The organism is Phycicoccus sp. DTK01 (assembly GCF_017312765.1).
Lineage (GTDB): Bacteria > Actinomycetota > Actinomycetes > Actinomycetales > Dermatophilaceae > Phycicoccus > Phycicoccus jejuensis.
The window spans coordinates 584,595-642,040 of the sequence record NZ_BOPU01000002.1 but is presented as its reverse complement, the minus strand read 5'-3'; the positions used below and the strand labels follow the sequence as shown (position 1 = coordinate 642,040).

General features: G+C 74.6%; 52 protein-coding genes (2 of these 52 cut by a window edge). 18 read left to right on the top strand and 34 right to left on the bottom strand.

The window, feature by feature from the left end; translation table 11 throughout:
• The 12 genes from tmk to J3473_RS06745 form a co-directional block, all read right to left on the bottom strand.
• Window positions 1–303, bottom strand: the start of a protein-coding gene (tmk, locus tag J3473_RS06800) for a dTMP kinase (protein ID WP_207022434.1). The gene continues 351 nt to the left of window position 1, outside the view; 303 of the gene's 654 nt are visible here — the first part of the coding sequence; it begins with the start codon at window positions 301–303; the stop codon falls past the left edge of the window.
• A gap of 44 nt (window positions 304–347) precedes the next feature.
• Window positions 348–980, bottom strand: a complete 633-nt coding sequence (locus tag J3473_RS06795; protein ID WP_030526585.1) for a response regulator transcription factor — start codon at window positions 978–980, stop codon at window positions 348–350.
• On the bottom strand, window positions 977–2,341 hold the full coding sequence (locus tag J3473_RS06790) for a sensor histidine kinase (RefSeq protein WP_207022433.1): 1,365 nt from the start codon (window positions 2,339–2,341) through the stop codon (window positions 977–979). The genes J3473_RS06795 and J3473_RS06790 overlap by 4 nt, the downstream gene beginning before the upstream one ends.
• Before the next feature lie 64 nt (window positions 2,342–2,405).
• A complete protein-coding gene (locus J3473_RS06785) occupies window positions 2,406–3,014 on the bottom strand; it encodes a hypothetical protein (protein ID WP_207022432.1) in 609 nt (202 codons plus the stop codon).
• A gap of 35 nt (window positions 3,015–3,049) precedes the next feature.
• Window positions 3,050–3,448, bottom strand: a complete 399-nt coding sequence (locus tag J3473_RS06780) for a hypothetical protein (RefSeq protein WP_207022431.1) — start codon at window positions 3,446–3,448, stop codon at window positions 3,050–3,052.
• A gap of 197 nt (window positions 3,449–3,645) precedes the next feature.
• Entirely contained in the window at window positions 3,646–4,443 is a 798-nt protein-coding gene (locus tag J3473_RS06775) for a MerR family transcriptional regulator (protein WP_242525724.1), read from the bottom strand.
• Window positions 4,444–4,498: 55 nt separating this feature from the next.
• On the bottom strand, window positions 4,499–4,930 hold the full coding sequence (locus tag J3473_RS06770) for a VOC family protein (RefSeq protein ID WP_030526580.1): 432 nt from the start codon (window positions 4,928–4,930) through the stop codon (window positions 4,499–4,501).
• Between the two features lie 175 nt (window positions 4,931–5,105).
• Window positions 5,106–5,555 (bottom strand): SCP2 sterol-binding domain-containing protein, encoded by a 450-nt coding sequence (locus tag J3473_RS06765; RefSeq protein ID WP_051750066.1) that lies wholly within the window; start codon window positions 5,553–5,555, stop codon window positions 5,106–5,108.
• A 182-nt stretch (window positions 5,556–5,737) separates the two neighbouring features.
• Entirely contained in the window at window positions 5,738–8,512 is a 2,775-nt protein-coding gene (topA, locus tag J3473_RS06760) for a type I DNA topoisomerase (protein ID WP_207022430.1), read from the bottom strand.
• A 135-nt stretch (window positions 8,513–8,647) separates the two neighbouring features.
• Window positions 8,648–9,013 (bottom strand): hypothetical protein, encoded by a 366-nt coding sequence (locus J3473_RS06755; protein ID WP_207022429.1) that lies wholly within the window; start codon window positions 9,011–9,013, stop codon window positions 8,648–8,650.
• Between the two features lie 124 nt (window positions 9,014–9,137).
• A complete protein-coding gene (locus tag J3473_RS06750; protein WP_207022428.1) occupies window positions 9,138–9,947 on the bottom strand; it encodes an ABC transporter permease in 810 nt (269 codons plus the stop codon).
• On the bottom strand, window positions 9,944–10,837 hold the full coding sequence (locus J3473_RS06745; RefSeq protein ID WP_207022427.1) for an ATP-binding cassette domain-containing protein: 894 nt from the start codon (window positions 10,835–10,837) through the stop codon (window positions 9,944–9,946). Before J3473_RS06745 ends, J3473_RS06750 begins: the two co-directional genes overlap by 4 nt.
• 141 nt (window positions 10,838–10,978) lie before the next feature.
• Between J3473_RS06745 and J3473_RS06740 the strand changes: the two genes are divergently transcribed.
• The 4 genes from J3473_RS06740 to J3473_RS06725 are packed head-to-tail and all read left to right on the top strand — an operon-like array spanning window position 10,979 to window position 14,513.
• Entirely contained in the window at window positions 10,979–12,160 is a 1,182-nt protein-coding gene (locus J3473_RS06740; RefSeq protein WP_207022426.1) for a sensor histidine kinase, read from the top strand.
• Window positions 12,157–12,825 (top strand): response regulator transcription factor, encoded by a 669-nt coding sequence (locus J3473_RS06735; RefSeq protein WP_030526573.1) that lies wholly within the window; start codon window positions 12,157–12,159, stop codon window positions 12,823–12,825. Before J3473_RS06740 ends, J3473_RS06735 begins: the two co-directional genes overlap by 4 nt.
• 58 nt (window positions 12,826–12,883) lie before the next feature.
• Window positions 12,884–13,687, top strand: a complete 804-nt coding sequence (locus tag J3473_RS06730; RefSeq protein WP_030526572.1) for a dioxygenase — start codon at window positions 12,884–12,886, stop codon at window positions 13,685–13,687.
• A gap of 49 nt (window positions 13,688–13,736) precedes the next feature.
• Window positions 13,737–14,513 carry a maleylpyruvate isomerase N-terminal domain-containing protein gene (locus J3473_RS06725; RefSeq protein ID WP_207022425.1) on the top strand — a complete coding sequence of 259 codons (777 nt, stop codon included), beginning with the start codon at window positions 13,737–13,739 and terminating at the stop codon, window positions 14,511–14,513.
• Here J3473_RS06725 and J3473_RS06720 read toward each other — a convergent pair.
• The 4 genes from J3473_RS06720 to J3473_RS06705 form a co-directional block, all read right to left on the bottom strand.
• Window positions 14,510–15,193: a dienelactone hydrolase family protein gene (locus tag J3473_RS06720; protein WP_242525723.1), complete on the bottom strand. Its 684-nt coding sequence runs from the start codon at window positions 15,191–15,193 to the stop codon at window positions 14,510–14,512. The genes J3473_RS06725 and J3473_RS06720 overlap by 4 nt on opposite strands.
• A 30-nt stretch (window positions 15,194–15,223) precedes the next feature.
• On the bottom strand, window positions 15,224–15,514 hold the full coding sequence (locus tag J3473_RS06715; RefSeq protein WP_207022423.1) for a hypothetical protein: 291 nt from the start codon (window positions 15,512–15,514) through the stop codon (window positions 15,224–15,226).
• 12 nt (window positions 15,515–15,526) lie between these two features.
• Window positions 15,527–17,278, bottom strand: coding sequence for a sodium:solute symporter family protein (locus tag J3473_RS06710; protein WP_207022573.1), 1,752 nt, complete (start codon window positions 17,276–17,278; stop codon window positions 15,527–15,529).
• A 164-nt stretch (window positions 17,279–17,442) separates the two neighbouring features.
• The gene (locus tag J3473_RS06705) at window positions 17,443–19,767 is read right to left on the bottom strand and encodes a glycosyltransferase family 2 protein (RefSeq protein ID WP_207022422.1); all 2,325 of its coding nucleotides are present in this window, start codon (window positions 19,765–19,767) and stop codon (window positions 17,443–17,445) included.
• A 429-nt stretch (window positions 19,768–20,196) separates the two neighbouring features.
• Between J3473_RS06705 and J3473_RS06700 the strand changes: the two genes are divergently transcribed.
• Genes J3473_RS06700 through J3473_RS19645 form a run of 4 tightly spaced genes read left to right on the top strand, consistent with a single transcriptional unit; the run spans window position 20,197 to window position 26,066 of the window.
• On the top strand, window positions 20,197–20,334 hold the full coding sequence (locus tag J3473_RS06700; RefSeq protein ID WP_207022421.1) for a hypothetical protein: 138 nt from the start codon (window positions 20,197–20,199) through the stop codon (window positions 20,332–20,334).
• A 49-nt stretch (window positions 20,335–20,383) separates the two neighbouring features.
• Entirely contained in the window at window positions 20,384–21,760 is a 1,377-nt protein-coding gene (locus J3473_RS06695; RefSeq protein WP_207022420.1) for a glycosyltransferase, read from the top strand.
• A complete protein-coding gene (locus J3473_RS06690) occupies window positions 21,757–23,910 on the top strand; it encodes an acyltransferase family protein (protein WP_207022419.1) in 2,154 nt (717 codons plus the stop codon). Before J3473_RS06695 ends, J3473_RS06690 begins: the two co-directional genes overlap by 4 nt.
• The gene (locus J3473_RS19645; RefSeq protein WP_207022418.1) at window positions 23,907–26,066 is read left to right on the top strand and encodes an acyltransferase family protein; all 2,160 of its coding nucleotides are present in this window, start codon (window positions 23,907–23,909) and stop codon (window positions 26,064–26,066) included. The genes J3473_RS06690 and J3473_RS19645 overlap by 4 nt, the downstream gene beginning before the upstream one ends.
• On the opposite strand, the gene J3473_RS06680 is transcribed toward J3473_RS19645, so the two are convergent.
• From J3473_RS06680 to J3473_RS06655, 6 genes are all read right to left on the bottom strand, one after another.
• Window positions 26,056–28,062, bottom strand: coding sequence for an ABC transporter ATP-binding protein (locus tag J3473_RS06680; RefSeq protein ID WP_207022417.1), 2,007 nt, complete (start codon window positions 28,060–28,062; stop codon window positions 26,056–26,058). The two genes, J3473_RS19645 and J3473_RS06680, sit on opposite strands and share 11 nt — an antisense overlap.
• Window positions 28,059–29,792 carry an ABC transporter ATP-binding protein gene (locus J3473_RS06675; RefSeq protein WP_207022416.1) on the bottom strand — a complete coding sequence of 578 codons (1,734 nt, stop codon included), beginning with the start codon at window positions 29,790–29,792 and terminating at the stop codon, window positions 28,059–28,061. Before J3473_RS06675 ends, J3473_RS06680 begins: the two co-directional genes overlap by 4 nt.
• Window positions 29,792–30,394 carry a TetR/AcrR family transcriptional regulator gene (locus J3473_RS06670; protein WP_207022415.1) on the bottom strand — a complete coding sequence of 201 codons (603 nt, stop codon included), beginning with the start codon at window positions 30,392–30,394 and terminating at the stop codon, window positions 29,792–29,794. The genes J3473_RS06675 and J3473_RS06670 overlap by 1 nt, the downstream gene beginning before the upstream one ends.
• A 240-nt stretch (window positions 30,395–30,634) precedes the next feature.
• The gene (locus J3473_RS06665; RefSeq protein ID WP_030526562.1) at window positions 30,635–32,143 is read right to left on the bottom strand and encodes a methyltransferase; all 1,509 of its coding nucleotides are present in this window, start codon (window positions 32,141–32,143) and stop codon (window positions 30,635–30,637) included.
• An 84-nt stretch (window positions 32,144–32,227) separates the two neighbouring features.
• On the bottom strand, window positions 32,228–34,597 hold the full coding sequence (locus J3473_RS06660; protein ID WP_036828677.1) for a sodium-translocating pyrophosphatase: 2,370 nt from the start codon (window positions 34,595–34,597) through the stop codon (window positions 32,228–32,230).
• Between the two features lie 200 nt (window positions 34,598–34,797).
• Window positions 34,798–35,133 (bottom strand): STAS domain-containing protein, encoded by a 336-nt coding sequence (locus J3473_RS06655; protein ID WP_207022414.1) that lies wholly within the window; start codon window positions 35,131–35,133, stop codon window positions 34,798–34,800.
• An 88-nt stretch (window positions 35,134–35,221) separates the two neighbouring features.
• On the opposite strand from J3473_RS06655, the gene J3473_RS06650 reads away from it, so the two are divergent.
• On the top strand, window positions 35,222–37,504 hold the full coding sequence (locus tag J3473_RS06650; protein ID WP_207022413.1) for a DEAD/DEAH box helicase: 2,283 nt from the start codon (window positions 35,222–35,224) through the stop codon (window positions 37,502–37,504).
• A 132-nt stretch (window positions 37,505–37,636) separates the two neighbouring features.
• Complete coding sequence (locus J3473_RS06645) at window positions 37,637–38,119, top strand: hypothetical protein (protein ID WP_051750060.1); 483 nt, start codon at window positions 37,637–37,639, stop codon at window positions 38,117–38,119.
• 23 nt (window positions 38,120–38,142) lie between these two features.
• On the opposite strand, the gene J3473_RS06640 is transcribed toward J3473_RS06645, so the two are convergent.
• The 9 genes from J3473_RS06640 to J3473_RS06605 all read right to left on the bottom strand — a co-directional run bounded on the left by J3473_RS06640 (window position 38,143) and on the right by J3473_RS06605 (window position 44,987).
• Window positions 38,143–38,499: an Rv3654c family TadE-like protein gene (locus tag J3473_RS06640; protein ID WP_207022412.1), complete on the bottom strand. Its 357-nt coding sequence runs from the start codon at window positions 38,497–38,499 to the stop codon at window positions 38,143–38,145.
• Window positions 38,496–38,864 (bottom strand): TadE family type IV pilus minor pilin, encoded by a 369-nt coding sequence (locus tag J3473_RS06635; protein WP_207022411.1) that lies wholly within the window; start codon window positions 38,862–38,864, stop codon window positions 38,496–38,498. The genes J3473_RS06640 and J3473_RS06635 overlap by 4 nt, the downstream gene beginning before the upstream one ends.
• Window positions 38,861–39,046, bottom strand: coding sequence for a DUF4244 domain-containing protein (locus tag J3473_RS06630; RefSeq protein ID WP_306790179.1), 186 nt, complete (start codon window positions 39,044–39,046; stop codon window positions 38,861–38,863). Before J3473_RS06630 ends, J3473_RS06635 begins: the two co-directional genes overlap by 4 nt.
• A gap of 217 nt (window positions 39,047–39,263) precedes the next feature.
• Window positions 39,264–39,803 carry a type II secretion system F family protein gene (locus tag J3473_RS06625; protein ID WP_207022410.1) on the bottom strand — a complete coding sequence of 180 codons (540 nt, stop codon included), beginning with the start codon at window positions 39,801–39,803 and terminating at the stop codon, window positions 39,264–39,266.
• Window positions 39,803–40,528, bottom strand: coding sequence for a hypothetical protein (locus J3473_RS06620; protein WP_207022409.1), 726 nt, complete (start codon window positions 40,526–40,528; stop codon window positions 39,803–39,805). The genes J3473_RS06625 and J3473_RS06620 overlap by 1 nt, the downstream gene beginning before the upstream one ends.
• Window positions 40,525–41,718, bottom strand: coding sequence for a TadA family conjugal transfer-associated ATPase (locus J3473_RS19465; protein ID WP_242525722.1), 1,194 nt, complete (start codon window positions 41,716–41,718; stop codon window positions 40,525–40,527). The genes J3473_RS06620 and J3473_RS19465 overlap by 4 nt, the downstream gene beginning before the upstream one ends.
• Window positions 41,715–42,443, bottom strand: coding sequence for a hypothetical protein (locus J3473_RS19460; RefSeq protein WP_242525721.1), 729 nt, complete (start codon window positions 42,441–42,443; stop codon window positions 41,715–41,717). The genes J3473_RS19465 and J3473_RS19460 overlap by 4 nt, the downstream gene beginning before the upstream one ends.
• A gap of 795 nt (window positions 42,444–43,238) precedes the next feature.
• Window positions 43,239–44,105 carry a hypothetical protein gene (locus J3473_RS06610; protein ID WP_030526551.1) on the bottom strand — a complete coding sequence of 289 codons (867 nt, stop codon included), beginning with the start codon at window positions 44,103–44,105 and terminating at the stop codon, window positions 43,239–43,241.
• A gap of 9 nt (window positions 44,106–44,114) precedes the next feature.
• On the bottom strand, window positions 44,115–44,987 hold the full coding sequence (locus tag J3473_RS06605; protein ID WP_242525720.1) for a thioesterase family protein: 873 nt from the start codon (window positions 44,985–44,987) through the stop codon (window positions 44,115–44,117).
• A gap of 57 nt (window positions 44,988–45,044) precedes the next feature.
• Here J3473_RS06605 and J3473_RS06600 point away from each other — a divergent pair, with 57 nt between their 5' ends.
• The 4 genes from J3473_RS06600 to J3473_RS06585 are packed head-to-tail and all read left to right on the top strand — an operon-like array spanning window position 45,045 to window position 48,959.
• Window positions 45,045–46,241: a sensor histidine kinase gene (locus J3473_RS06600; RefSeq protein ID WP_030526549.1), complete on the top strand. Its 1,197-nt coding sequence runs from the start codon at window positions 45,045–45,047 to the stop codon at window positions 46,239–46,241.
• 22 nt (window positions 46,242–46,263) lie between these two features.
• A complete protein-coding gene (locus tag J3473_RS06595; protein WP_207022408.1) occupies window positions 46,264–47,046 on the top strand; it encodes a LytTR family DNA-binding domain-containing protein in 783 nt (260 codons plus the stop codon).
• A gap of 3 nt (window positions 47,047–47,049) precedes the next feature.
• Complete coding sequence (locus tag J3473_RS06590; protein WP_207022407.1) at window positions 47,050–47,430, top strand: hypothetical protein; 381 nt, start codon at window positions 47,050–47,052, stop codon at window positions 47,428–47,430.
• A complete protein-coding gene (locus J3473_RS06585) occupies window positions 47,427–48,959 on the top strand; it encodes a cation acetate symporter (RefSeq protein ID WP_207022406.1) in 1,533 nt (510 codons plus the stop codon). The genes J3473_RS06590 and J3473_RS06585 overlap by 4 nt, the downstream gene beginning before the upstream one ends.
• Before the next feature lie 93 nt (window positions 48,960–49,052).
• Here the strand turns inward: J3473_RS06585 and J3473_RS06580 are convergent, their stop codons facing one another.
• Both J3473_RS06580 and tdh read right to left on the bottom strand, forming a co-directional pair.
• Window positions 49,053–50,246 (bottom strand): glycine C-acetyltransferase, encoded by a 1,194-nt coding sequence (locus J3473_RS06580; RefSeq protein WP_207022405.1) that lies wholly within the window; start codon window positions 50,244–50,246, stop codon window positions 49,053–49,055.
• Window positions 50,247–50,324: 78 nt separating this feature from the next.
• Window positions 50,325–51,365, bottom strand: coding sequence for an L-threonine 3-dehydrogenase (tdh, locus tag J3473_RS06575; RefSeq protein WP_207022404.1), 1,041 nt, complete (start codon window positions 51,363–51,365; stop codon window positions 50,325–50,327).
• Window positions 51,366–51,577: 212 nt separating this feature from the next.
• On the opposite strand from tdh, the gene J3473_RS06570 reads away from it, so the two are divergent.
• The 3 genes from J3473_RS06570 (at window position 51,578) to J3473_RS06560 (ending at window position 54,320) form a co-directional block, all read left to right on the top strand.
• Window positions 51,578–51,916, top strand: coding sequence for a DUF485 domain-containing protein (locus tag J3473_RS06570; RefSeq protein WP_030526543.1), 339 nt, complete (start codon window positions 51,578–51,580; stop codon window positions 51,914–51,916).
• 2 nt (window positions 51,917–51,918) lie between these two features.
• A complete protein-coding gene (locus J3473_RS06565) occupies window positions 51,919–53,568 on the top strand; it encodes a cation acetate symporter (protein ID WP_051750052.1) in 1,650 nt (549 codons plus the stop codon).
• A gap of 179 nt (window positions 53,569–53,747) precedes the next feature.
• Complete coding sequence (locus tag J3473_RS06560) at window positions 53,748–54,320, top strand: hypothetical protein (protein ID WP_207022403.1); 573 nt, start codon at window positions 53,748–53,750, stop codon at window positions 54,318–54,320.
• Window positions 54,321–54,411: 91 nt separating this feature from the next.
• On the opposite strand, the gene J3473_RS06555 is transcribed toward J3473_RS06560, so the two are convergent.
• Window positions 54,412–55,308, bottom strand: a complete 897-nt coding sequence (locus J3473_RS06555) for a phenylalanine 4-monooxygenase (protein ID WP_207022402.1) — start codon at window positions 55,306–55,308, stop codon at window positions 54,412–54,414.
• Window positions 55,309–55,700: 392 nt separating this feature from the next.
• On the opposite strand from J3473_RS06555, the gene acs reads away from it, so the two are divergent.
• Window positions 55,701–57,446: the 5' portion of an acetate--CoA ligase gene (gene acs, locus J3473_RS06550; RefSeq protein WP_207022401.1), read on the top strand. The gene runs 222 nt beyond the window's last position; 1,746 of the gene's 1,968 nt are visible here — the first part of the coding sequence; the start codon lies at window positions 55,701–55,703; its stop codon lies off the right edge, out of view.

The window sequence follows — 57,446 nt, the reverse complement described above, 5'->3', positions numbered from 1 at the left end:
GGAGTCGGTGTAGCGGTCGGTGAGGACGACCTGCCCGGCGGCGAGGGCCGGCCGGATGACGAGGTCGACGTGGTGGGCCTTGTCGGCCGCGAAGAGCAGCGCCTCGGCGCGCGGCGAGACGTGGTCGCCGTGCAGGACGAGGTCGCGGATGGCCGCCCCGAGGTCGGTGCCCCCGGGCTGGCGGGTGACGAGGACCTCGCGGCCGTGGGCGCGCAGGGCCTCGGCGAGCAGCCGGACCTGTGTCGACTTGCCCGCCCCGTCGCCGCCCTCGAAGGCGATGAAGACCCCGTCCCGTGCGCTCACGCCGCGAGCCTAGGCCAGCGCCCCGACGGCCGTCCCCGCGCGGGTCAGGGGGTGGGCAGGTGGTCGCGCGCCCAGAGGGCCGCGCTGGTGCGGTCGACGACCCCGATCTCGCGGAACACGCGGCCGAGGTGCGCCTTGACGGTGCGCTCGGTGATGCCGAGGGCCCGTGCGATCTGCTTGTTGGCCAGGCCCTGCGAGACCAGCCGGAGCACCTCGGTCTCGCGCGGGGAGAGCCCGACGGCCTCGCCGTCGCGCACCGGGTCGCCGGTGGCGGGCAGGAGGGCGGCCGCGACCCGCGGGTCGATGGGGACGTGCCCCTGCGCGGCCGCGCGGACTGCCGCGACGAGGTCGGCCGGCTCGGAGTCCTTGAGGACGTACCCGATGGCCCCGGCGGCGAGGACCTCGCGGACGCGGTCGCGGTCGGAGAAGCTCGTGAGGACGAGGACGCGGGTGCCCGGGAGGGCGGCCAGCACCCCGCGGGTGCCCTCGACCCCGTCGAGCACGGGCATCGAGAGGTCCATGAGGACGACGTCGGGCTCGGTGCCGACCGCCGACTCGACCGCCTCGGCGCCGTCGCGGGCCTCGGCGACGACCGTGATGTCGGGCTCGGCGTCGAGGAGCGTGCGCACCCCGGCCCGGACCAGCTGGTGGTCGTCGGCCACGAGCACCCGGATCATGCGCGCACCCCCATCGGGCCGTCGAGGTCGAGGCGCCAGTGCGTCCCGGCGCCCAGCGAGCTGGCCACCCGCAGTGTCGCACCCGGGACCGACGCGGCGTCGGCGATCAGCGCGGTCCCGAGGTGCCCGGGCTCGGGGTCGGCGAGGACGGCCTCGACGTCGAAGCCGAGCCCGTCGTCGAGGACCTCGAGCTCGACCGTCCCGGGGCCGGTGCGGTGCAGCGACACGACGACCTCGGCCGGGCCCGCGTGGCGCGCGGCGTTGCGGACGCACTCCTGCGCGACGCGGTGGACGAGGCGCTGGGCGTCGGCGGTCAGGGCGAGCTCGGCCTCGGGGTCGGTGTCGAGCCGGACGACGACGCCGTCGGCCCGGACGGACGTCGCGAGGTCGGTCAGCGCGGCGACCACCCCGGCCCGCGACAGGCTCGGCGGGTGGAGGTCGACGAGCAGCGTGCGCAGCGAGCGGATGCTCGCGCGCACGGCGGTCGCGGCGGCGTCGAGGTCGCGGGCCAGCGCGCTCTCGCCGCGGGCCGCGGCCGTCGCGGAGGCACCCGAGACGGTGAACGAGGTGGCGGCGAGCTCCTGGACGGGGCCGTCGTGGAGCGTCGCGGCGATGCGCCGGCGCTCGACCTCCGAGGCGTCGACCGCCCGCTGGAGGAAGGCGACCTGGCGCGCCTCGGCGCTGCGGACCCGCTTGAGCAGGGCGAGCACGAGCGGGGTGACGATGAGGACGAAGAGTACGAGGCTGCTGGCCGTCACCCCGGCGAAGCCGCGCCACAGCTCGCCGGTGCGGCTGGCCACGGGGTCGTAGGAGACGTAGATCTCGAACAGCGCGGTCTGCCCGTCCGGCATCCACACCGGGCGGTACACCTCGACGAGCCGGTCGCCCCTCTCGAACTGGTTCTCGGACGCCCCCAGCTCGGACACGTCGGCCACCGTGGTGGGACCGTCGAGGGCCTCGCGCTGGTCGGCGTCCAGCGGGAAGGTCCGCCCCACGAGCTGGGGCTCGTCGGCCCACAGGACGTAGCCGTCGGGACGCCAGAGCTTGACCCGGACGACCGTCTCGCGGTCGAGGCTGCGCTCCAGGGTCGCCCCGAACGCGTCGGCGGCCGCAGGGTCGCCGGCCATCAGCTCCTCGGTCATCGCCGGCTGGACGACCGCCTCGGCGATGACCCCGGCCATCGAGGCGGCGTCGTTGACGGCCTCCCGCTCGGCGAGCTGCCGCGCCGCGAGGGAGCCGAGGACGCCGACGAGCAGGAGGGCGGCGAGGACACCGAGCGCGAGCTGGGCGAGGACCCGGCGCGGGTGCACGGGGCCGTCGTCGGCGTCGATCGCCGCGGGCCGGGAGACCGTGACCCACACCGGTTCCGGGCACGGAGCGCCCCCGGCCGGGGCAGGGACCTCGACCGGGGACGGGACCGTGGGATCAGTCGTCGGATCCGTGCCCACCCGAGTCCCCACCGTGGTCGTCGCCGGCGTCGTGGCCGGAACCGTCGTCGCCGCCGTGCCGCGAGCGGCCGGAGTCGTCCGAGCCGGAGTCGTCGGAGCCGTGGCCCGACGAGCCGCTGGAGGAGGAGTCGTCCGACCCGCTGTCGTCGGAGCCGCCCCGCGAGCTGCCGCTGGTCGAGCTGCTGCCGCTGGAGCTGCTGCCCCCCGAGCGCTGGTGGCCCGAGCGGTGGCCGGAGCTGCTCGAGTCGTCGCCCGACCGGGCGCGGTCGCCGCCGTGGTCGTCGTTCGCGTCGTGGCCGGCCGGGTCGTCGGAGGTGCCGCGCGGGCGGTCGCCGCCGTGGTCGTCGTTCGCGTCGTGGTCGGCCGGGTCGTCGGAGGTGCCGCGTGGGCGGTCACCGCCGTGGTCGTCGTTCGCGTCGTGGTCGGCCGGGTCGTCGGAGGTGGCCGACGGCGAGGGGCTCGAGGTGGCGCTCGAGGGCGCCCGGACGGGCAGCCGCTCGGCGAAGGAGGCGTTGCCGAGCACGCCCAGCAGGGCGGGGGTGACGGCCACGGCGGCTCCGAGGGTGATGAGGGCGATGCGTCGCACGGTCCTGGTCCTTTCGTGGAGTGTGACAGGTGGGGTCAGCCGGGGAAGACGACTCGGGCGGAGCAGGTCTGCCCGGCGTGCGTCGCGACGGCGGTGATGGTGTCGGTGCCGGCGCGGTTCGCGATCCGGCGGGCGACGGTGAAGGAGCCGCTCGGTGCGGCGGTGACCGCGGTGCCGGAGCCGACCTGGGTGCCGTTGTCGCGCAGGGTCCACGCCCAGCTCTGGCCGTTGCGGTTGGAGTCGACCTCGAGCTCGACCTGGACCCGGCCGTTGTCGGCCTTGGCCTTGAGCTTCCACGTGGCGCCCTGGCTGCAGGTGCCGGAGGCCTTGGAGGTGGGGGCCTTCGCGAAGGAGGCGGGGGCGGCGCCGGCGACGAGGGCTGCGGCGACCGCGGCGGTGGCGGCGACCCGGGACAGGGACTGCGTGCGGATCATGGGGTGCTCCTGGGGCTGAGGTGGGCCGCTCGTCGGCCCGATGACGAGAACGGTGCCCGTGACCGATGGACACCCACCATCGGGCTTTGGTCCTAGTACCTCCCCCGATGGCCTTCCCCGCTCGACGCAGCAGGACACGCCGCCGGCACCGGGGGTGCGGGCGGCGTGTCCTGTGCGCTCGAGGGGTGGGGCGGGCCTCAGCCGGCGGGGCGCTCGTGCCGGTCGGCGTTGGCGTGGATGGCGTCGCGCACGTACTGCGCGAGCCCCGGCGCCTGCTCCTCGTACGTGGCGGTGAACCGCGGGTCGGAGACGTACATGTCCCCGAGGCCGCGGTGGAAAGCGTGGTCGAGGTCGTAGAACCAGCGCTCGATCTGCACCCGGTGCGCCTCGGCGGCGTCCATCGCCCGCTGCGAGGTCGGCGGCTCGCCGGCCCGCATCGCGGCGACGAGCTCGGCGTTGACGGCGTCCTGCTCGGCCTTGACCGCCTCCCAGTCGGCCTTCGTGTAGCCGTCGGTGCGGCGCTTGGACTGCGCCCACTGGTCGGTCTCGCCCCAGCGCTCCTGCGCCTCCCGGGGGTAGTCGTCGCCGAAGGCGTCCCCGAAGAGCTCCTTGAGGTCCTCGGTCGTGGCGGGCTGCTCGGTCATCTCTCGCTCCAGTGCTCGGTCGATGGCGTGGACGAGCTCCTCGAGCTCGCCCAGCCGGGACACGACCACGGCGCGCTGGCGGCGCAGGTGCTCCGCCGCCGTCCCCTCGCCGTCGAGCAGGGCACGCACCTCGTCGAGGGGCAGGTCCAGCCGGCGGTAGGTGACGACGGTCGCGAGCCGGGCCAGGTCCGCGTCCGTGTAGAGGCGGTAGCCCGCGGGGGTGCGGCCGGAGGGGATGACGAGACCGATGGCGTCGTAGTGGTGCAGCGTGCGCACCGTGACGCCGAAGGTCTCGGCGACCTGCCCGACCGTCAGCTCCATCCCTGCAGTGTGCTGGCTCGTCGTGGTCATGGCACCACCGTGGGGCCTCACGTCGCGTGAGGGTCAAGCCGGTTCGGGCACGGGCTCAGGACAGCGGCGCGGTGAGCTCGAGGTTGACGTCGTCCGGGTCCTGGAAGGAGAGGATCGCGATGCCGGCGTCGGCCAGCTCGACGACCTCGCCGTGCGTGATGCCCGCGCCGTCGAGCTCCCGGGCGGCGCCGTCCAGGTCGGCGCGCGAGTCGACGGCGAAGCTCACGTGGTCGAGGCCGGTGACGTCGGAGCGGAAGGCCTGCGACCCGACCGGCCGCAGGCCGAAGAGCGTGCCCTGGGGGGTCTGGTAGACGACGCCGCCGTAGAACTTCTCGGGGGCGTCCTCGAGACCGGGCTCACCCTGGTGCTCGCGTGCGTCGACCGCCTTCGGCCAGCCGAAGACCCGGTCGTAGAAGTCGACCGAGCGCTCGATGTCGGTGACGGTGAGGCGGACGTGGGCGTAGCCGGAGCTCGTGACGAGGGACATACCCGCCACGCTACGTCGCGACGCCGCCGGGATCGCCCGCAGCGACGACGACGTCCTCGTCACTCGCGTATCGGGTCACCCAATACGGGCGCGCTTCACCCCGGAACGGTTCCCGGGTGAGGCGCAGGCGTATCGGGTCACCCGATACGTGTGGTGCGTCGGGGGCGGGCCGGCGTCAGGCCTTGGGGGTCTCGAACCAGTTCGCCAGGGCGGTCGCGAGGCCGAGGTCGCCGCGGGCCTTGATCTTCCCCATCATGAACATCATCGCCGGGTTGCCGGTCCCCGAGATGAGCTTGAGGAACTCGACCGGCCCGGCCATCAGCGAGAGGTCCGGCTCGGCGGTCGGCGCCTTCTCGACGGTGCACGTGCCGTGGTCGACGACGACGGCGTAGGTGTCGCTGGAGTCCCCCGGCCCGCCGGTGACCCGGAAGTCGATGCGCGCGGCGCGGTCACCGGCCTTGTCGGCCCGGAACTGCTCGGGGAAGCGGCCGAAGACGGCGTCGAGCATCGCGGTGCGGTGCTCGCCGGCGAAGGCGTCGCGGATCTCGCCGTCCGAGGCCCGCTTCACCGCCGCGACGAACTCGGCGGGCGAGGCGGTGGTCAGGGTCTGCGGGTCGAAGGCCATGCGTCGAACCTACTGGCCGGTAACTGCCGCCGCAATCGGGGTCGAGGGCGGACGCGGTCGCCGGGGCAGCCACCTGCGCACTCGACCTCGACGAGGGTGGAGCTGCAATCGGAGTCGAGGGCGGACGCGGTCGCCGGGGCAGCCGCTTCCGCACTCGACTCCGGAGACGAGGCGGGGCCGGGTCAGGCCTTCTTCGTCGCCGCCTTCTTCGTGGCGGTCTTCCTGGTCGCGGTCTTCTTCGTCGCGGCCTTCTTCGTCGTCGTCTTCTTGGCCGTCTTGCGCGCGGCCTTCTTGGCCGGACCCTTGGCCCGCTTGTCGGCGAGCAGCTCGTACCCGCGCTCGGGCGTGATCTTCTCGGGGTCGTCGTCCTTGCGCAGGGTCGCGTTGGTCTCGCCGTCGGTGACGTAGGGCCCGAACCGCCCGTCCTTGACGACGACCGGCTTGCCGGACACGGGGTCGGTGCCGAGCTCGGCGAGCGGCGGCTTGGCCGCGGCCCGCCCGCGCTGCTTGGGCTGGGCGTAGATCGCCAGCGCCTCCTCGAGCGTGATGTCGAACAGCTGCTGCTCGCTCGTCAGCGACCGCGAGTCGGTGCCCTTCTTGAGGTAGGGCCCGTAGCGCCCGTTCTGCGCCGTGATCTCGACGGTGCTGCCGTCCTCCTCGGTGCTCGTGCCGACGACGCGCGGCAGCGACAGCAGCCGCAGCGCCGTGTCGAGCTCGATCGTGCCGAGGTCCATGTCCTTGAAGAGCGAGGCGGTGCGCGGCTTGACCTTCGACTTCCCCTTGCCCTGCTCCTCCTCGGGCAGCACCTCGGTGACGTAGGGGCCGTAGCGGCCGGCCTTGGCGACGATGTCGCGCCCGGTGCCGGGGTCCTGGCCGAGGACGCGGCCGTCGTCCGCGGCGCGCTCGAGCAGCTCGCGGGCGATGGCCGGCGTCATCTCGTCGGGGGCTATGTCGTCGTTGATGGTCGCGCGACGCGGCTGTGCCGCAGCGGAGTCCGCGGCCGCGGCATCGGTGACCTCACCGGTCGACGGGTCCACGCCGGCGGGCACGACCTCCTCGACGTACGGCCCGTAGCGGCCGACGCGCACGACGACGCCGTCGCCGATGTCGATCGTCGAGATCGCCCGGGCGTCGATGTCGCCGAGGTCCTCGACGAGGGAACGCAGCCCCTCGGCCGAGCTCGCCTCGTCGCCGAAGTAGAAGCGGCGCAGCCAGGCCGCGCGCTGCTCGTCGCCGCGGGCGATGGCGTCGAGGTCCTCCTCCATCGAGGCGGTGAAGTCGTAGTCGACGAGCCGCCCGAAGTGCTCCTCCATGAGGCGGGTCACCGCGAACGCGAGCCACGACGGGACGAGCGCCGAGCCGCGGTTGGAGACGTAGCCACGGTCCTGGATGGTGCCGATCGTCGAGGCGTAGGTCGAGGGCCGGCCGATGCCACGCTCCTCCATCGCCTTGACGAGCGTCGCCTCGGTGTACCGGGCGGGCGGCGAGGTCTCGTGGCCGTTCGCCTCGGCGCGCTTGACGTCGAGGCGACGCCCGGCGCCGAGCTTGGGCAGGCGACGCTCGTCGTCGTCGCGGGTGCGGGCGTCGTCGCGCCCCTCCTCGTAGGCGGCGAGGAAGCCGCGGAAGGTGATGACGGTGCCGCTGGCGGACAGCTCGACCTCGCGGGCCGGGGCGCCGTCGCGCAGCGTCGCGGCGAGCCGCACCGACGCGGTCGAGCCGCGGGCGTCGGCCATCTGCGAGGCGACGGTGCGCATCCAGATCAGCTCGTAGAGGCGGAACTCCTCGCCGCGCAGCTCGCCGGCGACCTGGGCCGGGGTGCGGAAGCGGTCACCGGCCGGGCGGATGGCCTCGTGCGCCTCCTGCGCGTTCTTGACCTTCTTCTCGTAGCGGCGCGGGGCGTCGGGCACGGAGTCGCCCCCGTACATCTCGCGCGCCTGCTGCCGGGCGGCGGTCAGGGCGGTGTCGGACAGCGCGGTGCTGTCGGTCCGCATGTAGGTGATGTAGCCGTTCTCGTAGAGCCGCTGCGCCACCCGCATCGCGTTGCGGGAGTTGAGCCGCAGCTTGCGCGAGGCCTCCTGCTGGAGGGTGCTCGTCGTGAACGGGGCGCTCGGGCGGCGCGTGTACGGCTTCTCGGAGACCTCGGCGACGGTGACCTCGGCGGTGCGCAGTGCCTCGGCGATGCCGGTGGCGCGCTCCTCGTCGAGCTGCACGGAGCGCTCGCCCTTGAGGGTGCCGTCGTCGGCGAAGTCACGGCCGGTCGCGACGCGCTTGCCGTCGACCCCGGTGAGGCGCGCGGTGAAGAGGTCCTCGTCGGCGCCGGGCGTGACGTCGGCGTCGACGTCCCAGTACGAGGCGCGGACGAACGCCATCCGCTCGCGCTCGCGCTCGACGACGAGGCGGGTGGCGACGGACTGCACGCGGCCGGCGGACAGGCCGGCCTTGACCTTGCGCCAGAGCACGGGCGAGACCTCGTAGCCGTAGAGGCGGTCGAGGATGCGGCGGGTCTCCTGGGCGTCGACGAGCGCGACGTTGATGTCGCGGGTCTGGTTGGCGGCCCGCTGGATCGCCTCGCGGGTGATCTCGTGGAAGACCATCCGCTTGACCGGGACCTTGGGCTGGAGGGTCTCGAAGAGGTGCCACGCGATGGCCTCGCCCTCGCGGTCCTCATCAGTGGCCAGGTAGAGCTCGTCGGCGTTCTTCAGGAGGGCCTTGAGCTCGCGGACCTTCTTCTTCTTGTCCGCGTCGACGACGTAGTACGGGTCGAAGTCGTCGTCGACGTTGACCCCGAACTTGCCGAACGGGCCCTTCTTGATCTCCGCCGGCATCTCGCTCGGGGTCGGGATGTCACGGATGTGGCCGACCGAGGCCTCCACGTCCCAGTCGCTGCCGAGGTAGCCCGCGATGGTCTTCGCCTTCGCCGGGGACTCGACGATGACGAGCTTGCGTCCGGATGCCATGCCTCACACCTGCCTGTTCCGTCGGCCACGTGCAGCGGATTCGTCGCTGCTCGGACGTGGTGACGGCCCGACGGTAGCGCCCGCAGGCGTCCCGTCGCACACCCGGGTCACCGGCGGCGCGGCGCCGGTGAGGCGTCAGCAGTGGCTGCGGTGGCTGCGGTGCAGCTGCGCGAGGACGGCCGCGGCGGCGACGAGGCCGATGACGAGCGTCTGGACGGGGCTGGTGCCGGCGGTCGCCCAGCCCAGGGCCCAGAGCCCGGCGGCGACGACCACGAGCAGCGCGGGGATCCCGCGGCGGGGGGCGGTGCCGGCGCCGAGCGTGTAGGCCACGCAGGCCGCGACGGCGACGAGGACCGCGACGAGCGGCACGACGGAGGGCAGCCCCCGCAGCGTCACCGCGGCGGCGGACGAGGACGTGACCGCGACGAGGGCCAGCGCGAGGCCCCTCGTGACGTGCTCGGTGGTCGTGGACGGCGCGGGACGCTGCAGCTGGTCGGTCACGAGGTGCTCTTTCGGCGAGGCCGGGCCCCCTACAAGCCCGACCGGTACCCCTCACGCTAGGGCACGCGACGGGGGCGGCGCGGGTCGTTTCGCGGAAACCCGCGACGCGACCCGCGCCGACCTCTCAGGCGATCTCCTTGTGGGTCACCCGCCAGGTGCCGACGGCGAACGGCAGGACCACCCAGACGAGGACCGAGGTGCCCAGGTGCGCCCAGTCCTCGCCCTGCATCGTCCCGGCCATGAGCGGCTCGGTGACGAGCGAGAGGTCGACCCACGCGGTCACCCGCTGCGCCCCCTCGGTGAGCCCGCCGACGATGCTCAGGGCAACCGGCAGGACGAACGACGCGGCGATGGCCAGCGGCGTGTTGAGGAAGAGCAGCCCGAACCCGACGCCCTGCACGAGGAAGACCAGGAGCGCGAGCGCAAGCCCGAGGGCGAGCGCACCGGGCACGCGCCACTCGGTGGCCCCGTCCCGGACGAACGAGCCGACGAGCCGGGCCAGCGCCACCGCGGCGGCCGTCGTCGCGAGGACGACGAGGCCGAGGACGACGGACGCGAGCGCCTTGGCCGCCACGACCCGGCCGCGGTGGGGCTCGAGGGCGAAGGTCACGAGCCCGGTGCGCTGCGACCACTCGGCCGTGGCCGCCATGATGCCGAGGACCGGCAGGAGGACCGAGAGGGGCAGCGCGGCGAGCCCGAGCAGGCCCGCGTAGCCCGAGTCCTTCGCCGAGCCCCAGACGAGGAACGCGACGACGAGGGCGACGGCGATCCCGGCGGTCACACCGAGCAGCCAGCGGCCGGCCCGGGTGTCGACGAGCTTGCGGACCTCGACGCGGACGAGCCGCGCGAGCGGGACCCCGGGCCGCCCGGTGCGGCCCGGCGCCGGGGACGCGGCACGCGACGGCGCCTCGGGGGTGCGGGTCACGGTGCTCACGCCGCCACCTCCCGCGCGTCGTCGGCGGTCAGCCGCAGGAAGAGCTCCTCGAGGCCCTGCGCGCCGTGCGGGCGCAGGTCGGTGACGACCACCCCCGCGGCGAGCGCCGTGCGGCCCACCACGGCGGGCTCGACGTCGACGACCACCCCCTCGGGCGTCCGGGTCGCGTCGTGCCCGGCGGCCTCGAGGGCCGCGGCGAGCGCGGCGTCGTCCTCGGAGGAGACGCGGGTGCCCTCGCCGGCGACGAGCTCGGCGACCGCACCGCTGGCGACGACCCGGCCCCGGCCGATGACGACGACGTCGTCGGCGACGGCCTGCACCTCGTGGAGCAGGTGCGAGGAGAGCAGCACCGCGCCCCCGCGGTCGGCGAAGCCGCGCAGCAGGGTGCGCATCCAGTGGATGCCCTGGGGGTCGAGGCCGTTGGCGGGCTCGTCGAGGACGAGCACCTCCGGCTCGCCGAGGAAGGCCCCGGCGAGGCCGAGGCGCTGGCGCATCCCGAGGGAGTAGGTGCGCACGCGCCGGCCGGCCTCGTCGTCGCTCAGCCCGACGAGCCGCAGGACGTCGTCGACGCGGCTGCGCGGGACGCCGATCGTCAGCGCGGCGAGGACGAGCGCCTCGCGCCCGGTGCGGCCGGGGTGCTGGGCCGACGCGTCGAGCATGACGCCGACGCGGGAGCCCGGGTCGACGAGGTCGCGGTAGTCGCGACCGAGGACGGTGGCGCGCCCGCTCGTCGGCGGGGTGAGGCCGGTGAGCATCCGCATGACGGTGGACTTGCCGGCGCCGTTGGGGCCGAGGAAGCCGGTGACCGACCCCGCCCGGACCTCGAAGGTGACGCCGTCGACGGCCGTGACGCGGCCGTAGCGCTTGGTGAGGTTGTCGACGCTGATCATGGCTCCAGCCTCGGCGCGGGCCGGGGTGCGCCGCATCGCCCGGCGGTCTGCTCCGGGGTAGACCTCGGTCTACATCCGTGGCGGGCCGGGGTGGACCTCCGGCCGACGCGGCGACCGTCCGGCCGCTCCTAGAGTGGCCGGATGCCTCCTGCGACGCCCGTCCCCCGCCTCTCCTGGTGGGGCCACGCGTGGCGCGTCGTCGTCGTGCTGCTGGCGAGCCTCACCCTCTGGGTCCTCACGCTCGAGTCGCTCGAGGACGCCGGGTTCGAGGAGCACCCGCTGACCGTCTGGGTGCTCGTCGGCGACCCCGTGCTCTGCCTGCTCCTCGTCGTCCTCGTCGTCGTCGCGCGGCGTCGGCTGCCGCTGCCGGTCGCGCTCGCGACGGCCGCGCTCACCGCCGTCTCGCCGATGGCCTTCGGGCCGGCGACGCTGGCCCTCTGCTCGCTCGCCACCCGGCGCCGCCCTCGCGAGCTGCTCCTCGTCGGCGGCACCACCGTCGTGGCCGCGCTCGTCTTCGAGGCCGTGTACCCGGAACCGAGCCCGCTGCCCCTCTGGGCCGCCGGGCTGGTCGTGTCCCTCTTCGTCGCGGTCGTGCTCGCCGTCGGGTGGTCCGTGGGCACCGACCGCGACCACCTCGTCACCCTCCGGGACCGGGCCGAGACCAGCGAGCGGGAGCAGCAGGCCCGCGTCGCGGCGGCCCGGTCCGCCGAGCGGACCCGCATCGCCCGCGAGATGCACGACGTCCTCGCCCACCGCATCAGCCTCGTCGCGATGCACGCCGGTGCGCTGACCTACCGGACCGACCTGGCGCCCGAGCAGCAGGCGGAGGCCGCGCGCACCATCGAGGAGAACGCGCACCTGGCGCTGCGCGACCTGCGCGACGTCCTCGGGGTGCTGCGCGCCGACGCCGTCGACGCCACCCTCGCGCCGGAACGGCCGCAGCCGGGGCTCACCGACCTGCCCGACCTCGTCGCCGAGGCCCGGGCCGCCGGGACCCGCCTCACCTTCGAGGACCGGACCGAGGACGAGGTCCCGGCGACGACCGGCCGGACGGTCTACCGGCTCGTCCAGGAGGCGCTGACCAACGCGCGCAAGCACGCCCCCGGGTGCCCGGTCACCGTCTGGGTCGAGGGGCGGGCGGGGCGCGCGGTCGAGGTCGTCGTCAGCAACCCCGTGCCGCTGGGCGCCGGGGCGGCGCTGCCCGGGGCCGGGCTCGGGCTGCTCGGCCTCCACGAGCGCGTCGACCTCCTCGGCGGGGTGCTGCGGCACGGGCCGGAGGACGGCCGGTTCGTCGTGCGGGCCTCGCTACCGTGGGCGGCATGAGCACCGCCACCGTCCGGGTCGCCCTCGTCGACGACGACCCGCTGGTGCGCGCCGGCCTCACGATGATCCTCGGCGGCGACCCGGCGCTCGAGCTGGTCGGCGAGGCGGCGGACGGCGCCGACGCCGCGGACCTCGTGCGCCGCACGCGTCCCGACGTCGTCCTCATGGACATCCGGATGCCGCGGCGCGACGGCATCGCCGCGACGGGCGACCTGCTCGCGCTGCCCGACGCCCCGAAGGTGCTCGTCCTCACGACCTTCGACGCCGACGAGATGGTGCTGCGGGCGCTGCGGGTCGGCGCGCACGGCTTCCTCCTCAAGGACACGCCGCCGGCCCGCCTCGTCGAGGCCGTGCACGCGGTGGCGGCGGGCGAGCCGACCCTCTCGCCACGCGCGACGACCGCGCTCATCGCGGCGGTCGCCGGGCGCGACGGCGGGGACGTCGTGGAGCGCCGGCGCGCCGGGGCCCGACGGGCGCTCTCGGCCCTCACGGAGCGGGAGCGGGAGGTCGCGCTCGCTCTCGGGCGCGGGCAGACCAACCTCGAGATCGGCGGCGCCCTGCACCTGAGCGTCGCGACCGTCAAGGCGCACGTCGGGCGCATCCTCACCAAGCTCGGGCTCGAGAACCGCACGCAGGTCGCGATCCTCGTCCACGACGCGGAGTAGGGAACACCGGCGGGCGGCATGTGGTTGAATGTTCAACAACTTGTCCGAGGAGACCGCCATGACCGACACCACCGCGTCGAGCCGCCCGCCCGTGCTCTACCTCAGCCACGGCGCCCCGCCCCTGGCGGACGACGCCCTGTGGACCTCGCAGCTGGCCGGCTGGTCGTCGGACCTCCCCCGCCCGGACGCCGTCCTCATGGTCTCGGCCCACTGGGAGCAGGCGCCCGTCTCGGTGTCGGCCACGAGCGGCGACGTGCCGCTCACCTACGACTTCTGGGGCTTCCCGCAGCGCTACTACGACGTCACCTACGACGCCCCGGGCGCGCCCGAGGTCGCCCGGTCCGTGGCCCGGCTGCTCGCCCCGGCCGGCGAGACGCTGCACCAGGACCCGACCCGCGGCCTCGACCACGGCGCGTACGTCCCGCTCAAGGAGATGTACCCCGACGCCGACGTGCCGGTCGTCCAGCTCTCGATGCCGACCCTCGACCCGCACCGCCTCTTCGACCTCGGCCGGCGCCTCGCCCCGTTGCGCGACGAGAACGTGCTCATCGTCGGGTCGGGCTTCACGACGCACAACCTCGGCTGGTTCGACCCGCGCGCCGGGTCCGACGCCGCGCCACCCACGCCGTCCGCGGAGTTCGACCACTGGGCCGCCGAGACGGTCGCGGCCGGTGACGTCGACGCCGTCCTCGACTTCCTCGCCAAGGCTCCCGCGGCCCGCGAGGCCCACCCGCGCACCGAGCACTGGGCCCCGCTCTACGTCGCGCTCGGTGCGGCGTCGGTCCACGGCGACACCGCCGGGACGAGCGTCATCGACGGGTTCTGGTTCGGCCTGAGCAAGCGCTCTTGGCAGTTCGCCTGAGCCGGACGCCCCCTCGCGCCGGCGCCCGGCGCAGCGGCACACTGGCGCGATGACCGCCGCCGTCGACCTCGACACCCACCTCGCCGGGCTCGCCGAGGCCACCGACCGCCTCGTGCGGTGGGCGGGCGAGACGGACCCGGGAGCCGCCGTCCCCACCTGCCCCGACTGGACCGTTGGTGACCTGCTGGTGCACCAGGGCGCCGTGCACCGCTGGGCGACGGCCATGCTGCGCGGCGGCGACCCGCGCACGCTCGACATCCCGGACCTCGAGCCGGAGGGGCGCGCCGCACCGGACGTGACGGCCTGGCTGCGCACGGGCGCCGACGAGCTGCTGGCGACGCTCGACGACGCGCCGGACGACCTGGAGGCCTTCACCTTCCTGCGCGAGGCGCCGCCGGCCCGCCTGTTCTGGGCCCGGCGTCAGCACCACGAGACCGCGGTGCACGCGCTCGACGTGCTCGCCGCCCGCGAGGGGCGGGCACCGACGGCGGCCGACGCCTGGTGGACCCCCGCGGTGGCCGCCGACGCGGTCGACGAGCTCCTCGTCGGCTTCTGGCCGCGGCGCGGCAGGGGGCCTCGCGCGGAGGGCGACCCGTACGAGGCGCTCGTCTCGGCCGCGGACACCGGCGACCGGTGGCTCGTCGGCGTGGGCACCGACGCCACGACCACCGGACGGCTCACGCCCGCCGACGGGGCGCCGGACGGCGCGGCGTCGCTGGCCGGTCCGGCGGTCGACCTGCACCTGGCCCTGTGGAACCGCGGCGGCGTCGTCGAGGACCCGGACGGCCTCCTTCCCCGCTGGGTGGACCGGGGCCGCGTCGTCTAGCGCGCCGGGGCGCCGAGGTGCTCGGCGAGGAAGGCGTCGATGCGCTCCCAGGCGTCGGAGGCCGCGACGGGGTCGGGCCCCGCGTGCAGGACCAGGCGCGTCACCGGGGCCATCCACCACGGCGCCGAGTCGGTGGGGTTGAGGAAGGAGTGCCCCGCGCCCGGGTACTCGCGGACGTCGTGCGGCACCCCGCGGGCCGCCAGGGCCACCTCGAGCCTCTCGGCGGCGCCGCTCAGGCTGCGGTCGCGGCCGCCGTAGCTCGCGACGACCGGGCACGCGCCGTCGAGGGCGTCCGGCGTGCTCGGGAGCATCCCGTAGTTGACCGACGCGGCGGCCCACCCGGGGCGCGGCGCGAGGGCGAGCGCGAAGGCCCCGCCCATGCAGAAGCCGATGACGCCGACCCGGCCGGTGCAGCGCTCGTCACCGACCAGCTGCGCGCGGGCGGCCTCGACGTCGTCGAACGCCGGCCCGTGGCCGCGCCGCAGCGCCGTGAAGGTCGCCCGGAGGCACGCCGAGCGGCGCCCGCGCGAGAAGAGGTCGGGGGCCAGGGTGAGGAACCCCGCCCCGGCCATCCGGTCCGCCAGGACGCGCATGTTCCCGTCGAGCCCGAAGGCCTCGTGGACGAGCACGAGCCCCGGCCACGGGCCCTCGCCCGCGGGGACGGCCAGGTGGGCCGGCACGTCACCGACCCTCGTCGCGCCACCCACGGCTCAGTGCCCGGCGCGCGGGCGCTTCTTGGGCGCCGGACGGGTGGGGTCGTCGGTGACGGGCTCCACGTCCTCCGGGACCACCACCGGCCGCAGCCGGGACCAGGCGACGAACCCGAGCCCGACGACGAGCAGGGCGAGACCCGCCCAGAGGTTGGCGTTCGGCCCGCCCGTCTTGTCGGTCTCGGGGTCGGCGAAGATCCCCATGCCCGTGAGGATCACGCCGTAGATCGCCAGGAGGCCACCGATGACGTTGCGAATGTCGAAGGCTCCGGCCGTGTGCTTCTCTGCCATGACGACTCCCGCTCAGAAGAGGATGTTGAGGACGATGACCATGCCGAGCGCCACGCCGGCGAGCGGCACGGTGCGGCGGTACCACGGGTAGGACGCCTCGTTCGGGTCGGTGCGGGTCTCCACCGGGGTCTCGGAGTACACGAGCCCGACGAGCTGCTCGGCCGGTTTCGGCTGCGTCACCATGGTGACCGCCACCGACACCGCGATGTCGACGACGAAGGCCGTGGAGGCGGCCACGAACGCCGCGCCCTGGCCGGAGAGGGGGAGCACCCCGAGCGAGGCCGACCCGAACGCGTCCTCGCTGAGGAACGCGACGACCACGGCGGAGAGCGTTCCCGAGACCAGCCCGCTCCACCCGGCGGCCGGGGTCATCCGCTTCCAGAACATCCCGAGGATGAAGGTCGCGAACAGCGGCGCGTTGAAGAAGCCGAAGAGGGTCTGGAGGTAGTTCATGATGTTGCTGAACGAGCTCGCGATGAGCGCCGTGAAGATGGCGACGACGGTCGCACCGATCGTGGCCAGGCGCCCGATCCTCAGGTAGTAGTCGTCGGACCGGTCCTTGCGGATGTAGTTCTCCCACAGGTCGTAGCTGAAGACCGTGTTGAACGCCGAGATGTTGGCCGCCATGCCGGCCATGAACGCCGCGAGCAGGCCGGTGAGGGCCAGCCCGAGCAGGCCGTTGGGCAGCACGTCACGCATGAGGTAGAGCAGCGAGTCGTTGTAGGCGACCCCCTGGCCCGAGGCCCCGCCGGGCGGGCTGCCCCCGTTCTTCAGGTCGACGATCTCGGGGACCAGGACCGCGGCGATCATGCCCGGGAAGATCGTGAGGAACGGGACGAACATCTTCGGGAAGGCCCCGATGACCGGCGTCTTGCGGGCCGCCGCGATGGAGTCCGAGGCCATCGCGCGCTGGACCTCGACGAAGTTGGTCGTCCAGTAGCCGAAGGAGAGGACGAAGCCGAGGCCGAAGACGATCCCGATGACCGACAGCACCGGGCTGTCGAACCCGGTGAGCGCCTGACCGGGCCAGGAGCTGAGCTGCTGGTCGGCGGGGGGCACCGCGGCCTCGGCCGGTGCGTTGGCCGCCATCTCGGTGATCTTGTCCTTGAGCCCCCCGTAGCCGCCGACCCGGTGCAGGCCGATGAGCACGAGCGGGAGGAGGCTCGCGACGATGACGAAGAACTGGAGCACCTCGTTGTAGATCGCCGCCGAGAGACCGCCGAGGGTGATGTACGAGAGGACGATGGCCGCGGCGACGGCCAGGGCGATCCACAGCGGCCAGCCGAGGAGGGCGTGGACGATGGAGCCGAGCAGGTAGAGGTTGACGCCCGCGATGAGCAGCTGGGCCACGGCGAAGGAGATCGCGTTGACCAGGTGTGCGCGCTTGTCGAACCGGCGGAGCATGAACTCCGGCACCGAGCGGACCTTGGAGCCGTAGTAGAAGGGCATCATCACGATGCCGAGGAAGAGCATCGCCGGGATGGCGCCGACCCAGAAGTAGTGGACGGTCGAGATGCCGAACTGGGCGCCGTTGGCGCTCATGCCCATGATCTCGACGGCGCCGAGGTTGGCGGAGATGAACGCCAGGCCGGTCACCCAGGCCGGCAGGGAGCGCCCGGAGAGGAAGAAGTCGACCGAGTCCGACACCGACCGCCGCGCGATGAGGCCGATGCCGAGGACGAAGACGAAGTAGACGACGAGGATGAGGTAGTCCACCGGGCTCGCGTCGATGAGGGTGTCCGCAGCGGGCAGCGCCGCCGGCACCCCCTGGACCAACGCCTGTGCTCCTGCAGCGACCACGACCACCACCAGCTCCTCGTCGAGGGTGACGCCGGGCCCGACGCCGCCCGCCACGCTAACGCCTGCGCGGGGGCGTGCGGGGGCCGGGTGACCGGCGGTTTCGCGGGGTCAGCGGGTGGGGCCCCGGGTCAGGCCGCGCGCCGGGCCGCCGGTGCCGCGAGGGCCCGCCCCGAGCGTGGGGTGACGATCCAGTCGTGGGCGCCGGTCAGCTCGCGGACGTGCGCGACCCGGGCGACCGCGTTGCGGAACTCGGTGTAGAAGAACATCCCCGCGAGGAGGTAGCCCACGAACCACAGCGGCCGGCGGCGCAGGGCGGGCGTCGCGTTGAGCCACGCGAAGAACGTCTGGGCGGGAGCGGTCGACAGGGGCACGAGCACCGCGAGGACGAGGACGGTCGTCACCGGCACCTGCGCGAGGTCCCCGTCGACCCGCCACAGGGCGTGCAGCGCCAGAGGGAGGCTCAGCTGCCCGACCCACGGGGCCATCTCGCGCCAGCGCAGGAGGTAGAACATGCCGATGCGCTGGCGCCGCGCGAGCGGGACGGTGTTGCCGACCGAGCGGGCGTGCCGACGCGTCACCTGGAACCAGCCCTGCGCCCAGCGCAGGCGCTGCCACCACAGGGCCCCGGGGGACGTCGGCGCGAGCTCGTGCGAGACGAGCCCGGCGTCGTAGACGATGCGGCCGCCGTCGGAGATCAGCCGGACGCTGGAGTCGATGTCCTCGGTGAGCATCGTCGAGCGCAGCCGCACCCGCCGCAGGACCGCGGTGCGCCAGTAGCCGTTCGAGCCGCCGAAGACCGCGAAGCCGTGCAGGCGCGAGCGGCCCGGGTGAGAGACGCCGTAGATGTTCTCGAACTCGACGGCGACGAGCCGCGCCGTGAGGGAGGCGTCGCCGTTGCGGACGACGCAGCGCCCCTGGACGACGTCGGCGCCGTCGGCGATCCAGCGCCAGGCCCGGTCGAAGGCGTCCGGCGCCGGGTGGTGGTCGGCGTCGAACACGCCGACGACCTCGCCGGTCACGTGGGCGAGGGCCGCGTTGACGTTCTGCGCCTTGGAGGTGCTGCCCTCGACGCAGAGCAGGAGCAGCCGGGGGTCGGTGCGGGCGAGGTCCTCGAGGACGTCCTCGACGGGGAGGCGGTGGGGTCGGTTGTAGGCGAGGACGACCTGGAGGTCCCGTTGGTCGCTCGAGAGCACCGACCGCAGCGTCTCGACGACGGTCGCCGCCTCGTTCGGGAGGTAGGCGGCGACGACGGCCGACATCCGGGGGGCCGGCCCCGGGGGCGCGGCCGGCAGCCGCGGGCGCCGCAGCGAGAAGAGGCCCTCCAGCCAGAGGCTCAGCGTGGTGACGCCCATGAAGACCACGACCACACCGAACACGACGTCGGCGACGGGGTGGCCGAGCCGGTCCGCGACGACGAGCCCGACGAACGGCAGCACGACCCCGAGCAGGACGGTGAGGGCGAGCTGCAGCGTCGCGGTGGTGCGCCGACGACGAAGGCGTCGCAGGCGCGGTGACCGACGGCGGGCGGCCCGCTCGCCCTCCGGCTCCATGCCGGCGTGCCAGGATCGGGCCCGCAGGTCCAGCTCCTCGCCCGCGAGGTCGTGCGCGGCGACGGCGCGCCCGAGGAGGGAGGCCGGTCGCAGCCCCGGCTCGGAGCGTGCCCAGCCGACGACCGGCGTCAGGTGCACGGTCTCGCCGGCCACCTCCGGCGCCAGCGACGTGAGGCGTGCCGACAGCTCGGCCAGCCGGTGCTCGACCCACGCGTCGTCGCGGTCCTTGAGGAGCAGGAGCACGCGCCCCCGGGCGTCGCGGGCGGCCAGCTCGGTCACGACCGCGGCGTCGACGACGACCCCGGCCACGACCTGGAGCGCCTCCTCCGCCGCGTGCCCACCGAGCCTGCGACGCAGCGCCTCCCGCTCGGCGATGTCGATGACCGCGACCGCGGCGCGCGGCCGACCGGGCTCCGGTGCCCGGCCCTCGCGCTCGACCTCCGCACGCAGCTCGGACTCGCTGACGAGGACCCGGCCGGCGCGCACCGAGGGGCCCTCCTCGACGCGTCGCACGACCGACGAGACGACCTGTCGGGCCCGCTCCCGGGCGGCGAGGTCGTCGTCGCCCGCACCGGCCGGTACGGCCACGACGGGCAGCTCGCGCAGCCCGAGCGCCGCCAGCCGGCGGCCGAGGACGTGCACCGGTGCGGCGTCGTCGCGGACGACCCACACGACCGCCGCGGCGTGCTCGTCGCGGACCAGCGCGACGGCGGCGCGCCAGCCGTCGTCGTCGGGGACGCCCGGCCCGGAGACCGCAGACGCCACGACGGCCCGGGCGCCCAGCCGCGCGAACCGGGACGTCAGCGCGTGCGTGAGGGCGGGGTCGACACCGCCGCCGAGGACGACGACGGCCGGCCCGGAGTCGGCGGGCGCACGGCGCACCGGGTCTGGGTAGGTGTCCATGAGGGCTCCCTGCGGTCGAGCAGCGACGAGCCGGTTCCCCTGCGTCGCAGCAGATTACGAGTGTTCATTCTGCGCGTCGCCGTTGACCCGGGGGAGCTGCCGGCCGGACGGGCCGGGCGGAGGTCCCCTGCGTCGACCATCGAACAGGCCCGCTGAGGACGCTGCTGTTACGGCGTGTGTCCATCGCGTTAATTCTCCGGGTGGGGGTCTTGCCCCGGGTGGCGTGGAGCGGCACGGTGTGCTCCAGACCCGCAGCGCTCCACCCGAAGACGCCGGAGCGTCGGGTCGCGCCGACCAGAGCCGTGCGGCGCCGGATCCCGTTCCCCCGGAACGGCTCCCACCGCAGGCCTGTGACTCGACGACGCGCACCCGGCCCGCTCCCCCGCCACGTCCGCCGGCACCCGCCGGCCCTCCTCGTCCGGAGCAGCCATGTCCTCTGCGCTCAGCCGCGTCCACTCCCTCGTGGACGCAGTCGTCTTCGGCAACGGCTGGCTCGCCCTCGGGGGGCTCGTGCTCGTCGTCGGGCTCGCCGTGGCCGTCCGCCTCCTCGCACCGCTGCGCGTCTGACGCGATCCGCCCGCTCACCCGAAACCCCTCTGCCGGAACAGGACCCCCCATGAGCTTCGGACTCGGCTACCTCACCTACGGCGTGGCGATGCTCGCGCTGCTCACCGGGCTGCTCGTCAACCACCTCGCCTACGCGGCCAAGCTGACGAACTTCGCCCTCTGCTTCACCTTCATGTGGTGCCACCTGGCGCTCAAGGCCGTCGCGAGCCTGGCGGCCAAGCGGCACGTGGCCGACCCCGACGTCGACCTGTCGCTGCTGCGCGTCGACGTCGTCGTCCCGGTCTACAACGAGGACCCCGCCCTGCTCGCCGCAGGGCTGCGCAGCCTCGCCCGGCAGACGCGCCTCCCGCGCGCGGTGTGGGTCGTCGACGACGGGTCGCAGCGCGACGGCGAGCCCTTCCTCGTCCTCGAGTCCGACGAGGTCCGCGAGGCGACGTCCGAGCTCGAGCAGGCCGGGATGACCGTCCACCGGCACCGGCACCACAACCAGGGCAAGCGGCACGCGCAGGCGGTCGCATACGCCCGCTCCGACGCCGACGTCTTCGTCACCGTCGACTCCGACACGGTGCTGCGCGCGGACGCCGTCGACCGGCTGCTCGTCCCGTTCTCCCGGCCCGACGTCATGAGCGTCGCCGGGACGGCGGTGGGGCAGAACCACACCCAGAGCCTGTTCACGCGGATCGTCGAGATCGGCTTCGTCATGAGCTTCATCCAGGGCCGGATGGCCGAGGGTGCGTTCGGCTCGGTGCGCGTCAACTGCGGCATCATCGCGGCGTACCGGGGCGAGGTCCCGCGCCGCAACCTCGACCGGTTCCTCGGCCAGCGCTTCCTCGGCCGGCCGGTGCGCGCCGGCGACGACCGCATCATGACGCTCTTCGCCAAGGAGCTCGGGCGCTGCGAGTACCAGCCCGACGCGGTCGCGTACTCCGCTCTCCCGTCGAAGTTCTCGCACCTCGTCCGGCAGCGCCTGCGGTGGTGCCGCTCCTTCTGCTGGGGCACCCTGTGGCTCCTCCGCCGACCGGTGACGAGCGCCGACTTCTGGTTCACCTTCACGCAGGTGCTCGCCCTCGTCATGTACGGCGTCGCGATGGTCGCGGCCGTCCCGGGCGTCCTCCTCGGGGCGATCAACCCCGCCCTGCTCTGGTCCACCCTGCTGACGGCGGCCGCGATCTCGCTCGCCTCGCACTTCCGGTACGTCCTGCTCGCCCGCCAGGACGAGCCGCTCTCCAACCGCCTGATGATCTGGTGGGTCAGCCCGCTGGCCAGCATCCTCAGCATGCTCGTGCTGCTGCCGCTCTACTACGTCGCCGTCTCCTCCCCCAAGCCCCAGCGCACGTGGGGGACCCGCAAGAAGGTCGAGGTCGGCCTCTACCCCGCCGGCGCCGGGCTCGAGCCGGCCAGCGCGGGGACAGGGGCGACGGCATGAGCGTCATCGACCTCGTCGGCCCGTCCCGCACGGCCACCGGCCCCGACCTGGGGCGGGGGTGGCTGCGGGGGTACCGCCCCGACATCGAGGCCCTGCGCGCCCTGGCCGTCGTCCTCGTCGTGCTCTACCACGCAGGCGTGCCCTTCCTGAAAGGCGGCTACGTCGGCGTCGACGTCTTCTTCGTCATCTCCGGCTACCTCATCACCCGCCACCTCCACACCCAGCTCACCACCCACGGCCGGATCAGCCTCACCGACTTCTACGCCCGCCGCATCCGCCGCCTGCTGCCCCTGGCCACCCTCGTCACCCTCGCCACCCTCACCGCCACCTGGCTCATCGCCTCCCCCCTCCAGGCCCGCCGCACCGCCACCGACGCCCTCTGGTCCACCCTCTTCGCGATGAACATCCACCTCGCCAACAGCGGCGTGGACTACCAGGCCAACCAGGACCCCTCACCCCTGCAGCACTACTGGTCCCTGGCCATCGAGGAGCAGTTCTACCTCCTCTGGCCCCTCCTGATCACCCCCGCCGGCCTGGTCTGGCCCCGCCGCCGCCACACCCCCCGAGGCACCCGCCCCACCCCCCACACCCCCCTGCTCCTGACCGTCCTCACCCTGACCACCGCCGCCTCCCTCGCCTACGCCATCCACACCACCGACATCGCCCGCTCCCTGGCCTACTTCGCCACCCCCGCCCGCGCCTGGGAGCTCGGCATCGGCGGCATCCTCGCCATCGCCGCCCCCACCCTGGCCCGCACCCGAGCCCTGGCCCACACCCCCACCACCACCCTCCTGGCCCTCACCGGCCTGGCCGCCATCACCACCAGCGCCCTCCTCTACACCGACACCACCCCCTTCCCCGGCACCGCCGCCCTCCTGCCCGTCCTGGGCACCGCCGCCACCCTCACCGCCGGCCTGCACCACGCCACCCCCCTCGAGACCCACCTCCTGGACACCCCCCTGCCCCAAGGACTCGGCCGCATCTCCTACGGCCTCTACCTCTGGCACTGGCCCCTGCTCACCCTCGCCCCCACCTACCTCGACACCACCCCCACCCCCCTGCAGACCACCGCCACCCTCGCCCTGGCCCTCTGGCTCTCGGTCGTGTCGTACGCGGTCGTCGAGGCGCCGGTCCGCGACGTCGTCCGGCTCCGGCTGCCGGCCCGGCGCACGGTGGCCGGCGGGCTGGCGCTCGTGGCGGCGACGTCGGTGGGGGTCGTCGGGTCGGCGTCCCTCGTGCCCGACGCCCGCGGCACCGGACGGGCCGCCGTCGCCCTCACCGACGGGCTCACGGCCCTCGACTCGGTGGCCACGGGCGCCCAGGTCGTCCAGGTGCCCTCGAACCTCACCCCCGCCCTCGACGTCGCCGCCACCGACGACCCCGCACGGGCCCTGCCCGCGGCGGCGCACTGCCACACGACGCTGCTCGCGACGACGCTGAGCGACGACGGCAGCCCCTGCGTGTTCGGCGACCCCGAGGCATCGACCACCGTCGTCCTCGCCGGCGACTCGCACGCCTTCCAGTGGCTCCCGACCCTCGACCTGCTGGGCCGCCAGCGGCACTGGCGGGTCGTGTCGATGACCAAGGGTGCGTGCCCGCTGTACGACGTGGCGCTGGAGAACCAGACCCTGCGCCGCGACTACCGCGAGTGCTACACGTGGCGCGAGCGGGTGCTCGAGCGCATCACGGCCGAGCAGGCCGACCTGGTCGTCACCACCGGCGCCGTGTTCTCCTCCCGCGGCGACGCGTTCGCCGCGGCCTGGGCCGACGGGGTGGACGCCACCGTGACGGGGCTGCGGGCGCAGGGCCGCGAGGTCGTCGTCCTCGAGGACACCCCCTACCCCGGGCGCGACGTCCCCGAGTGCCTGGCCTCGCACCTCGACCGCGCGACCTCCTGCACCACCCCGCTCGAGGAGGCCCTCAGCGACCCCGTCCGGCGCGCCGGCACCCGGGAGCGGGCCGTGGCCGCCGGGGCGGTCGTCGTCGACCCCGCCCCGTGGTTCTGCACGAGCACCCGCTGCGCGGTCGTCGTCGGCGACACCCTCGTCTACCGCGACAACAGCCACCTGACCGCCACCTACGCCCGCGCCCTGGCCCCCCAGCTGGCCGCCGCCCTGCCCGCCCCCTTCGGTCCCGGGAGGACCTCGTGACGACCCTCGCCGCCCCGCCCCGCCGGGCACGCCACCTGCAGCCCGCGCCCGACCTGGGGCGGGGGTGGCTGCGGGGGTACCGCCCCGACATCGAGGCCCTGCGCGCCCTGGCCGTCGTCCTCGTCGTGCTCTACCACGCAGGCGTGCCCTTCCTGAAAGGCGGCTACGTCGGCGTCGACGTCTTCTTCGTCATCTCCGGCTACCTCATCACCCGCCACCTCCACACCGAGCTCACCACCCACGGCCGGATCAGCCTCACCGACTTCTACGCCCGCCGCATCCGCCGCCTGCTGCCCCTGGCCACCCTCGTCACCCTCGCCACCCTCACCGCCACCTGGCTCATCGCCTCCCCCCTCCAGGCCCGCCGCACCGCCACCGACGCCCTCTGGTCCACCCTCTTCGCGATGAACATCCACCTCGCCAACAGCGGCGTGGACTACCAGGCCAACCAGGACCCCTCACCCCTGCAGCACTACTGGTCCCTGGCCATCGAGGAGCAGTTCTACCTCCTCTGGCCCCTCCTGATCACCGCCGCCGGCCTGGTCTGGCTCCGCCGCCGCCACACCCCCCGAGGCACCCGCCCCACCCCCCACACCCCCCTGCTCCTGACCGTCCTCACCCTGACCACCGCCGCCTCCCTCGCCTACGCCATCCACACCACCGACATCGCCCGCTCCCTGGCCTACTTCGCCACCCCCGCCCGCGCCTGGGAGCTCGGCATCGGCGGCATCCTCGCCATCGCCGCCCCCACCCTGGCCCGCACCCGAGCCCTGGCCCACACCCCCACCACCACCCTCCTGGCCCTCACCGGCCTGGCCGCCATCACCACCAGCGCCCTCCTCTACACCGACACCACCCCCTTCCCCGGCACCGCCGCCCTCCTGCCCGTCCTGGGCACCGCCGCCACCCTCACCGCCGGCCTGCACCACGCCCCCCCCCTCGAGACCCACCTCCTGGACACCCCCCTGCCCCAAGGACTCGGCCGCATCTCCTACGGCCTCTACCTCTGGCACTGGCCCCTGCTCACCCTCGCCCCCACCTACCTCGACACCACCCCCACCCCCCTGCAGACCACCGCCACCCTCGCCCTGGCCCTCTGGCTCTCGACGATCTCCTACTTCGGGCTCGAGGACCCCGTGCGGCGGATGCGCGCGCTGGCCCGCCTGCCGTGGCGGGCGGTCGTCGCGGGCCTCGGCGTCGCGGGCGTCACCGCGTCGGTGAGCCTGGCCGCGGCGGTGCTGATCCCCGACCCGAAGGGCACCGGGGCGCAGGCCGCGAGCGTCGACCCCGCGCAGGTCGTGACGGCGGTCGGGGACGCGACGACGCTGCGTGCCCTCCCCGCCAACCTCTCCCCCGCGCTCGCCGACGTCCCGCAGGACACCCCCTCCCCGACGACCGGCGACGGCATCTCGTGCATGGTCGACCTGCTCGACACGAGCATCGCCCGCGACCCCGCCGGCACCTGCGTCTTCGGCGACCCGACCGCCGACACCACCGTCGTCCTCGCCGGCGACAGCCACGCCTACCAGTGGCTGCCCGCGCTCGAGGCCGTCGCCGTGCAGCGGGGCTGGCGCGTCGTGTCGATGACCAAGTCCGGCTGCCCGCTCTACGACGTCCCGCTCGTCAACACCCTGCTCAAGCGCGACTACCGCGAGTGCTACGCCTGGCGGGGCGAGGTGCTCGCGCGGATCGCGGCGGAGAAGCCGGACCAGGTGCTCCTCAGCGCCTTCACCGGCTCCGAGAAGCCCGACCCCGGGTTCACCGGGCGCTGGGCCGACGGCGTGGAGAAGACGGTCGGCGGCCTGCGCGCGCAGGGCATCGGGGTGACGGTCCTCGCCGACACGCCCTACCCCCGCCGCGACGTGCCCGAGTGCCTCGCCGCCCACCTCGACGACGCCCGCGCGTGCGCCGTGCCCCGGGACGAGGCCCTCAGCGACCCGACGCGCCGCGCGGCCACGCTGCGCGCGGCCCGGCAGGCCGGCGCGAGCACCGTCGACCCCACCGCGTGGTTCTGCACGCGCAGCACCTGCCCGGTCGTCGTCGGCACGACGGTCGTCTACAGCGACAACAGCCACATGAGCGCGACGTGGTCCACGGCCACCCGCCGGCTGCTGGCCGACGAGCTCGCCCGGATCTCGCCGGTCCTCACGGGCTGACCGACGCCTCCTCGAGGTCGCCGACGGCGCCCTCGAACTGGGCGGCGTGCAGCCGGGCGAACGCGCCGCCGGCGGCGAGCAGCTCGGCGTGCGAGCCGCGCTCGACGATCCGTCCGGCCTCCATGACGAGGATGAGGTCGGCGTCCCGGATCGTCGAGAGCCGGTGCGCGATGACGAAGCTCGTGCGGTCGCTGCGCAGCGCGGCCATCGCGTGCTGGACGAGCAGCTCGGTGCGGGTGTCGACCGAGCTCGTGGCCTCGTCGAGGATGAGCAGCGACGGGTCGGCGAGGAACGCGCGGGCGATCGTGATGAGCTGTCGCTCACCGGCGCTGATGTTGTCGGCCTCGGCGTTGAGCACGGTGTCGTAGCCGTCCGGCAGCGAGTGCACGAAGCGGTCGACGTACGTGGCGCGCGCGGCCTCGAGGATCTCGTCCTCGGTGGCGCCGGGTCGCCCGTAGGCGATGTTGTCGCGGATCGTGCCCGCGAACAGCCAGGTGTCCTGCAGGACCATGCCGGTGCGCGAGCGCAGGTCGTGACGGGTCAGCTCACGGATGTCCCTGCCGTCGAGGGTGATCCGACCGCCGTCGAGCTCGTAGAAGCGCATCACGAGGTTGACCAGCGTCGTCTTGCCGGCGCCGGTCGGGCCGACGATGGCGACGGTCTGCCCGGGCTCCACGAGGAGGTCGAGGCGCTCGATGAGCGGCTCGTCCGGCGAGTACGAGAACGACACGTCCTCGAAGGCCACGCGGCCGCGGGGGTCGTCGATGCGGGCGGGCGTCCCGGAGTCGGGCTCCTGCTCGGGGGCGTCGAGGACCTCGAACACCCGCTCGGCGGAGGCGACCCCGCTCTGCATGAGGTTCGCCATCGACGCCACCTGGGTCAGCGGCTGCGTGAACTGGCGCGAGTACTGGATGAACGCCTGCACGTCACCGAGGCTCATCGTGCCGCTCGCGACCCGCAGGCCGCCGACGACGGCGATGGCGACGTAGTTGAGGTTCCCGATGAACATGAGCGTCGGCATGATGACGCCGCTGATGAACTGCGCGCGGAAGCTCGCGTGGTGCAGCGCGTCGTTGGACACGGCGAACTCGCGGTCGGCCTCGGCCTGCCGGCCGAAGACCTTGACGAGCTCGTGCCCGGTGAAGGTCTCCTCGACGACGGCGTTGACCTCGCCGGTGCTCTTCCACTGCTGGACGAAGTGCCCCTGCGACCGCTTGCCGATGGCCGCCGTGACGACCATCGTCACCGGGATCGTCACGAGGGCGATGACCGCGAGCAGCGGCGAGATGTAGACCATCATCGCGATCATCGCGACGACGGTGAGGAGCGAGGTGACGAGCTGGCTGAGGGTCTGCTGGAGGCTCTGCGCGACGTTGTCGATGTCGTTGGTGACCCGGCTCAGCAGCTCGCCGCGCGGCTGGGCGTCGAAGTACGGCAGCGGGAGCCGGTTGAGCTTGTCCTCCACCGCCTCGCGCAGCCGGTAGACGGTGCGGTTGACCGCGCTGACGAGCAGCCGGCCCTGGACGAGCTGGAGCACCGCGGCGACGACGTAGATGCCGAGGACGAGCAGCAGCACGCGCCCGACCGCGCCGAAGTCGATGCCCTGCCCGGGCACGACGTCGTCCATGGCGGCGAGCACGTCGGCGACGGTGCCCTGCCCGCGCTGCCGGAGCCCCTCGACGGCCTGCTCCTGCGTGACCCCGGCCGGGATCTGCCGGCTGAAGACACCGGCGAAGATCAGGTCGGTCGCCCGGCCGAGGATCTTCGGGCCGACCGCGTTGAGCACGACCGAGCCGAGGGCCAGGACGAGCGCCCCGACGACGACCGGGCGCTCCGGTCGCAGCAGGCCGAGGACGCGCTTGGCCGACGGCCCGAAGTTCTGCGACTTCTCGGTCGGCATGCCGAGCTGGGCGTGCGGCGGGCCGCCGCGGCGGGCCCCCGCGGGACCGCGCCGGGCCTCGGCCGCCTTCTCCTCCTCGTTCTTCAGCTCGCTCATGCGACCTCCTCCATCGCCTGCTGGCTCTCGACGATCTCGACGTACGTGGGGCACGACGCGACGAGCTCGTCGTGGGTGCCGACCCCGACCACCGCGCCGTCCTCGAGGACGACGACCTGGTCGGCGTGGCGGATGCTCGAGACGCGCTGCGCCACGACCACGACGGTCGCGTCGCGGGTGACCGGCCGCAGGGCCGCACGCAGCCGCGCGTCGGTGGCGACGTCGAGCGCCGAGAACGCGTCGTCGAAGAGGTAGACGGCCGGGCGCCGGACCAGGGCCCGGGCGATGGCCAGCCGCTGGCGCTGGCCGCCGCTGACGTTGGTGCCGCCCTGCGCGATGGGCGTCTCGAGTCCCTGCGGCATCGCCCGCACGAAGTCCTCGGCCTGCGCGATGCGCAGGGCCTCCCACAGCTCCTCGTCCGTCGCGTCCGGGTCCCCGTGGCGCAGGTTGCTCGCGACCGTCCCGCTGAACAGGTAGGGCCGCTGCGGCACGAGCCCGACCCGCGACCAGAGGTCCTCGGGCGCGGCGTCGCGCACGTCGACCCCGCCGACGAGCACCGCCCCCTCGGAGACGTCGTGCAGGCGCGGGACGAGGCCCACGAGCGTCGTCTTGCCCGAGCCCGTCGAGCCGATGACGGCCGTCGTCGTGCCCGGCCGCGCGGTGAACGACACCTCGCGCAGGACCGGCGCGTCGGCGCCGGGGTAGGCGAAGGTCGCGGCGCGCAGCTCGACGGCGACCGGGCCGTCCGGGAGGGCGACCGGCTGCTCCGGCGGGTGGACGGAGGAGCGGGTGTCGAGCACCTCGACGATGCGCCCGGCCGAGACGGTGGCCCGCGGGATCATCATCGACATGAAGGTCGCCATCATCACCGACATGAGGATCTGGATCAGGTAGGACATGAAGGCGGTCAGCGCGCCGATCTGCATGGCGCCGGAGTCGATCCGCATCGCCCCGAACCACAGCACGGCGACGGTCGAGGCGTTGAAGACGACCATGACGATGGGGAAGGCCAGGGCCATGAGCCGGCCGACCGCGAGCGCGGTGCCCGTGTAGGTGTCGTTGGCGTCGGCGAAGCGCTGCCGCTCGACGTCCTCGCGGACGAAGGCGCGCACGACGCGGATGCCGGTGATCTGCTCGCGCAGGATCCGGTTGACCGTGTCGACGGCCTTCTGCATCGCGCGGAAGTGGGGGATCATCCGGCTGATGACGAGGCCCACCGAGGCCCCGAGCAGCGGGACCGCGACGGCGACGAGCCACGAGAGCCCGATGTCCTCGCGCAGCGCCATGACGACGCCGCCGACCATCATGATCGGCGCCGAGACCATGATGGCCAGCCCCATGTAGACGACCTGCTGCACCTGCGTGACGTCGTTCGTCGAGCGGCTGATGAGGGTCGGCGCACCGAACCGCGAGACCTCGCGCGCGGAGAACGACCCGACCCGGCTGAACACCGCCGCCCGCACGTCGCGGCCCATCGACGCCGCGGTGAGGGCGGCGATCCGGGTCGCGGCGATCGTCGCGACGACCTGGAGCAGCGAGACACCGAGCATGAGCATCCCCGCGTTGAGGATGAACCCGGTGTCCCCCACCGCGACTCCCTCGTCGATGATGCGCCCGTTGAGGCTCGGCAGGTAGAGGGAGGCCAGCGTGCCGGCCAGCTGGAGGAGGAGCAGCAGCACGAGCGGACCGGCGTAGGGGCGCAGGTGCGTGCGGACGAGGCGGACGAGCATCAGCGGGCCTCTCGGTCGGTGTGGTGGCGGGTGCCGTCGAGCACGACGGAGACGATCTCGGCCGGCGTCATCGACCGGACGGGGAACATCGGGTGGGCGCTCGAGAGCGTCAGGTGGGCGAGGATGTTGACGACGGTCGAGGGGTCGAACCGCAGGGAGCCGGCGTCCGGGCCGATGAGGTCGACGAACGCGGCGTCGACGGCCGGGTCGCTCATCGAGCGGCGCTTCGGCGGCCCGTCCGGCGGGCGCTGCGGCGGCACCGCAGCCGAGTGGAGGGTGGCCATCAGCCCGATGGCCCGCTCGAGGTGCGCGTGCATCACGGCGACCCCGGCGGCCAGGCGCTCGTCGAGGGTGAGCCCGGGGTCGATGCCCCGCAGGCGCGCCACCGCCGCCGTGGTGTCGAAGACGGCTGCGGCACAGGCCCCGACGAGCTCCTCCTTGGTGCCGAAGGCCCGGAAGACGGTGCCCTCGGCGATGCCGGCGGCCTCGGCGACCTGCTTCGTCGTCAGCGCCGGGCCGTGCTCGCGCAGGAGCGGGATCGTCACCTCGACGATCGCCGAGCGGCGGTCCTCGGGGCTCATGGCGGGGGCGCGAGGGGTCACGAGCAGCCATCGTAAGTGAGTGAGCACTCACTCACAAGCAGTTTTCCCGGACACGGCGGACCCCGCCCTCCGGGCAGGGGTGGAGGGCGGGGCCGAGGAGCCGCGCGTCGGGCGGGAACACGTTCCCGTGCAGGGGGGTTCCGACCGCAGCGCGTTCATCCTGTCCGGAGGTGGACAGGCGCGGCCCACCCCGGCCCGGCGTGCCGCCGTGGCCTGCGTCACACTCGCAGGACCCGCAGGTCAGCGGGTCTCGACGAGCAGCCCGTCCTTGACCGCGTCCCGGAGGAAGCGGGTCACCTCGGCCCGCACGGCCTCGTCGTCGGCCCCGAGCAGGCCGCCGATGGCCGCGGCGGCCTGCCGCGCGGTGAGCTCGCCGTCGCACACCGAGACCAGCGCGGCGGTCACCGTCGACAGGGTCAGCTGGCGACGCAGCCCGCCGCCCTGCCGCAGGAGGACGAGCAGCGCGTCCTCCTCGCCCGGCGTGCGGTGGGTCTCGACGTCGACGTCGGCGGCGCACCGCCAGGCGACGTCGAGGAGCGCGTCGTCGTCGTGCTCGGCGAGCCAGGTCCGGGCGTCGAGGCCGGCGAGGACCGTCGGGCCCATCGGCGTGGCGACCGGCCAGCCGACCTCGACGAGGTCGCGGAAGGGCGCGCGGTCGGTCCGCGGCCGCTGCAGCGTGATGACCCCGAAGCCGATGGACTCGACGTCGCGCGCCGCGAAGTCGTCGAGCCACGCCGCGTACATCGCGTTGAAGTCGGCCGTGCCGGGGTGGTGCCCACCGTCGCGCGACCAGGTCTCGGCGTACTCGGCCGGGTCCTGCACCTCGCGCTGGACGACCCACGCGTCCAGGCCCGTCCCCTCGAGCCACTCCTCGACCCGGGTGCGCCAGTGGGCGCCCCGCGGCACCTCCCAGTTGCCGAGCAGCTGGGCGATGCCGCCCGGCTCCAGGTGCTCGCCCACGGAGCGGACGAGGTCGCGGACGACGTCGTCGCCGGAGGCCCCGCCGTCGCGGTACTCGAAGAGCGGGACCGCGCCCGAGCGCGGCGTGATGACGAACGGCGGGTTGCTCACGACGAGGCCGAAGCGCTCGCCGTCGACCGGGGCCAGCATCGAGCCGGCGCGCACGTCCCACTCGGCGCCGTCGAGGAGCGCGTTGAACCGGGCGTAGCCGAGGGCCCGCTCGGACAGGTCGGTGACGACCACCTCGTCCGCGTGGTCCTCCAGGTGAAGGGCCTGCACCCCGCACCCCGTGCCGAGGTCGAGCGCACGCTCGACGTGCGGCCGGGGCGTCCACGCCGCGAGGGTCGCGGAGGCGCCGCCGATGCCGAGGACGTGGTCGGGCTCGAGGGGCCGGCCGAGCGCGAGCTCGCCGAGGTCTGAGGCCACCCAGCGGTCGCGCCCGTCGGCGGCGTAGGGACGCAGGTCGCAGAGCGCCACGAGGGCGTCCCCCTCCGGCGCCACGAGCCCGAGGGCGACCGCGCCCTCCACGCCGAGGGTCGGCAGGGCCGTGGCCACCTCGGCGGCGTCGACGGGGTCGCCGAGCGTGAAGAGGCGCACGAGGACGGCGCGCGGGTCCTCGGAGTCGGCGGTCGCGCGGCGGGCGGGCAGCGCCTGCTCGCGGTCCAGCGCCGCGGCCGCCATCGGGCCGAGGAGGGCGGTCACCCCGCCGACGGTGAAGCCGGTCGCGGTGAGGTCGTCGCGCAGGCGCCCGACGAGGTCGGCGTCGGCGAGGGGCGGGTTCGCGGTCATCGGGACGAGCCTAGGGGGTCCGCCGGGACGCGACGAGGGGCCGGCCCCGGGTGGGACCGGCCCCTCGTCGAGGGTGGGCCGGGGTCAGACCTGCGCGGGGCGGGTCTCCTCCGCCGGGGCCGCCTCGGGGTCCTCGTCCCCGCCGATGGCGAGGTCGCGGCTCTTGGAGACCGCGACCGCCGCGACGACGACGACGAACGCGATCGCCGCGATGCCGTAGCGGATCGGGGCCGAGGCGTCCACGCCGATCGACAGGGTGATGATGGCCGGCGCGATGAGCACCGAGACGAGGTTCATCACCTTGATGAGCGGGTTGATGGCCGGGCCGGCGGTGTCCTTGAAGGGGTCGCCGACGGTGTCGCCGATGACGGTCGCGGCGTGGGCCTCGCTGCCCTTGCCGCCGTGCGCACCGTCCTCGACGATCTTCTTCGCGTTGTCCCACGCCCCGCCGGAGTTGGCGAGGAAGACGGCCATGAGCGCACCGGACCCGATGGCGCCCGCGAGGAAGCCCGCGAGCGCGCCGACCCCCAGGCCGAAGCCGACGGCGACCGGCATGAGCGCGGCGAGGAGGCCCGGCGTGGCGAGCTCGCGCAGCGAGTCCTTCGTGCAGATGTCGACGACCTTGCCGTACTCGGGCTTGGCCGTGCCCTCCATGATCCCGGGGATCTCGCGGAACTGGCGGCGCACCTCGAAGACGATGGCGCCGGCGGCACGGGTCACCGCGTTGATCGCGAGGCCGGAGAAGAGGAACACGACCGCCGCGCCGAGGATGAGCCCCACGAGCGTGGACGGCGTCGTGATGACACCCTCCGCCTCCGTGACGAACTCCTGGGCCGACTGCAGCTGCTCCTGGCTGAGCCCGCTCGCGTCGAGCGAGCGGACCGCGGTCTGCCAGGCGTCGGTGTAGGAGCCGAAGAGCGCGGTCGCCGCGAGGACCGCGGTCGCGATCGCGATGCCCTTGGTGATCGCCTTCGTCGTGTTGCCGACGGCGTCGAGCTCGGTGAGGATCTGGGCGCCCTCGCCGTCGACGTCGCCGGACATCTCGGCGATGCCCTGGGCGTTGTCCGAGACCGGGCCGAAGGTGTCCATCGCGACGATGACGCCGACCGTGGTCAGCAGGCCGCAGCCGGCGAGGGCGATGAGGAAGAGCGCGAGGGCCGTCGAGCCGCCACCGAGGAGGAAGGCGAGGTAGACCGCACCACCGATGATCGCCGCGGTGTAGACGGCCGACTCGAGGCCGACGCCGATGCCCGAGAGGACGACCGTGGCCGCCCCGGTGAGCGAGGTCCGCGCGACGTCCTTCGTCGGGCGCTTGTCGGTCCCGGTGAAGTGGCCGGTCAGCCAGAGGATGACGCCGGCGAGCGCGATGCCGATGACGACCGCGAGGACCGCCGCCTGGCGGGGGTCGCCCGCGAGCTGCTGGATGCCGGCGTTGGCGCTCCCGAGCTCGGCGTAGGTGCTCGGGAGGTAGGTGTAGGCCGCGACCGCGGAGAGCACGACCGAGACGGCGGCCGCGATGTAGAAGCCGCGGTTGATGGCACTCAGCGGGTTCTCACCGGGGCGAGCCTTGGTGATGTAGACGCCGAGCAGCGCGGTGATGGCGCCGATCGCCGGGACGATGAGCGGGAAGACGAGACCGTAGGCGCCGAACGCGACCGAGCCGAGGATCAGCGCCGCGACGAGGGTCACCGCGTAGGACTCGAAGAGGTCGGCGGCCATGCCGGCGCAGTCGCCGACGTTGTCACCGACGTTGTCGGCGATGGTCGCCGCGTTGCGCGGGTCGTCCTCGGGGATGCCGGCCTCGACCTTGCCGACGAGGTCGGCGCCGACGTCGGCGGCCTTGGTGAAGATGCCGCCACCGACGCGCATGAACATCGCGAGCAGGGCCGCGCCGAAGCCGAAGCCCTCGAGGACCTTCGGGGCGTCGCCCTTGTAGAGCAGGACGACGACCGAGGCACCGAGCAGGCCCAGGCCGACGGTCGCCATGCCGACGACGCCGCCGGTGCGGAAGGCGATCTTCATGCCGAGGTCACGACCGCCCGGCTGGCGGGCCGCGGAGGCGACGCGCACGTTCGCCTTGACCGCGAGGCTCATGCCCAGGTAGCCGATGGCCGCGGAGAACAGCGCGCCGACGACGAAGAACGCCGACCGGCCGAGCCGGACCCCGAAGGTGTCGGCGGGCAGGAGGAACAGCAGTCCGAAGACGAGGACGACGAAGATGCCGAGGGTGCGGAACTGGCGGCTCAGGTACGCCTGGGCCCCCTCCTCCACGGCGGCGCCGATCTCCTGCATCTTCTCCGTGCCCGGGTCGGCGGCGAGGACCTGTCGACGGAACACGACGCCCATGACGAGGGACACGAGCGCGATGACCGCGACCGTCACCACCAGCGTCAGGTTCGTGCCCGTGAGGTCCAGGCCTCCTGACTCGGCGGTCGCGAGTGCGAGGGGTGCCATTCCATCCTCCTTGACGGCGTGGACCGCCCCCGAGCGCGAACAGCGCCTCGACAAGGGCGGACGGCACGGACCCTACCGGTCCCCTCCGGCGGCCCGCCCGCGCAGGACGGAGTGACGCGTTTCACACTCGTCGGCGACGCCGCTGGTCAGGGGCGTGCGGCACCGACCGCGAGGACCCGCGGCGGGGACGTCGTCGCCGGTCAGGCGGCGAGGGCGTCGTCGAGCGTGCCGTGGATGCCGAAGACCTTGTCCAGGCCGGTGATCCGGAAGACCCGCAGGATGCGGTCGCTCGTGCAGACGATGCGCAGCCAGCCGCTGCTGTTGCGGACCGTCTTGAGCCGGCCGACGAGCACACCGAGACCGGTGGAGTCGAGGAACGAGACGGCGTCGAGGTCGACGACGAGGCGGGTGTGCCCGTCGGCGATCTCCTGGTCGAGCGTCTGGCGGAGCTGGGCCGCCGTGTAGACGTCGACCTCGCCCTCGACCGTGACGACGCTGACGTCGTCGTGGTGGGACGTCGTGACGGAAAGCTCCACGCGTCGTACTCCTCGGGTGGCTCAGGCAGCGGTCGGTGCTGGTCACCGGGCTCTGGGGGCGTCGGGACCAAGGATTACCGTAACCGGCGTGTCCAGCCCCGCGCAGCACCTCTCCCGGCTCGCCGGTGACGGGCCGCCCGGTCGGCTGGTCCACGTCGAGGAGATCCCGGCCCGCCCGGCCCGCCTCGCGCAGTGGCCGGACGACCTCGAGCCGGCCGTGCTCTCGGCCCTGCTGGCCGGTGGGCTGGAGCGCCCGTGGAGCCACCAGCGCGAGGCCATCGACCTCGCCCGGGCCGGGCAGCACGTCGTCCTCGCCACCGGCACCGCGTCCGGCAAGAGCCTGGGTTACCTCGTGCCGGTGCTGTCCTCGGTGCTCGAGGCGTCGACCCGCGGCGGCGTGCGCGGACCGACGGCGCTCTACCTCGCACCGACGAAGGCCCTCGCCGCCGACCAGCTCGCCCGCATCGAGGCGTTCGCGGTGCCGGGCGTGCGGGCGGCGACCTACGACGGCGACACCCCACCCGACGAGCGCCGCTGGATCCGCGAGCACGCGAACGTCGTCCTCACCAACCCCGACCTGCTCCACCACTCGCTGCTGCCGGGGCACGCCCGCTGGTCGCGCTTCCTCAGGGACCTCCGGTACGTCGTCGTCGACGAGTGCCACGTGTACCGCGGAGTGTTCGGCGCCCACGTCGCCGCGGTGCTGCGGCGGCTGCGTCGGGTCGCCGGCCGGTACGGCGCGTCCCCGACGGTCGTCCTCGCCTCCGCCACCGTCACCGACCCGGCGGCCCACGCCTCGCGCCTGACCGGGCTGCCGGTGCACGCCGTGACGACCGACGGCTCCCCGCGCGGGGCGATGACCTTCGCCCTCTGGGAGCCGGTCACCGACGCCGATGGCACGCGGCGCTCGGCGACGACGGAGGCGGCCGAGCTGCTCGCCGACCTCGTCGGCCACGGGGTGCAGACGGTGGCCTTCGCCCGCAGCCGGGCCGGGGCGGAGTCGCTGGCCACCGGCGCGCGGCGCCGGCTCGAGGCCCTCGACCCGGGGTCCGGCGCGGCCGTGGCGGCCTACCGGGGCGGCTACCTGCCGCAGGACCGCCGCGAGCTCGAGCGCGGGCTGCGGTCCGGTGCGGTGCGGGGGCTCGCGGCGACGAACGCGCTCGAGCTCGGCATCGACGTCAGCGGCCTCGACGCCGTGCTCGTGGCCGGATGGCCGGGACGGCGGGCGAGCCTGTGGCAGCAGGCGGGTCGCGCCGGCCGCTCCGGCGGCGACTCGCTCGCCGTGCTCGTCGCCGCCGACGACCCGCTCGACAGCTACCTCGTGACCCATCCCGAGGCGATCTTCGAGTCGCCCGTCGAGGCCACGGTCGTCGACCCCGAGAACCCGCACGTCCTCGCCCCGCACCTCGCGGCGGCCGCCGCCGAGCTGCCGCTCGGCGAGGCCGACCTCGAGCTCTTCGGCCCCGGCAGCCGGCGCCTGCTCGACGTCCTCGTCGCGGGCGGCATCCTGCGGCGTCGCCCGACCGGGTGGTTCTGGGCCCGGGAGGACCGGCCCGCCGAGCACATCTCGCTGCGCGGGGCGAGCGACGTCGTCGCCGTCGTCGAGACGCGCACCGGCCGGGTCGTCGGGACCGTCGACGAGGCCTCGGCCCACGCGCAGGTGCACACCGGGGCGGTGCACGTCCACCAGGGCGAGGCGTGGGTCGTCACCGAGCTCGACCTCGAGGGCCGGGCGGCGCACGTCGTCCGGGGGGACCCGGGCTGGTCGACCTTCGCGGAGTCGGTGAGCCGCTTCGACGTGCTCTCGACAGACCGCGTGGCGCAGCGGGCCCGGGTCCGGGCCGCGTACGGGTCCGTGCGCGTCACGGGGCAGGTCACCGCCTTCACGCGGCGGCTGCCGAGCGGCGAGGTCATCGGCCGGCACGCCCTCAACCTGCCGGAGCGCTCGCTGACGACGAAGGCGGTGTGGTGGACGGTCGACCCCGACGTGCTCGTGGCGGCCGGGGTGGCCGAGGAGGCCGTTCCCGGCGCGCTGCACGCCGCCGAGCACGCGGCGATCGGGATGCTGCCGCTCGTCGCGACCTCCGACCGCTGGGACGTCGGTGGCGTCTCGACGGCGCTGCACCCGGACACCGGCCTGCCGACCGTCATGGTCTACGACGGCTACCCCGGCGGCGCCGGGTTCGCGGAGCGCGCCTTCGTCGCGTTCGAGGCCTGGGTGCGCGCGACCCGGGACGCCGTGCTCGGCTGCCCGTGCCGCAGCGGCTGCCCCGCGTGCGTGCAGTCGCCGAAGTGCGGCAACGGCAACGAGCCGCTGGACAAGGCCGGGGCCGTGGTCGTCCTCGAGCTGGCCCTCGCGGCCGCGGGCTGAACGCCGTCCGGCCGACCGGCTCCGACCACTGCGGAGGGCGCAGCCGGCTCCGCCGGCCACCGACCCTCGACGCCCGACGACGGGTGCCACGCAGGGCGCTCCGCCGCTGGTCAGGGCGGTAGCCTCCGGGACATGGTCCTCCTCGGTGTCGTCCTCGTCGTCCTCGCCCTCGGCGTGGGGGCTCTCCTCGTCCTCGGCGCCGTCCGCCTCGACGACCCGGTGGTGATGAACGTGCTCGGCGGCCAGGTCGAGCTGCCGCCGATCGTCTTCCTCGTCAGCGGCATGGTCGTCATCTCCCTCTTCTGGCTGGGCTGGGTCGTCCTGCGCAGCGGCCTCAAGCGCGGCCACCGCCGCCGGGTCCAGGCCCGCGAGGCCGACCGCACCGCCCAGGAGGAGCGCGCCGCCGAGCAGAAGCGCCTCAAGGAGGAGGTCGACGCCCGCGAGCGCCAGCTCGCCGAGGAGCGTCGCCGCCACGAGGAGGAGGCCGCCGAGCTGCGCCGCCAGGCCGACGAGCGCGTCGCCGAGCAGCACGTCGCGACCGAGACCGCCCGCCGCCGGGCCGAGGTCGCCGAGTCCCGCACCGACGGCACGCCCACCGACGTCCGCCGCGACTGAGCACCACCCCTCCGCCCAGCACGTCACCTCCCGCCGCCGCCCCCGGCCTCGGGGCCGGCGCGGGCCGTCGCGTCGACCGCCCTGGGCAGGCCCGGCCAGCCCACGGCGTCGAGCGTGACCGACACCCGCACGAGGACCGACCCGTCCTCCCCTGCGCCACAGGCGACGAGCCGCGCCCCGTTGCGGGTCGCCACGTCGCCGGCCGCGGAGCAGTCGGGCGGGCCTCCACCCACGAGCGGACCGGCCGCCGCCAGCGCCCCGAGGTCGGCGGCGGCGCGGGCGCGGTGGACGTCGGTGGCCACCCCGGCGAGGACCAGGCCCCCGGTCGCCACGGCCACGACCGCCCCCGCCGCTCCGACCACGAGCACGGTGGCGCTCACGGGAGGGCCTGACCCGCGTCCTCACGCCGGGCGACGACGACCGCCTCGACGGACGGTGCCGGCCCGAGCGTGCCCAGCAGGGGTGGCGCCGCCGACCGGACCGCCACCTCGACCCGGCCGCCCGCCACCGACACCCCGATGACGGCGTCGCGCGGCGCGACCCGCTGCGCCGCCGCGCGCGCGAGCGCCTCGTCCTCGCCCCGCGCGAGCAGCCGCGCTCCGACCTGCGCGGCGTCCGCGCAGCGCAGCCGGTCGACCCCGAGCCGCACCGCGGACAGGGCCAGGGCCAGCACGAGGAGGAGCGCCGGGACGGCCACGGCCAGCTCGGCCGTGACCGCCCCGCGCTCGCACCGACGACCGGTCACGTCCCGAGCGCCGACACGATGATGCTCGTCAGCGCACCCTTGACCGGGCCGGACCTGACGACCACCAGCAGCAGCGCCGCGAACGCGACCGCGGCGACGGTGCCGACGGCGTACTCGGCCGTCGTCATCCCGGCCTCGCCGCGCGGCACCCGCCGGACCACCCTCCTGACGAACCGAACCACCCGTGCTCCCATGGCAGACCTCCCTGCGTCCGGGGCGCGACCGCTCGCGCCCTCCTCGCCCCACCGTCGCCCGCCACGGTCGGCGGGGTCGAGGGGCGCCCGCCGATCTGTGGACGACGGCGTCGCGCCGGCACCCCTGTGGACGACGGAGCGGCTCTGACGGACCCGCGGCGACCACCGGGCAGCGCACGACCCGGCACCCGTCGGCGTCCGGGCGTCAGCCCCAGCGGGAGAGCAGCGTCAGGACGACGGGCACGACCGTCGTCGCGACGAACCCCGGCAGGAAGCACAGCCCGAGCGGCAGCACGAGCAGGACACCGGCGCGGGCGCCCGCGGCCTCCACGCGGCGGGACTCGGCGACGCGCATCCGGTCCGCGGCGTCCTCGACGAGGTCCGCGGGCGGCGCCCCGGCGGACGCGGCGGCGTGCCACGCCGCCGCGGCGGGCGCCCACCCCGGACCGACGCGGGCCCACGCGCGGTCCGTGGGCTCGCCCCAGCGCTGCGCGGCCGCGACGACGCCGAGGGCGCTGCCCGCGGGCCCGTCGTCGACGGCCGCGACGGTCTCGAGGGCCTCGACCACCCCGCCACCGCCCCGGACGACGGCCGCGAGCAGGAGCAGGGCCGTCGCCGCCTCCTCGACCGTCGCCGGGGCCGACCCGTCGGGCCGTCGGCCCCGTGGCCGCCTGGGCCACGGCGCGCCCCGGCGGCGCCCCACGAGCAGCAGGGCGAGCGCGGACGCGAGGGCCGCGAGCAGCATCAGGCGCTCCCGTCGGTGCGGCCCGGACGCCCGGCCGCCCCGACCAGACGACGCGCCCACGCCCAGCCCGAGAGCGTCAGGAGGGCGCCGACGCTGGCGGAGAGCCGGGCCGCGGGCGTCGCGTAGAGGACGGCCGGCGACAGGCCCAGGGCGAGGCCCACGGCCGGCCCGACCAGCGGCAGTGCGGTGAGGACGCGCATCGAGGCCCGGGGCCCGGCGAGGGTCGCGTCCCGGAGGTCGCGCGCCGCCGAGCGCGCGCGCAGCGACGCGGCCGCCGCAGCGGTCGTGTGCGCGGCGGCCGCTCCGGTCTCCTCGGACAGGCTCCAGGCCAAGGCGAGCAGCCGCAGGTCCTCGCTCGCCCGCGGCGGACCATCCACGGACGGCGCCGTGAGGACACCGGCCACGCCGTCACCGCGCGCGAGCGCCGCCTCCAGGCGCGTCCGCAGCCACGGCGCGGCCGCCACCACCCCGGGAGAACGGGCCGCCACGAGCGCGGCGGCGGCCAGGGGCACGCCGGCGCGCAGCGCGACCGCGGCCACCTCCGCCGCCTCGGCCGCCCAGGACTCCTCCCCGCGCCGCCCGGGTCCGAGCACCCATCGCCGGGGGGACATCCCGGCCCGCCCGGTGATGCCCCGGCCGGCCCCGGCGCGGGACGTACCGGGTGCGGGCCCGGGCCACGCCAGCAGGGTCGCGGCCACGACGAGGAGCGCGGCGACGAGGCTCACGTCGCCCCCCGCGGCAGCGGTGTGGTGAGGGGTGGCAGGAGCGCCGAGAGGTGCGGCCACGCCGGGCCGGCCCGGGCGCCCGCCGGCCCGTTCTCCAGCGCCACGTCGACGTGCACGAACCCGTCGGGGCCGGGGCGCAGGACGCCGACCGAGCCGACCCGCCGGCCGGCCCCGTCCCGCACGACGTGGACCACGGCGTGCAGGGCCCCGCGCAGCTGGGCGTGCACCGCCGCCCGGGGCATCCCGACGAGGGAGGCGAGCGCCTCGAGGCGGGCCGGGACCTCCTGCGGGCCGTTGGCGTGCAGCGTCCCGGCCCCGCCCTCGTGCCCCGTGTTGAGCGCCGCGAGGAGGTCGCGGACCTCGCCGCCGCGCACCTCCCCCACCACGAGGCGGTCCGGACGCATCCGCAGCGCCTGCCGGACGAGCACCGACAGCGAGACCTCGCCGGCGCCCTCGACGTTGGGCGCACGGCCCTGCAGCCGGACGACGTGCGGGTGGAGCGGGTCGAGCTCGCGGACGTCCTCGACGACGACGAGCCGCTCGTGGGGCGGGCACTGCGCGAGCAGCGCACCGAGGACCGTCGTCTTGCCGGCGCCCGTCCCCCCGGTGACGAGCAGGCTGCGCCGGGCCGCGACGAGCCCGCCGAGCACCGCTGCGGTCGCGGCGTCCGCCATCCCGTGCTCGACGATCGAGGGCACCCCGGCGAGCCTCCGCCGGGGGATGCGCAGGCTGAGGTGCGCGCCGTCCTCGACGAGCGGCGGCAGGACGGCGTGGAGACGCACGCCCCCGGGCAGGAGGCCGTCGACCCACGGCTGGCCGTCGTCGAGCCGGCGGCCGGCCAGCCCGGCGAGCCGGGTCGCCAACGGCCGCACCCCGGCCCGCGGGAGGCGGACGTCCGCGGCGTGGACGCCGTCACCGCGGTCGACCCACACGGAGCCGTCGCCGTTGACGAGGACGTCGGTGACCGCGTGGTCCTCGAGGAGCGGGGCGAGGGGCCCCAGGCCGACGAGAGCGACCTCGAGCTCGCGACCGGCGCGGGCCCCACCCTCGTGCCCGAGCAGCGGCACCGAGGCCCGGGCGACCGCGGCGATGCGGGCCGGGGTCGGCCCCTCCCCCGCGGCGATGGACCGCTCGACGGGGCCGGCGAACCGGCCGGGCGGCGCCGGGCCCCGGCGAGCGCCGGGCCTCACGACGCCTCCGCGAGGGCCGCGGCCACGGCCTCGGCACACCGGCGCAGGGCCCCTCGGGTGCTTCCCGGCCACAGCCCCCGCTCGGCCTCGCGCTCCGCCTGCGGGTCGTCCGAGAGGTGGTGGAGGTGAGGGACCCCGAGGTGGTGGCGCAGGTCGTCGAGGACCGCCGCGTCCGGCCGGGTCCCCCGGGTCACGAGCCGGAGCCCCGGCGGCTCGACACAGCCCTCGGCGACCTCGGCGAGGTGGCCGACCACGGCGTCCGCGTCGGCCAGGCGACGCGTCTGCAGCCCGGTGAGGACGACGACGAGCGCCGCCCGGGGCAGCAGGGCGGTCAGGTGGGGCGAGGCGCCGGGGACGTCGACGACGACCGGCTCCCCCGCCTCGACGAGGCAGGTCAGGGTGTCGGCGACGGCCTCGGGCGCGAGGTCGCGGGTCGCCGCCCCGGCCGCTGCGAGGACCCGCACCCCCGCCTCGGCCGGCAGCGCGTCGAGGAGCGGCCGCGCGGGAGCCGCCCCCCGCAGGCGGGCGAGCGCCGGCCACCGGTGACCGGGCAGGTGCTCGACGCCCGCGGTGACGTCGAGGCCGCCACCGGTGACGTCGAGGTCGACGACGGTCGCGCCGCCGTGCACCCCGGCGAGCCGGCGCCCGGCCGCGAGGGCGGTGCTGCTCGCCCCGAGGCCGCCCGAGGCGCCGACGACGAGGAGGAGCGGTGTGGGTGCGTCCATGACGGCAGGCTGGCCCGCCGGCTCCGCACCCCACCAGGGGGTCGGGCTCATCTGTGGACGACGGCGGCCCGACGGCCCGCCTGTGGACGAAAGGGTCTCCGCGACCCGGGGCATCGATGGGTGCGAGCGGGTCCGGACATAGGACGGCCCCGGTCGGGGGGACAACCGGGGCCGTCGGCGAGCCGAGCTCCGGGGGGGAGAAGCCGGTTCGCCGGTCGCTCAACCCCGAAGGGGAGCGAGTGAGTACATCGTGACCCATGGATGGCCTCGCGCGCAAGCCCGGCACATCGACCACGGAAAACTACCTGAGAATGTCCTCAGGTATACGGGATCCGTAGGTTTCCTCCGGATTCTTCCACGATTGCCGACAGTTTGTCCCCGCCTTCGCGTGATCGACGCCGTGCGTGGGCTGAGCACGAGTTCGCGTGGCCTGCGGCACCCCGGTTCGTCCGCGAGACCCCGGCTCGGAACCGGGGTCTCGTGGACATCTCGGGGTCACCCCGAAATGTGCAGGTGGGAGGGGCGCCGAGGGACGACGACGGGCCGGGCCGGGCGCACGACGACGCCCTCGTCGGAGGACGAGGGCGTCGTCCCGCCGCGGTCTCCGGGCGACCAGGCGTGCTGTCGTGCCGTGGCCGTGGGACGAGCCCGACGGCGACCGGTCCATCAGTGGACTGCCCGCGCGTGGGTACCCGTCGTCCGCGGTAGGTCTGGCGTGAGGGCCGGGACCCTCACCACCAGTTGTACTCCTGCGCACCGCCGCCGACAACCGGTCGGGACGGAGAGGGGCGCGGCTCAGCCGAGGCGGCCGGCGAGCACGGCGTCGGCGACGAGCACGCCCTCGTCGGCGGCGGCGCGGACCGCGGTGCAGCAGTGCGAGACCCAGAGGCCGACTCCCGCGGCGTCCCCGCGTCCGTACGCGGCGAGCGCGCCGAGGTAGGCCGCGCCACCGCCGGCGGCGTGGCCGGCCTCGGTCACCGCGACCCCGGTCGGGTCCAGGCCGCCGGCGTGGACGACGGCCCGGTCGAGGGCGCGGGCGACGACCGCGTTGCCCCGCACGAACGGGCGGACCGTCGCGAGCTCGGCGTGCACGACGGCCGCGGCGACGACGACGGGCAGGCGCGGGAGGGCGAGCAGCACCTCGGCGACCCCCCGCAGCCGCCCGGCGACCTCGACGGCCGCCGGCGCCGGGCCGAGGTCGGTCAGCTCGCCGCAGTCCTCGCCCGGCAGTCGCGGGCGACCCAGGGCGTCGTCCGGGACGAGACCGGCCGCGGCCACCGTGTGCAGGCGGGCGAGCGCCTGGGCCGGGGCGCGCAGGACGAGGGCCTCGACGTGCTCGGTCTCGGCGGTGGCCGCCACCACCCCGCGTGCCACACGCTCGACGGGGTCGGGCTGCGGCGTCCAGGTCGCGGCGCCGCGGACGATGTCGCGGACGGCGTCGAGCGGGACCGTCGCGCCCTCGAGCCCGGCGCTCGCGACGGCGCCGCGCACCCGCGACTCGGCCGCGGCCTCCGCGGTGCGGCGGCGCAGCGCGTTGTGCCAGCGCAGCCGGGTGCACGCCTCGCGGGCGGCCTCCACCTGCTCGGGCAGCCCCGGCAGCTCGGCGAGCCGGGCCACGGCCTCGACGGCGGGCGACGGGCCGGACGGCGGGGCAGCAGGCACGCGCGCAGCCTAGCCAGCGGGGTCGACGAGGCCCCCGGCCGGGACCCGGATGCCCGCCAGCTGCCGGGCCCGCGCGACGAGCCGTCCGGTGGAGTCCCACACGTCGGCGTCCTCGACGTACACCGAGCCGGCGACGGCGTCGGCGCGCAGGGCGACCTGCAGCCACCCCGGCGCGGGCCGGCCGAGCACCTGCCCGCTCATCTCGTACGTCGGGGCCCAGCCCGCGACCCCGAGGTCGAAGGCGACGGGCATGAGGCAGTCGACGACGAAGGGCAGCATCGCGACGTCGGGCTCGCGGCCGTCGGCCATCCGCACCCAGGCGCGCAGCTCGCCGCGCCCGGTCGGGCGGCCCACGGCGAACCCGGCCGTCGCGGGGTCGACGCGCACGTCGAGCCGGTCGAGCAGCGTGATGCCCTCGCCGGGCCCCCCGGCCTCGCGCCGCGCCGGCACGCACGCCTCGGGCGCCGGCATCGCGGGCGCGGCGGGCCAGCGGTGCCCCGGCTCGGCGGTGACCGAGAGGTCGCCGAGCGTGGCGGTGACCCTGGCCCGCTCGACCGGCCCCTCACCGGCGTCCTGCAGCAGGCGCACCGCCCCGGTCGACACGGAGCGGCCGACGCGCAGCACCTCGGCGCGCACCTCGACCGGGCCGGGCTGGGCCGCCGAGAGGAAGAACGTGCTCCACGCGAGGACGTCGGGGTGCCCCTCCCCCGCCCGCCCCTCGACGAGCGCGCGCGCCCCGAGCGCCATGAGCACGCCGCCGTTGACCGCCGCACCGACGACCCATCCGGCGCCGAGCTCGCCGACCCCCACCGCCTCACCCGCGCCCACGGTCGCCGGCCCGTCGGGCCAGGACAGCCGCAGCACCTCGTCGAGCTCGCCCACGCACCACACCTCTTCGTCGCTCTGCCGCACCGGACCCCGCGAGCCTAGGGTGTGCCCATGACGGGCAGCATCCACTGGCCGACGGCGGTGCTCGTCGCCGGGACGATGCTGCTGCTCTGGCTCGGTGTCGCGCTCCTGCGGCGCAGCCGGCGGCGCGGCTTCATCTCCGAGACCGACCGCGCGACGTACGCCACGCTGCACACCGCCTCGCTCGCCTCGCGCCACCTCGCGGACGGCCTCACCCCCGAGTCGGCCGAGCGCGCCGGGCGCCACCTCCTGTCCATCCTCGGCGCCCACGCCGTGTCGCTGGCGACGCCCGGCAGCGTGCTGTCGTGGACCGGTACCGGCGAGCACCACCGCGACCTCGCCGTGCCCCTCGGCGAGCAGACCCTCGAGACCGGCCGCACCGTCGCGCACGGCCCCGACACCGTCGGCTGCTCCGACCCCGACTGCCCGGTGCGGATGGCCGTCACGGCGCCGCTCGTCTCGGACGACCTCGTCGTCGGCACCCTCACGGCGTGGACCGCGTACTCCTCCCCCGGCCTGACCCGCGCGACCCAGGAGGTCGCCGCGTGGGTCTCGAGCCAGCTCGCCCTCGCCGAGCTCGCGCGCACCCGCGGGCAGGTCGTCGAGGCCGAGCTGCGGGCGCTGCGGGCGCAGATCAGCCCGCACTTCATCTACAACAGCCTCGCCGCGATCGCCTCGTTCGTGCGCACCGACCCCGACCGAGCCCGCGAGCTGCTGCTCGACTTCGCCGACTTCACCCGGTACGCGCTGCGCACCGGCGGCACGTTCACGACGCTCGCCGAGGAGCTGCGCAACGTCGAGCGCTACCTCGTCCTCGAGCAGGCGCGCTTCGGCGACCGGCTCCAGGTGTCGCTCCTCGTCGCGCCGGAGGTGCTCACCGTCACCGTCCCCTACCTCGCGGTGCAGCCGCTCGTGGAGAACGCGGTCCGCCACGGGCTCGCGACGAAGGAGGGGCCGGGGCACGTGAGCATCACCGCGACCGACCTCGGCACCGAGGCCGAGATCGCCATCGAGGACGACGGCGTCGGCACCGACCCCGAGCACGTCCGGACCATCCTCGACGGCGCCCGGGCCACCGACTCGGTGGGCCTCGGCAACGTCGACGCGCGGCTGCGGCAGGTCTACGGCGACGAGTTCGGGCTCGTCGTCGAGACCGCCCCGGGGGCCGGGACGCGGGTCAGCTTCCGTGTGCCGAAGTTCGCACCCGGGGTCCACGCACAATCCTGACCGGTGGCCTAGGCTGCCCGGCATGTCCGCGGAGCGGGGGCTGGTGGTGCTCGTCGTCGACGACGAGCTCCCCGCGCTGTCCGAGCTCGGGTACCTCCTCGAGCGCGACGAGCGCGTCGCCGAGGTCATCACCGCGAGCAGCGGCACCGAGGCGCTCCAGGTGCTCGACGCCCGCGACGTCGACGTCGTCTTCAGCGACATCTCGATGCCCGGCCTGGACGGGATGGCCCTCGCGCGGGTCATCAGCCGGTTCAGCGAGCGGCCGCTGGTCGTGTTCGTCACCGCGCACGAGCGGCACGCCGTCGACGCCTTCGCGCTCGACGTCACCGACTACGTCATGAAGCCGGTCCGCGAGCAGCGCATCGCCGAGGCCGTCCGCCGCGTCGTCGAGCAGCGCGAGCGCGGCAGCGCCCGCCCCCCGGCGGACGCACCGCCCGCCGCGCCGGCGGTCGAGGACGAGACCATCCCCGTCGAGCTCGGCGGCGTCACCCGCTTCATCACGCGCAGCCAGATCCGCTACGCCCAGGCGCACGGCGACTACGCCCGCCTGCACACCGAGGCCGGCAGCCACCTCGTCCGCGTGCCGCTCAGCCTGCTCGAGGAGAAGTGGGCGGACTTCGGGTTCGTCCGCATCCACCGCAGCACCCTCGTCGCGCTCCCCCACGTCTCCGAGGTCCGGATGGACCACGGCCGCTGCTCGGTGCTCGTCGGTCGCGTCGAGCTGCAGGTCAGCCGCCGCCACACCAAGGAGCTGCGCGACACCCTCCTGCGCCGCCCGCTCGGCGAGCGCCACGCCGGGGACTGACCGGTGAGCACGCCCGCGCAGCCCCCGCCGCGGGTGCGGGTCACGAGCTCGCGCCGCGGCGCCGCCCCGCTGCGCGCGCGTCCGCCGGCCCGCGACATCGACGAGCAGACCGAGCTCGGCGACGTCTACCTCGAGGGCCTGATGCGGGCGCAGCTGCGCCTCTCGCTGGCCGTCCTCGCGATCACGGTCGCGGGGCTGACCGCCCTCCCCGTCGTCCTCCTGCTCGTGCCCGCGACCCGCGGGGTGACCGTGGTCGGGGTCCCCTTCGCGTGGCTCGTGCTCGGCGTGGCCGTCTACCCGGCGGCCTGGGTGCTGGCCCGCTGGTACACCCGGCAGAGCGAGCGCGTCGAGTCGGACTTCGTCGACGTCGTCGAGGACCCGTGAGCCAGCCGCTGTCGCTCGCCGCGGTCGTCGCGGTGTGCCTGACGACCCTCGCCGTCGGCGGCCTCGGGCTGCGCCTCTCGCGCCGTACGAGCGACTTCTACGTCGCGGGCCGCACCGTGTCGCCGCGCCTCAACGCCTCGGCCATCGGCGGCGAGTACCTGTCGGCGGCGAGCTTCCTCGGCGTCGCCGGCCTCGTCTACGGGGGCGGGGTCGACCTGCTCTGGCTGCCGGTCGGGTACACGCTCGGCTACCTCGTGCTCCTCGTGATGGTCGCCGCCCCGATGCGCCGCTCCGGTGCGTATACGCTGCCCGACTTCGCCGAGGCCCGGCTGGGGTCCAAGGCGATCCGCCGCGTCTCGTCCGTCCTCGTGCTCGCCATCGGGTGGCTCTACCTCGTGCCGCAGTTCCAGGGCGCGAGCCTGACGCTCACCCTCGTCACCGGCGCCCCCGAGTGGGTCGGCGGGCTCGTCGTCATGGTCGTCATCGCCGCGGCCGTCGGCGCCGGCGGGATGCGCTCGATCACCTTCGTCCAGGCCGTGCAGTACTGGGTCAAGCTGACCGCGCTCGCGGTGCCGGCGTTCGTCCTGCTGCTCCTGTGGTTCCGCGACGGGCACCCCGCGCCGGTCGTCCCGCCGGAGTGGAGCATCCCCCTCACGCCGACCGGCCCCGAGGACCACCCGGTCTACCGCAACGCCTCGACCGTCCTCGCGCTCTGCCTCGGGACGATGGGCCTGCCGCACGTGCTCGTCCGCTACTACACCAACCCCGACGGCGTCGGCGCGCGCCGCACGACGGTCACGGTCATCGCCCTGCTCGGCACCTTCTACCTCATTCCTCCGGTCTACGGGATGCTCGGCCGGGTCGCCTTCCCCTCGCTGCCGGACGGGATGCGCTCGGACTCGGTCGTGCTCCGGCTGCCCGGAGAGCTCGTCGGCGGCCTCGGCGGCGACCTCCTCACCGCGATGCTCGCCGGTGGAGCCTTCGCGGCGTTCCTGTCGACGGCCTCCGGCCTCGCGATGTCGGTGACCGGCGTCATCGACCAGGAGCTGCTGCGCCCCCGGCTCGCGCGGTTCACCGGCGGCGACGCCCCCGGCGTCCGTGGCTTCCGGTTCGCCGCCGTCGTCGGCGTGGTCGTCCCCTACGTCATCAGCCGGGTGGCCGAGCCGCTCGGTGTCGCGACGACGGTCGGGCTCGCGTTCGCCGTGGCCGCCGCGACCTTCGCCCCGCTCATCATGCTCGGGGTCTGGTGGCGGCGGCTGTCGACGACCGGGGCGCTGGCCGGGCTGCTCGTCGGCGGCGGCGCCACCGTCGCGGCGCTCGCGCTGACGATGACGACGAGCCACCTCGGCGGGTGGCCGGCCGCGCTGCTCGCCAACCCGGCGCTGTGGGCGGTGCCGCTGGCCTTCGCGACGGCCGTGCTCGTGTCGTACGCGACGCCGGGGCGCGTCCCGGCCTCGACGACGCGTGTGCTCGTGCGGCTGCACACGCCCGAGCGGGTCCGGTTGGCGCGCAGCCGCGTCCGCGACTGACCCACCGCGGACCCCACCGCGAACGTGTGTGAACCCGCCGGGGACCACCGGCGGTTTCACACGCGTTCGCGGGAGGTGGAGACCGCCGAGCGGTCAGGCGACGGCATCGCGGCCGGCCACGAAGGCCTCCACGCAGCGCCGCACGTCGGCCTCCGAGTGCGCCGCCGAGAGCTGGACGCGGATGCGCGCCTTGCCCCGCGGGACGACCGGGAAGCTGAACGCGATGACGTAGACGCCGTTCGCGAGCATGTGGTCGGCGATCTGGGTGGCCTGGCGCGCGCCGTCGTCGCCGGGGAACATCACGGGGACGATCGGGTGGCTGCCCGGCAGGAGGTCGAAGCCGGCCTCGTCCATCAGCTCCCGGAAGAGGGATGCGTTGCGCCGCAACGTCTCCCGCGCGTCGTCGGACGAGGCCACGAGGTCGAGCGCGGCGAGCGAGCCCGCGACGACCGCCGGCGCGACGGAGTTGGAGAACAGGTAGGGGCGCGAGCGCTGGCGCAGCAGCTCGACGACCTCGCGGTGGCTCGCGACGTAGCCGCCGGACGCGCCGCCGAGGGCCTTGCCGAGCGTGCCCGTGAGGATGTCGACGCGGTCGCGCACCCCGAACAGCTCGGGGGTGCCGCCGCCGTGCTGCCCGACGAAGCCCACGGCGTGGCTGTCGTCGACGAGGACCATCGCCTCGAACTCCTCGGCGAGGTCGCAGATCTCGTCGAGCGGCGCGTACGAGCCGTCCATCGAGAAGACGCCGTCGGTGACGACGCACACGCGGCGGGCGCCGGCCTCGCGCGCGGCGACGAGCTGGGCGCGCAGGTCGGCCATGTCGGCGTTCTTGTAGCGGTAGCGCGCGGCCTTCGACAGGCGCACGCCGTCGATGATCGAGGCGTGGTTGAGCTCGTCGGAGACGATCGCGTCCTCGGCGCCGAAGAGCACCTCGAAGACACCGCCGTTGGCGTCGAAGCACGAGCTGTAGAGGATCGTCGCCTCGGTGCCGAGGAACTCCGAGAGGCGGCGCTCGAGCTCCGTGTGCTGCGTCTGGGTGCCGCAGATGAAGCGGACCGAGGCCATCCCGAAGCCCCACGTGTCGAGGGCGGCCTTGGAGGCACCGACGACGGCCTCGTGGTCGGCCAGGCCGAGGTAGTTGTTGGCGCAGAAGTTGAGCGACTCCCCCGCGGTCGTCCCGACGTGCGCCGACTGCGGCGTCGTGATCTCGCGCTCGCGCTTGGTGAGCCCGGCGTCCTCGATCTCCTGCAGCGTCGCCTGCAGCTGGTCCTTGACAGCGCCGTACACGGGTGGCTCCTCACGAGTCGGGGTCGGGGCGGGCGTCGGGGTGGCCGACCGATCCAGCCTAGGCCCGTGCCCCCGGCGTCAGGACCAGTCGAGGACGACCTTGCCGCCGGTGCCCGAGCGGGTCTCGGCGAAGGCGGCCTCCCAGTCCTCGGCGGCGTGCCGGCCGGTGACGACGGACGACACCGCCGAGCGCAGCCGCTCCGACGTCGCGAGCATCGAGCCCATGAGGTACCAGGTCTCGAACATCTCGCGGCCGTAGATCCCGCGCAGCGTGATCATGTGCGTGATGACCCGGCCCCAGTCGATGGCGTAGCGGTCCTTCGGCAGCCCGAGCAGCGCGACCTTGCCGCCGTGGTTCATGTTGTCGAGCATCTCCTCGACGGCCACCGGCGACCCGGACATCTCCAGCCCGATGTCGAAGCCCTCGAGCATCCCCAGCTCCGCCTGCGCCGCGCGCAGCGACCCGCCGCGGCCGACGTTGACCCCGAGGTCGGCGCCGGCGGCCTCGGCGAGCGCGAGCCGCTCGTCGGACAGGTCCGTGACGACGATGCGCCGCGCGCCGGCGTGCCGGGCGACGGCGGTGGCCATCACGCCGATCGGGCCGGCCCCGGTGACGACGACGTCCTCGCCGACGACCGGCCACTGCAGCGCCGTGTGGACGGCGTTGCCGAGCGGGTCGAAGAGCGCACCGAGGTCGGGGTCGAGGTCGGCCGGCTGCACCCAGGCGTTCGTCGCGGGGATGACGACGTAGTCGGCGAACGCGCCGTCGCGGTTGACCCCGACGCCGACGGTGTTGATGCACAGGTGCCGGCGGCCGGCGCGGCAGTTGCGGCACGTGCCGCAGACGAGGTGCCCCTCGCCGGAGACGCGGTCGCCGACGGCCACGTGGTCGACGTCGGCGCCGACCTCGACGACCTCCCCGAAGAACTCGTGCCCGAGGGTCATCGGCGCCTGCACGGTCGCGGCGGCCCACTCGTCCCACTGCTCGAGGTGGAGGTCGGTGCCGCACAGGCCCGCCCGCAGCACCCGGATCTTGACGTCCTTCGGGCCGCACTCGGGCTCCGGCACGTCGACCAGCGACAGCCCCGGACCGGCGGAGACCTTCCTCAGCGCACGCACGGCGCCCATCATGCCGGGGCGACCGCTCGTCGCACCACGCGGCCCGTTCGGCGCACTGTGACCCACCGCACACCGTGGTCGGCGCCCCGCCCACCGACGCGCGGCGCCGCCCGCCGAGGGACCCGGCGCGGGGTCTCGCCAGCGCACCCCCGGGGCGCCCACCCTTGGGGCGTTCCGGGCAGAGCCGCTCGGACCCGACCCTGGAGGTGACCGTGAGCAACGAAGCTCGCACGCAGGCCGAGGACCCGTACCTCGCCCTGCAGACCACGTCGGAGTTCCAGGAGCTGCGCCGCAAGTTCCGGGGCTTCGTGTTCCCGATGACGGCGTTCTTCCTCGCCTGGTACTTCCTCTACGTCCTGCTGTCGATCTTCGCCCCGGGCTTCATGGGCACCAAGGTCGCCGGCAACATCACGATCGGCCTGCTCTTCGGCCTCGGCCAGTTCGTGACGACCTTCGCGATCACGATCATCTACTCGCGCTGGGCCACCCGTGAGTTCGACCCGGCCGCCGACGCCCTCGGCGCGCGCCTCGACGCGGACAAGGGGCACTGACCATGGCGCTCACCCTCCCGATGGCCGACGCGGCCACGACGGTCGGCTCGCCGGCCCTCAACATCGGCATCTTCGCGGCCTTCGTCGTCGTCACGCTCGTCATCGTCATCCGCGTCGCCGCGGGCAAGAAGACGGCCGAGCAGTACTACACCGCCGCCGGCGCCTTCAACGGCCGCCAGAACGGCATCGCCATCGCCGGCGACTACCTGTCGGCGGCGTCCTTCCTCGGCATCGCCGGCGCCATCGCCCTCCAGGGCTACGACGGCTTCCTGTACTCGATCGGCTTCCTCGTCGCGTGGCTCGTCGCGCTCCTGCTCGTCGCCGAGCTGCTGCGCAACACCGGCCGCTTCACGATGGCCGACGTCCTCAGCTACCGCCTCAAGCAGCGCCCGGTCCGCATCGCGACCGCCATCTCGGTCATCGCGGTGTCGTTCTTCTACCTGCTCGCGCAGATGGCCGGCGCCGGCGGCCTCGTGTCGCTGCTGCTCGGCATCTCGGGCGAGCTCGCGCAGGACCTCGTCATCGCGATCGTCGGCATCATCATGATCGCGTACGTCCTCATCGGCGGGATGAAGGGCACGACCTGGGTGCAGATCATCAAGGCGCTCCTGCTCATCGCGGGCACCTTCGTCATCACGGTCTGGGTGCTCGGCAAGTACTCGTTCAACATCAGCTCGCTCTTCCAGGCCGCGGCCGACAACTCCCCCAAGGCCGGCGAGAAGCTCTTCGAGCCGGGCCTGAAGTACGGCAAGAACCTCACGACGAAGATCGACTTCATCTCGCTGTCGATGGCGCTCGTGCTCGGCACCGCCGGCCTCCCGCACGTGCTCCAGCGCTTCTACACGGTCCCGACGAGCAAGCAGGCCCGCAAGTCGGTCGAGTGGGCCATCTGGCTCATCGGCGGCTTCTACCTGCTGACCCTCGTCGTCGGCTACGGCGCTGCCGCCCTCGTCGGCCCGACGGCCATCAACGCCGCCCCCGGCAAGGCCAACGCGGCCGCACCGCTCCTCGCCTACGAGCTCGGCGGCTCGGTGCTCCTCGGCATCATCTCGGGCGTCGCGTTCGCGACGATCCTCGCGGTCGTCGCCGGCCTGACCATCACCACCTCGGCGACCTTCGCCCACGACCTCTACAAGGAGGTCTTCAAGCGGGGCTCGGGCAGCCAGGAGCAGGAGGTGCGGGTCGCCCGCATCGCCGCCATCGTCATCGGCATCGTCGCCATCGTCGGCGGCATCTTCGCCAAGAGCCAGAACATCGCGTTCCTCGTGGCGCTGGCCTTCGCCGTCGCGGCGTCGGCCAACCTGCCGACGATCCTCTACTCGCTGTTCTGGAAGGGCTTCAACACCCGCGGCGCCCTGTTCTCCATCTACGGCGGCCTCATCAGCGCGATCGGCCTGATCATCTTCAGCCCGGTCGTCTCCGGCAAGCCGCCGCTGGAGCCGGGCGGGCCCAGCCAGTCGATGATCCAGAACACGGCGATCGACTTCCACTGGTTCCCGCTCGACAACCCGGGCCTGGTCTCCATCCCGCTCGCGTTCTTCCTCGGCTGGCTCGGCTCGGTGACGAGCAAGGAGCACAACGCCGCGAAGTACGCCGAGATGGAGGTCCGCTCCCTCACCGGCCACGGGGTCGGGGAGGCGATCGACCACTGACCGGTCGGGTCGGGGGACCGCCTCCCCCGACCCGACCCACCGGCAGCAGCGGCCGCGGGGCTGGAGAGCCCTCCGCGGTCGCTGCGTCGTGTCCGGGGGTGCTTGGCGCGCGGCGTCACCCCCCGGGTCTGGCGTGTCGCGTCCCGACCGGCGTATACCGGCGGTGAAGGAGGCAGACCATGTCCACGACCCGACCCGCCCGCCGCCGCTCCTCCGCCACCGCCCGGGGCAGGGTCACGGTCCTCGCCGCGGCGCTCGCCGTCGCGGCCGCTCCCGCCCTCGTCTCCGCCGCCCCCGCCACGGCCCTGCCCACCGCTGTGAGCGCCTGCTCGACAGGGTGGGGGTCCCTGCCCAAGACCTCGGCCCCACTCGCGACCGGACGCCTCACGGGGGTCCGCGCGGGGCACCACGCGTGCTACGACCGGCTCGTCGTCGACATGACCGGGGTCGCCCCCGGGTACGACGTGCGCTACGTGAGCAGCGTGCGCGCCGAGGGCTCGGGGGCCGTCGTGCCGGTCGCCGGCGGGGCGCGCCTGGCGGTCGTCGTCAGGAGGGGCGCCACCAGCGTGCCGGCGATGCCGACCGTCGCGGGCTACCCGACCTTCCGCCAGGTCCGGTGGGCCGGCACGTTCGAGGGGTACACGACGATCGGGCTCGGCGTGCGGGCCCGGCTGCCCTTCCGGGTCTTCACCCTCGAGGACACCACGACCCGCACGAGCCGTCTCGTCGTCGACGTCGCCCACACCTGGTGAGCCGGCACCCTGTCGAGCGAACAGAACACGCCGCCGGCCCGGGGTGGCTGACGGCGCGTCCTGTTCGCTCGACGGGTGGAGCGCGCCGAGGTCAGACCGCGGCGGCGGCCTGCGCGCGCAGCCGGGCGGCGAGGTCGTCGTCGACCGTCTCGAAGAAGGTCCCGACGACGTCCTCGAGGTGATCGACGCTCTCGGCCCGGAACAGCACCGGCTGGTAGGCGGTGATGTCGTAGTTGAGCGTGCCCATCGCCACGAGGTCGAGCGGGCGGATGTCCATCGACCGGAACTCGTCCATCTCGCCGTAGCTGCTGAGGATGCCGGCGCCGTAGGCCTTGAGCTCGTCGCCGTCGGCCATGACGCCGAACTCCATCGAGAACCAGAAGACGTCGGCGACGAACTTGACGGCCTCGTCGGTCTCGAGGCGGGTCGTCGCCTCCCCGGCGGCCCGCGTCACCGCGGCGAAGCGGGGGCTCGCCAGCTGGTTCCCGTGGCCGACGACCTCGTGGAGGATGTCCGGCTCGGGCGTGTAGAGCGGCCGGCTGTCGTGGCGCAGGTACTGCGTCGAGCTGAACACCCGGCGGCCGAGGTCGCGGTAGAAGTCGCGCAGCGGGACCAGGCCCGGGGCGCACGTGTAGGACCAGCCCGTGAGCGGCAGGAGTCGCTCGGTCACCTCGTGCAGCTGCGGCACGTGGTCGACCGGCAGGTCGAGGGCGGCCTTGCCGCGGAGGAACTCCGGGTGGGCGTAGCGCTCGTGCTTGGGCGCGAGCTCGGTGCTCACGGTGCGCCAGACGGCGTGCTCGGCCTCGGTGTACTCGACCGTCGGGACGGGGTCCCCGGGGCGGTGCGCGAGCGACACGGCGGCGATCTCGCCCCGGCGCCGCAGGTAGGCCTCGTCGTGCAGCCCGGGGTGGTTGTCCGACAGGTGCACCCTGACGGTGCCGTCGTCCTCGGTCGTCACGGCCGAGTACAGCTGTCCTTCCTCGAACACCGCGCTCACCTCCTCGTGAGTGGTCGTGGCCTCGTGGGCCGGACCACCACGGAATCATGCGATCGCACAGAGCGGAACCGTTGACCGTCGTCCTGGGCAACGAGCGCACAGTTTCGCCACCCGGATCCGCGTGTCGCTGGTCAGGATGTCCAGCCGGGCACCGCCCTGTCCCGCCGCCCCGATGCCGCCCCGCCGCCCCCACCTCGCCCCGCCGCCCCACCAGGGCACCCCGGCATGGCGAGACCCCACCGGCGCAGCGAGACCCCACCCCGAGGATCCGCTCGGCGCGCCGCACGCCCCGCTGGACCGGTCCCTCCGGACGGACGGTTGCCTCGGTCGCCGTCGTCGGGTTGGCTGTGGCCGTACCCGCCACTCGACGACGAGGAGGACCCGTGACCGACGACAGCCTGTCGAGCCACCTGCACGAGCTGGACCTGAGCCCCGACCCGGCGTTCGCCGCGCAGGCCAACGGCACCGCGGAGATGTACGACGAGGCCGCGGCCGACCACGAGGGCTTCTGGGCGCGGCAGGCGCGCGAGCGGGTCACCTGGGCGAAGGACTTCGACACCACGCTCGACTGGAGCGAGGCCCCCTTCGCGAAGTGGTTCGTCGGCGGCGAGCTCAACGTCGCGTACAACTGCGTCGACCGCCACGTCGAGGCCGGGAACGGCGACCGCGTCGCCATCCACTTCGAGGGCGAGCAGGGCGACACCCGCACCATCACCTACGCCGACCTCCAGCGCGAGGTGAGCAAGGCCGCCAACGCGCTGGCCTCGCTCGGCGTCTCGACGGGCGACCGCGTCGCGGTCTACATGCCGATGATCCCCGAGACCGTCTTCACGATGCTCGCCTGCGCGCGCCTCGGGGCCCCGCACTCGGTCATCTTCGGCGGCTTCTCGGCCGAGGCCCTGCACACCCGCATCGCCGACGCCGAGGCCAAGGTCGTCGTGACGACCGACGGCCAGTGGCGCCGCGGCAAGCCGGCGCCGCTCAAGGCCGCCGTCGACGCCGCCATCCACCACGGCGACGACGACTCCCCCGTCGAGAAGGTGCTCGTCGTCAAGCGCACCGACACCGAGGTCGAGTGGGACGACGAGCGCGACGTCTGGTGGCACGACCTCGTCGAGGGCCAGCCCGACACGCACGAGGCGGTGCCGGTCGACAGCGAGCACCCGCTCTTCATCCTCTACACCTCCGGGACGACCGGGAAGCCGAAGGGCATCTTCCACACGACCGGCGGCTACCTCACCCAGGCCGCGTACACGAACGCGGTCGTCCACGACCTGCACCCCGAGACCGACGTCTACTGGTGCACCGCCGACGTCGGCTGGGTCACCGGCCACAGCTACATCGTCTACGGGCCGCTGGCCAACGGCGCGACCCAGGTGCTCTACGAGGGCACCCCCGACAGCCCGCACCAGGGCCGCTGGTGGGAGATCGTCGAGAAGTACAAGGTCTCGATCCTCTACACGGCGCCGACCGCGATCCGCACGTTCATGAAGTGGGGCACCGACATCCCCGCCAAGTACGACATGTCCTCGATCCGCGTCCTGGGCAGCGTCGGCGAGCCGATCAACCCCGAGGCGTGGCTCTGGTACCGCAAGCACGTCGGCGGCGACCGGGCGCCCATCGTCGACACGTGGTGGCAGACCGAGACCGGCGCGATCATGATCAGCCCCCTGCCCGGCGTGACGACGCTCGAGCCGGGCTCGGCGCAGCGGCCCATCCCGGGCATCTCGGCCGAGATCCTCGACGACGACGGCAACCCGTTCACCGAGGCCGAGAAGGTCGGCTACCTCGTCCTCACCAAGCCGTGGCCCTCGATGCTGCGCGGGATCTGGGGCGACCCGGAGCGCTATAAGGAGACGTACTGGTCGCGGTTCGGGCCGAAGTACTACTTCGCCGGCGACGGCGCCAAGTACGACGACAAGGGCAACATCTGGCTGCTGGGACGGGTCGACGACGTCATGAACGTCTCCGGCCACCGCCTCTCGACCGCCGAGATCGAGTCGGCCCTCGTGTCGCACCCGTCGGTCGCGGAGGCCGCGGTCGTCGGCGCCGCCGACGAGACGACCGGCCAGGCGGTGTGCGCGTTCGTCATCCTCCGCGGCGGCGCGGCGGACCACGGCGAGGAGACC

Bases quoted from the DNA above. Each gene is read 5' to 3' on its own strand.
- J3473_RS06675 (WP_207022416.1), bottom strand. From the start codon at position 29,792: ATGCTCGTCCGCCTCGTCCGCACGCACCTGCGCCCCTACGCCGGTCCG.
- topA (WP_207022430.1), bottom strand. From the start codon at position 8,512: ATGGCATCCGGACGCAAGCTCGTCATCGTCGAGTCCCCGGCGAAGGCG.
- J3473_RS06770 (WP_030526580.1), bottom strand. From the start codon at position 4,930: ATGTCCCTCGTCACGAGCTCCGGCTACGCCCACGTCCGCCTCACCGTC.
- J3473_RS06680 (WP_207022417.1), bottom strand. From the start codon at position 28,062: ATGAGCGAGCTGAAGAACGAGGAGGAGAAGGCGGCCGAGGCCCGGCGC.
- J3473_RS06745 (WP_207022427.1), bottom strand. From the start codon at position 10,837: ATGATCAGCGTCGACAACCTCACCAAGCGCTACGGCCGCGTCACGGCC.
- J3473_RS06700 (WP_207022421.1), top strand. From the start codon at position 20,197: ATGTCCTCTGCGCTCAGCCGCGTCCACTCCCTCGTGGACGCAGTCGTC.
- J3473_RS06625 (WP_207022410.1), bottom strand. From the start codon at position 39,803: ATGCTGCTCGCGGCCCTCGCGTCCGCGCTCGCCCTGCTGCTCGTGGGG.
- J3473_RS06565 (WP_051750052.1), top strand. From the start codon at position 51,919: ATGGCGCTCACCCTCCCGATGGCCGACGCGGCCACGACGGTCGGCTCG.
- J3473_RS06595 (WP_207022408.1), top strand. From the start codon at position 46,264: ATGTCCGCGGAGCGGGGGCTGGTGGTGCTCGTCGTCGACGACGAGCTC.
- J3473_RS06795 (WP_030526585.1), bottom strand. From the start codon at position 980: ATGATCCGGGTGCTCGTGGCCGACGACCACCAGCTGGTCCGGGCCGGG.
- J3473_RS06705 (WP_207022422.1), bottom strand. From the start codon at position 19,767: ATGGACACCTACCCAGACCCGGTGCGCCGTGCGCCCGCCGACTCCGGG.
- J3473_RS06780 (WP_207022431.1), bottom strand. From the start codon at position 3,448: ATGATCCGCACGCAGTCCCTGTCCCGGGTCGCCGCCACCGCCGCGGTC.
- J3473_RS06740 (WP_207022426.1), top strand. From the start codon at position 10,979: ATGCCTCCTGCGACGCCCGTCCCCCGCCTCTCCTGGTGGGGCCACGCG.
- J3473_RS06765 (WP_051750066.1), bottom strand. From the start codon at position 5,555: ATGGCCTTCGACCCGCAGACCCTGACCACCGCCTCGCCCGCCGAGTTC.
- J3473_RS06695 (WP_207022420.1), top strand. From the start codon at position 20,384: ATGAGCTTCGGACTCGGCTACCTCACCTACGGCGTGGCGATGCTCGCG.
- J3473_RS06775 (WP_242525724.1), bottom strand. From the start codon at position 4,443: ATGACCACGACGAGCCAGCACACTGCAGGGATGGAGCTGACGGTCGGG.
- J3473_RS06725 (WP_207022425.1), top strand. From the start codon at position 13,737: ATGACCGCCGCCGTCGACCTCGACACCCACCTCGCCGGGCTCGCCGAG.
- J3473_RS06715 (WP_207022423.1), bottom strand. From the start codon at position 15,514: ATGGCAGAGAAGCACACGGCCGGAGCCTTCGACATTCGCAACGTCATC.
- J3473_RS06665 (WP_030526562.1), bottom strand. From the start codon at position 32,143: ATGACCGCGAACCCGCCCCTCGCCGACGCCGACCTCGTCGGGCGCCTG.
- J3473_RS06660 (WP_036828677.1), bottom strand. From the start codon at position 34,597: ATGGCACCCCTCGCACTCGCGACCGCCGAGTCAGGAGGCCTGGACCTC.
- J3473_RS06730 (WP_030526572.1), top strand. From the start codon at position 12,884: ATGACCGACACCACCGCGTCGAGCCGCCCGCCCGTGCTCTACCTCAGC.
- J3473_RS06560 (WP_207022403.1), top strand. From the start codon at position 53,748: ATGTCCACGACCCGACCCGCCCGCCGCCGCTCCTCCGCCACCGCCCGG.
- J3473_RS06600 (WP_030526549.1), top strand. From the start codon at position 45,045: ATGACGGGCAGCATCCACTGGCCGACGGCGGTGCTCGTCGCCGGGACG.
- J3473_RS06645 (WP_051750060.1), top strand. From the start codon at position 37,637: ATGGTCCTCCTCGGTGTCGTCCTCGTCGTCCTCGCCCTCGGCGTGGGG.
- J3473_RS06690 (WP_207022419.1), top strand. From the start codon at position 21,757: ATGAGCGTCATCGACCTCGTCGGCCCGTCCCGCACGGCCACCGGCCCC.
- J3473_RS06735 (WP_030526573.1), top strand. From the start codon at position 12,157: ATGAGCACCGCCACCGTCCGGGTCGCCCTCGTCGACGACGACCCGCTG.
- J3473_RS19460 (WP_242525721.1), bottom strand. From the start codon at position 42,443: ATGGACGCACCCACACCGCTCCTCCTCGTCGTCGGCGCCTCGGGCGGC.